35 protein-coding genes and 1 pseudogene (1 of these 36 cut by a window edge) are annotated in these 41,431 nt (G+C 46.2%); 27 read left to right on the top strand and 9 right to left on the bottom strand.

Features of this window, described 5'->3' with window-relative positions; genetic code table 11:
* Positions 1–282 precede the first annotated feature (282 nt).
* The gene (locus K7P76_RS24865; RefSeq protein WP_232188332.1) at positions 283–1,485 is read right to left on the bottom strand and encodes an MFS transporter; all 1,203 of its coding nucleotides are present in this window, start codon (positions 1,483–1,485) and stop codon (positions 283–285) included.
* Positions 1,486–1,668: 183 nt separating this feature from the next.
* Between K7P76_RS24865 and K7P76_RS24860 the strand changes: the two genes are divergently transcribed.
* The 8 genes from K7P76_RS24860 (at position 1,669) to K7P76_RS24825 (ending at position 9,227) form a co-directional block, all read left to right on the top strand.
* Positions 1,669–2,247 carry a TetR/AcrR family transcriptional regulator gene (locus tag K7P76_RS24860; RefSeq protein ID WP_232188330.1) on the top strand — a complete coding sequence of 193 codons (579 nt, stop codon included), beginning with the start codon at positions 1,669–1,671 and terminating at the stop codon, positions 2,245–2,247.
* A 208-nt stretch (positions 2,248–2,455) separates the two neighbouring features.
* Complete coding sequence (locus K7P76_RS24855; protein ID WP_232188356.1) at positions 2,456–3,100, top strand: formylglycine-generating enzyme family protein; 645 nt, start codon at positions 2,456–2,458, stop codon at positions 3,098–3,100.
* Positions 3,101–3,199: 99 nt separating this feature from the next.
* Positions 3,200–3,586 carry an iron chaperone gene (locus K7P76_RS24850; protein WP_232188328.1) on the top strand — a complete coding sequence of 129 codons (387 nt, stop codon included), beginning with the start codon at positions 3,200–3,202 and terminating at the stop codon, positions 3,584–3,586.
* A 31-nt stretch (positions 3,587–3,617) separates the two neighbouring features.
* Positions 3,618–4,838 (top strand): sensor histidine kinase, encoded by a 1,221-nt coding sequence (locus K7P76_RS24845; RefSeq protein ID WP_232188326.1) that lies wholly within the window; start codon positions 3,618–3,620, stop codon positions 4,836–4,838.
* Positions 4,839–4,841: 3 nt separating this feature from the next.
* Entirely contained in the window at positions 4,842–5,432 is a 591-nt protein-coding gene (locus K7P76_RS24840; RefSeq protein ID WP_232188324.1) for a response regulator transcription factor, read from the top strand.
* Positions 5,433–5,545: 113 nt separating this feature from the next.
* A complete protein-coding gene (locus tag K7P76_RS24835; RefSeq protein WP_232188322.1) occupies positions 5,546–7,357 on the top strand; it encodes a sensor histidine kinase in 1,812 nt (603 codons plus the stop codon).
* Complete coding sequence (locus K7P76_RS33530) at positions 7,354–8,487, top strand: response regulator (protein WP_232188320.1); 1,134 nt, start codon at positions 7,354–7,356, stop codon at positions 8,485–8,487. Before K7P76_RS24835 ends, K7P76_RS33530 begins: the two co-directional genes overlap by 4 nt.
* Before the next feature lie 137 nt (positions 8,488–8,624).
* Positions 8,625–9,227 carry a response regulator transcription factor gene (locus K7P76_RS24825; RefSeq protein ID WP_232188318.1) on the top strand — a complete coding sequence of 201 codons (603 nt, stop codon included), beginning with the start codon at positions 8,625–8,627 and terminating at the stop codon, positions 9,225–9,227.
* A 92-nt stretch (positions 9,228–9,319) separates the two neighbouring features.
* Here K7P76_RS24825 and K7P76_RS24820 read toward each other — a convergent pair whose 3' ends face one another.
* The gene (locus K7P76_RS24820) at positions 9,320–11,038 is read right to left on the bottom strand and encodes an S-layer homology domain-containing protein (RefSeq protein WP_232188317.1); all 1,719 of its coding nucleotides are present in this window, start codon (positions 11,036–11,038) and stop codon (positions 9,320–9,322) included.
* 93 nt (positions 11,039–11,131) lie between these two features.
* Positions 11,132–13,945, bottom strand: coding sequence for a hemoblobin-interacting domain-containing protein (locus K7P76_RS33525; RefSeq protein ID WP_232188315.1), 2,814 nt, complete (start codon positions 13,943–13,945; stop codon positions 11,132–11,134).
* A gap of 250 nt (positions 13,946–14,195) precedes the next feature.
* Here K7P76_RS33525 and K7P76_RS24810 point away from each other — a divergent pair, with 250 nt between their 5' ends.
* The 7 genes and pseudogenes from K7P76_RS24810 (at position 14,196) to K7P76_RS24785 (ending at position 19,116) form a co-directional block, all read left to right on the top strand.
* Positions 14,196–14,432 (top strand): hypothetical protein, encoded by a 237-nt coding sequence (locus tag K7P76_RS24810; RefSeq protein ID WP_232188305.1) that lies wholly within the window; start codon positions 14,196–14,198, stop codon positions 14,430–14,432.
* 146 nt (positions 14,433–14,578) lie between these two features.
* A pseudogene (locus K7P76_RS33765) lies at positions 14,579–14,692 on the top strand (S-layer homology domain-containing protein); the annotation flags it as partial.
* 21 nt (positions 14,693–14,713) lie between these two features.
* Positions 14,714–15,109 carry an S-layer homology domain-containing protein gene (locus K7P76_RS24805; protein WP_232188303.1) on the top strand — a complete coding sequence of 132 codons (396 nt, stop codon included), beginning with the start codon at positions 14,714–14,716 and terminating at the stop codon, positions 15,107–15,109.
* Positions 15,110–15,348: 239 nt separating this feature from the next.
* Positions 15,349–15,933 (top strand): Uma2 family endonuclease, encoded by a 585-nt coding sequence (locus K7P76_RS24800; RefSeq protein ID WP_232188301.1) that lies wholly within the window; start codon positions 15,349–15,351, stop codon positions 15,931–15,933.
* A 247-nt stretch (positions 15,934–16,180) separates the two neighbouring features.
* Positions 16,181–17,371 (top strand): winged helix-turn-helix domain-containing protein, encoded by a 1,191-nt coding sequence (locus K7P76_RS24795; RefSeq protein WP_232188299.1) that lies wholly within the window; start codon positions 16,181–16,183, stop codon positions 17,369–17,371.
* Positions 17,372–17,555: 184 nt separating this feature from the next.
* A complete protein-coding gene (locus K7P76_RS24790) occupies positions 17,556–17,843 on the top strand; it encodes a hypothetical protein (RefSeq protein ID WP_232188297.1) in 288 nt (95 codons plus the stop codon).
* 175 nt (positions 17,844–18,018) lie between these two features.
* Positions 18,019–19,116, top strand: a complete 1,098-nt coding sequence (locus K7P76_RS24785) for a threonine aldolase family protein (RefSeq protein ID WP_232188277.1) — start codon at positions 18,019–18,021, stop codon at positions 19,114–19,116.
* A 122-nt stretch (positions 19,117–19,238) separates the two neighbouring features.
* On the opposite strand, the gene K7P76_RS24780 is transcribed toward K7P76_RS24785, so the two are convergent.
* A complete protein-coding gene (locus tag K7P76_RS24780; RefSeq protein WP_232188275.1) occupies positions 19,239–19,826 on the bottom strand; it encodes a hypothetical protein in 588 nt (195 codons plus the stop codon).
* 387 nt (positions 19,827–20,213) lie between these two features.
* Between K7P76_RS24780 and K7P76_RS24775 the strand changes: the two genes are divergently transcribed.
* Positions 20,214–21,659 carry an alpha/beta hydrolase family protein gene (locus K7P76_RS24775; RefSeq protein WP_232188273.1) on the top strand — a complete coding sequence of 482 codons (1,446 nt, stop codon included), beginning with the start codon at positions 20,214–20,216 and terminating at the stop codon, positions 21,657–21,659.
* A 63-nt stretch (positions 21,660–21,722) separates the two neighbouring features.
* On the opposite strand, the gene K7P76_RS24770 is transcribed toward K7P76_RS24775, so the two are convergent.
* Positions 21,723–22,469 carry a spore germination protein gene (locus K7P76_RS24770; RefSeq protein WP_232188271.1) on the bottom strand — a complete coding sequence of 249 codons (747 nt, stop codon included), beginning with the start codon at positions 22,467–22,469 and terminating at the stop codon, positions 21,723–21,725.
* A 147-nt stretch (positions 22,470–22,616) separates the two neighbouring features.
* Here K7P76_RS24770 and K7P76_RS24765 point away from each other — a divergent pair, with 147 nt between their 5' ends.
* The 6 genes from K7P76_RS24765 to K7P76_RS24740 all read left to right on the top strand — a co-directional run bounded on the left by K7P76_RS24765 (position 22,617) and on the right by K7P76_RS24740 (position 29,793).
* Complete coding sequence (locus tag K7P76_RS24765) at positions 22,617–22,778, top strand: hypothetical protein (protein ID WP_232188269.1); 162 nt, start codon at positions 22,617–22,619, stop codon at positions 22,776–22,778.
* Between the two features lie 126 nt (positions 22,779–22,904).
* Positions 22,905–23,423, top strand: coding sequence for a DUF1003 domain-containing protein (locus K7P76_RS24760; RefSeq protein WP_232188268.1), 519 nt, complete (start codon positions 22,905–22,907; stop codon positions 23,421–23,423).
* Positions 23,424–23,651: 228 nt separating this feature from the next.
* Positions 23,652–25,553: an ADP-ribosylglycohydrolase family protein gene (locus tag K7P76_RS24755; RefSeq protein WP_232188265.1), complete on the top strand. Its 1,902-nt coding sequence runs from the start codon at positions 23,652–23,654 to the stop codon at positions 25,551–25,553.
* Positions 25,554–25,785: 232 nt separating this feature from the next.
* Positions 25,786–27,666, top strand: coding sequence for a molecular chaperone HtpG (gene htpG, locus K7P76_RS24750; RefSeq protein WP_232188263.1), 1,881 nt, complete (start codon positions 25,786–25,788; stop codon positions 27,664–27,666).
* A 470-nt stretch (positions 27,667–28,136) separates the two neighbouring features.
* Positions 28,137–29,360: an amidohydrolase gene (locus K7P76_RS24745; protein ID WP_232188261.1), complete on the top strand. Its 1,224-nt coding sequence runs from the start codon at positions 28,137–28,139 to the stop codon at positions 29,358–29,360.
* 25 nt (positions 29,361–29,385) lie between these two features.
* On the top strand, positions 29,386–29,793 hold the full coding sequence (locus tag K7P76_RS24740; RefSeq protein ID WP_232188259.1) for a DUF6855 family protein: 408 nt from the start codon (positions 29,386–29,388) through the stop codon (positions 29,791–29,793).
* A gap of 105 nt (positions 29,794–29,898) precedes the next feature.
* On the opposite strand, the gene lplA is transcribed toward K7P76_RS24740, so the two are convergent.
* Positions 29,899–30,891 carry a lipoate--protein ligase gene (gene lplA / locus K7P76_RS24735; protein WP_232188258.1) on the bottom strand — a complete coding sequence of 331 codons (993 nt, stop codon included), beginning with the start codon at positions 30,889–30,891 and terminating at the stop codon, positions 29,899–29,901.
* A 135-nt stretch (positions 30,892–31,026) separates the two neighbouring features.
* On the opposite strand from lplA, the gene K7P76_RS24730 reads away from it, so the two are divergent.
* Positions 31,027–31,584 carry an SLOG family protein gene (locus K7P76_RS24730; protein WP_232188256.1) on the top strand — a complete coding sequence of 186 codons (558 nt, stop codon included), beginning with the start codon at positions 31,027–31,029 and terminating at the stop codon, positions 31,582–31,584.
* Between the two features lie 133 nt (positions 31,585–31,717).
* Positions 31,718–33,685 (top strand): sensor histidine kinase, encoded by a 1,968-nt coding sequence (locus K7P76_RS24725; protein ID WP_232188254.1) that lies wholly within the window; start codon positions 31,718–31,720, stop codon positions 33,683–33,685.
* A 74-nt stretch (positions 33,686–33,759) separates the two neighbouring features.
* Here the strand turns inward: K7P76_RS24725 and katA are convergent, their stop codons facing one another.
* The gene (gene katA / locus K7P76_RS24720; protein ID WP_232188252.1) at positions 33,760–35,217 is read right to left on the bottom strand and encodes a catalase KatA; all 1,458 of its coding nucleotides are present in this window, start codon (positions 35,215–35,217) and stop codon (positions 33,760–33,762) included.
* 202 nt (positions 35,218–35,419) lie between these two features.
* Here katA and pdxR point away from each other — a divergent pair, with 202 nt between their 5' ends.
* The 3 genes from pdxR (at position 35,420) to K7P76_RS24705 (ending at position 38,694) form a co-directional block, all read left to right on the top strand.
* On the top strand, positions 35,420–36,871 hold the full coding sequence (gene pdxR, locus K7P76_RS24715) for a MocR-like pyridoxine biosynthesis transcription factor PdxR (RefSeq protein WP_232188250.1): 1,452 nt from the start codon (positions 35,420–35,422) through the stop codon (positions 36,869–36,871).
* A 21-nt stretch (positions 36,872–36,892) separates the two neighbouring features.
* Entirely contained in the window at positions 36,893–38,083 is a 1,191-nt protein-coding gene (locus K7P76_RS24710; RefSeq protein ID WP_232188248.1) for an aminotransferase class I/II-fold pyridoxal phosphate-dependent enzyme, read from the top strand.
* A gap of 74 nt (positions 38,084–38,157) precedes the next feature.
* The gene (locus K7P76_RS24705; RefSeq protein WP_232188246.1) at positions 38,158–38,694 is read left to right on the top strand and encodes a DinB family protein; all 537 of its coding nucleotides are present in this window, start codon (positions 38,158–38,160) and stop codon (positions 38,692–38,694) included.
* Positions 38,695–38,742: 48 nt separating this feature from the next.
* Here K7P76_RS24705 and K7P76_RS24700 read toward each other — a convergent pair whose 3' ends face one another.
* Positions 38,743–40,302, bottom strand: coding sequence for a DUF3369 domain-containing protein (locus tag K7P76_RS24700; protein ID WP_232188244.1), 1,560 nt, complete (start codon positions 40,300–40,302; stop codon positions 38,743–38,745).
* A gap of 4 nt (positions 40,303–40,306) precedes the next feature.
* Positions 40,307–41,431 carry the 3' portion of a sensor histidine kinase gene (locus K7P76_RS24695; protein ID WP_232188242.1) on the bottom strand. It continues 369 nt past the right edge of the window, so the window shows 1,125 of its 1,494 coding nt (coding positions 370–1,494); the start codon falls outside the window, past its right edge; its stop codon occupies positions 40,307–40,309.

The raw sequence follows: 41,431 nt of genomic DNA, 5'->3' as shown, positions 1-41,431 counted from the left end.
TGACCAAAATCGAAAAATGGTGGTTCAGGGATAAGCCTCCTGCACCACCATTTTTCGTTTTAACCATCGATTTTTGCTAAGTATGAGCTGTCTCATTCATAAACTTTCTTGCTTTTGAGACAGCCCCTCTCGTCTATCCGGCGTAACCGTTACGTATACAGCAGGCGTAAACGGAACGGTAACCGACGCAGCTGGAAATGCAATGGCAACGGACTTGACTGGTAAAAGTACATCCTCTTGGTAATGAAATGATTCAACACGTGGAGTGCAAACCGGCAGCGGTTATTGCACTCCATTCGTTCTTTTCTCTGTGAAAAAGTAAAGCAAAGCTAAAAGCGGCAGGACGACGCCAATAAGAGAAGTTAAATTCCAGCCCCCGAGCGCATAAGACCAACCTCCCACAGATGAGCCAATGGCTCCGCCGATGAAAAAAATAGACATGAAAAGCCCGTTCAGACGCCCTCTCGTTTCACTTCCCAATGAATAAATCGCACGCTGCCCAATTACAAGGTTTCCCGATACGGCCATATCCAGCGTAATCGCGGAAAGAAAGAGCAGTACGAGTGCAACAGTTGAATGGCTTTGAAAAAGATAGATCAGCAAAAAAGACAAGGCGGCAATGATCATGGCCAGCCCGGTTAACAATCTGCTCCAGCCTTTATCCGCCAATCTTCCGGCAATCGGTGCTGCGACTGCGCCGCCCACACCTACTAAGGCAAACAATGCAATGCCCTGCTGGGACATTCCGAAATCATCCGCCAATCGCAAAGGAACCACAGTCCAAAAGAGGCTAAAGGCTCCAAATAAACAGGCTTGGTATAGGGCTCGGCGGCGCAATGCAGGCGTTTGTTTTAAAAGGGTGCCTAAAGAGATTATTAATTTACCGTAGGTTACCGTAGGAGTAGGCCTGCGTTCGGGAAGAATACGCGACAACAGAACCGTCAATAGCGTGATAACAATCGCCGACAAAGTAAATACGGCTTGCCATCCCCAGATACTGGTTATAAAACTTGCAACCGGCCGTGCAAACATAATCCCGAGTAAGAGGCCGCTCATCACATTTCCGACCACTCGGCCGCGCTGCTCTTCGGACGCTAAATAGGTAGCATAAGGTACCAATATTTGGGCTACCACAGATCCTATTCCAATAAACAGAGACGCGGTAAGGAACAACGATGCATTGGGGGCGAATGCGGCTAGAAGCAAGGCCCCGACTACAATCAATAGCGCTACTACCGTGAGGCGACGATTTTCAATAATGTCGCTGAGCGGTACAATAAATAACAGCCCCGCAACATAACCGATTTGAGTTAAAGTGACAATTAATCCTGCTGCTGTAGAAGAAAGACCCGTAGCGGCACTGATAGGTCCTACAAGGGTTTGTGAATAATAAAGATTGGCAACGATTAGACCGCACGCGGCTGCCAACACAAACATCATCCAACTTGAAATGCGGTTACCTTCCAATACTTGTTCCTTTTGCATGATAATCCTCCTTGTATGTTGGCTAAAATAAATACTGAACGTTCAGTTCATTAATTTATAATTAGATAATATACTGAACGTATCGTTTTGTAAATAGCTAATTTCATTTTTCTTTTTATTTCACATTCAGTATACTGAACGTATAGTTTATATTTGTTGGTTTCCACGAAAAGGAGGGATAAGATGGAGGGCAAAAGAGGGCGGCCGCGTAATGTTGAAACGCATAAGTCTATCCTTTCCGCGTCTTATGATTTATTGTTGGAAAGTGGTTTTGGAGCGGTCACGGTAGAAAAAATTGCCGATCGTGCCAAAGTTAGCAAAGCCACCATTTATAAATGGTGGCCTAACAAGGCTGCCGTGGTGATGGATGGTTTTCTTTCAGCCGCCGCGGAAAGACTGCCAGTGCCTGACACGGGCTCAGCACTCAATGATATTCTAATTCATGCCACGAATTTAGCCCGGTTTTTGACAAGTCGGGAGGGTACAATCATTACGGAGTTAATAGGCGAAGGGCAGTTTGATTCAGGATTGGCGGAGGCGTATCGGACCCGATACTTCCAGCCTCGCCGGCTTGAGGCCCGGCTTCTTATGGAACGCGGGGTTGATCGCGGGGAATTGAAGAAAAATCTCGATATCGCATTAAGCACGGATCTCATTTACGGCCCGATATTTTATCGCTTGCTGGTAACCGGTGAAAAATTGGACGATTCCTATGTGCAACATTTGGTCAATAACGCATTTGAAGGAATCCGTTCGACCTGAAGCCGCAGACTCTTGTTGCGCGAACCTGGGTACGTCGGCGCGAATATTTGGATCAGTTACTACTTACCTTCGAGCTTCAACACATCCGACTCCGGGTTTGACATAATGGTAAACAACAAGCGATTGAAAAGTTAAGTATGTTGAAGTAGAAGATGGAATGGGAGGAAGATAGGTGCCACAAGCACGGCTTAATCATGCTGAGTATCCAATGGTGAATATTCCGGCAGGTGAAATTGAATTAAGGGACGATCGAATTAAGACGACATGGACGGTAAAGGTGAATTCCTTTTTGCTTGCACCGGTTCCGGTTACGAAAGAGTTATATTTCTCGATATTGCAAAAGACAGTAGGACCTAATGACCATCCTCAGACTCCGGTTGTGGACGTCTCATGGAATGATGCTATTCTCTTTTGTAATTTGCTTTCTCAGCAATCGGGTCTAAAGGAATGTTACTCGGTTAGTGATGATGGTGAAAGTGTCGTCTGTGACTGGGAGGCGGATGGCTATCGTCTTCCTACAGAAGCGGAATGGCAGTATGCGTGTAAAGCAGGATCGGGTGGTTATCGGTACGGCGAGCTTGAAGAGATAGCTTGGTATCATGAAAACTCTGAGGGCAAGGTACATGAGGTAGGTAAAAAGCTGCCGAATGCGTGGGGGCTTTACGATATGCTAGGAAATGTTTGGGAGTGGTGTTGGGATCTATACGATGTGAAAATATACGGCTCCTATAGAGTTTTCCGAGGTGGAAGCTGGGCGGAAGAGGCTCGGGGCTGTGGAGCGACGTGCCGTCGCCGTAGTCACCCAACGTTTGGCATCGATGATCTCGGCTTTCGTCTTGCTCGGAACGCTTGACCTCGGGGCACTGCTTGACACAACAATGAGCACATTACGAGTTCCAGAGAAGTGATGTATAATAATGATCATATTGAGGGCTTATGAAAGGAGAATATCATGGAAGGAAACAAGAATGCTTTTGAATCAATCGATGAATATATTTCAAAGTTTCCTCCCGAAGTTCAGGAAATACTTAATACGTTAAGAAAATATATAAAAGAGTTGGCACCGGACGCAACGGAAAAGATAAGTTATCAAATGCCTACTTTAGCGTTGCACGGAAATCTGGTGCATTTTGCTGCTTTTAAAAATCATATCGGATTTTACCCGGCTTCAAGCGGAGTTAATGCTTTTAAGGATGAATTGTCAGAGTATAAATGGGCAAAAGGATCTATACAATTTCCTATAGAAAAGCCCCTGCCTTATGAGTTAATTAGCAAAATAGTTCAATTCAGAGTCGCTGAGAATATTGAGCGAGCAGAAGAAAAATTGAGAAAGAAGTAATATCTCTTATTTACAAAGGTGATAGGATGCCATGAACCTTATAAAGGATTTTATTCTGCAACTAGCGTTTATAGCGACCCTAATATTCACCCTGCAAATATTTTTCGCGGAGAGATCCGAGAGAAATGGTCAAATGAGAATTATCCTATCCGTAATATTCGGGTTATCCATCCTATTATGTATGACCTTTCCTGTTTATGTTAGCTCCAATGTCCATATGGATATTAGAATCGTTCCCTTATTGTTGGGAACGTTATATGGAGGCTTACGAACAGGTATACTGTTATGTGCGCTTACCATCCTATACCGATTTTATATTGGGGTCGATTTGGGGTTTTATACAACAATTCTGACCCTGTTATTTAGCATGCCGGCTGTCGTACCCTTTCAAAAGGTTTTCGTTAAAGCACAGAAGAAAAAGAGGATACAAATTGCGCTGATCCTATCCATCTACTATTGTTTTGTTGGACTAATAGTCGTTTCTTCCTTTAGAGGTTTTTCATTAAATGCTCTTCAGGTACATTTCATTCATCTCATTATTACCGTAATGGCTGTGTTGTTCTTCACTTCTTTAAACGAAACGATCAAGGGAATGCTCCAGAAAAATCAGCAGCTGCAATCGGAAGCCAAGGATGCGGAAATCGCCTTTTTGCGTTCCCAAATCAAGCCTCATTTTCTATACAACACCCTGAATTCCATTGCCGAATTGTGCATCGACAAACCTAATAAGGCGGAGGAATTAACGCTAAATCTGTCGCAGTATTTGAGAAGCAGCTTTGACTTCAAACAATTGGAGTCGCTAACAACCATAGAAAATGAATTGGAGTTGGTAAAAGCGTATATCAACATCGAAAAGGCGCGATTTGGGGCCAGATTGAATGTGGAGTACGACGTGGATGCAAATCTGGATATCCGGATTCCTCCGCTGATTTTGCAGCCATTGGTGGAAAATGCCATAAGACATGGCCTGATGTCCAATTTGCGGGGCGGAACAGTAAAAATATCCGTAAAAAAGGAAAAGGGCGCCGGAGTCAGCTTTGCCGTAGAAGACAATGGATGCGGGATGAACGACAAAAAACGGGATGAAATACTAAACCCGGATGTGGCAAATAGAGGCATTGGGTTATGGAACATCAGTCAGCGCATCCAACTGCTTTACGGAAGAAACATCCGTATTGAAAGCGCAGAAGGAATGGGCACGAAGGTTTTCTTCGACCTTCCCGCACGACCAATCGAGCAGGTAGGAGGTTGAAGCATGCTGCGAGTCATTATCGTGGATGATGAAGAATTATCGGTAAACCGTTTGAAGAGGATACTATCCGAGAGCGGCGAAATCGAAATGTGCCATACGTTTCTTAACCCGTTGGAAGCTTATGAATTTGCGAAAACGAATCCGATACATACCGCATTTCTGGATATTTCTATGCCGGAAATCGACGGTATGCGGCTTTCGAGCCTGTTGATTGATCTCGATGCTTCCATAGATGTAGTCTTTGTAACGGCCTATGACGATTATGCGGTCCAAGCCTTCGATATGAGCGCTTTGGATTATGTAATGAAGCCTGTAACCGCCCAGCGAATATCAAAGACGTTGAACAAGATTAGTCAAAGACATCGAAACGGGGCAGTCGAGCCCACTGTGTCGCATAATGAAATACTAACCGAGCAGGAAACGAAGGTTCTACGGTTGATCGCGGATGGGTTATCGAACAAGGAAATCGTCCCTCGCTTGAACATCACGGGTGAAACCGTAAAGTTTCATATTAAAAATGTATACAGAAAGCTTGGAGTCAATAATCGCGTACGAGCGCTTCAGCGTGCCAGAGAATTAAGGATTCTTGGTTGAGAACTCCAATAAATTTTATCGCCCTACCTCCCCATTTGGGGAGCTTTTTTTTTGAAAAGATAGTCTTATAGTAGGAAATGAGCGACAAAAGTTGACATGCAGAGGAGCTAACTATGAACTACAACCAATATTTGTCAGCCCTGCTCATAGTCGCTACCTGTTTCATCTTAAATATGGCCTTTCTTTCTTGGAAAAGAAGAGAGCTTCCGATTGCAATTAGCTACGGCTTGGGTATGTTGGCTGGCGCATTCTACACCTTAGGATATGCTTTTGAGATTGTTAGCCCTACCATCGCCCAAATACACGACTGGCTACGCGTAGAATATATTGGCATTCCCTTTGGCTCTATGCTCTGGATGATTATGGTATTGCAATATACAGGCCGTCAAGCGTTTGTACGCAAACGGTTGGTCTTGTTGCTGTTGGTAATTCCCGTCACTACGCTTGTTGCTCATTATACGAATGGGGCGCATCATTTATTTTATAAGAGTATGACGATGGATAGCTCAGAGAGCTTTCCGCTGGTTTCCTTGGTTAAAGGGCCCTTGTATTGGGTGCATGTGACGTATGCCTATACCCTCTTTATCATTGGCATGGGGTTAATGATCCAAATGTATCGTAAAGCGACACCTCGAATGAAGAAGCAAATTGCTTTTATGATGATAGGTTCCTTCGGACCTTATGGAGGTACGCTTTTATATTTAAGCGGGGTTACCCTCATACCTATCGATTTTACCCCATTTGGATTTGTTTTCTCGGGAGTTTGTTACATGTGGGGGATTTATCAATTTAATATGCTGAGGCTGGCTCCTTTTGCTTTGCAAAAGGTGTTTGAATCGATGCAGGATGCGGTCATCGTACTGGATCTGGATAATTGTATTGCCAGCTTTAATCAGTCAGCAAGTCAGGCGATTGAAAGTTTAAATCGCAAGAATGCGGTTGGACAGCCTGCTGCGCATATTTTCTCCTTGTATCCCAAGCTATTGGAGAGGCTGATTAAGCAAGAGTCTTCCTCGGATTATAAAGCGCAAATTATCAGACAAGCGGATGCCAAATTCTATAATGTCCATCTATCGCTTATCTGCGACAACAATGAAAAACCCGTCGGTAAAATGCTTTTGTTAAGCGATGTAACGGAAACGGTGCATAACGAGGAAACGCTGCTATATAAATCAAGACAGCTGGCGGAGTTGAACACCTTCAAGGACAAGATGTTTAACGTCGTCGCCCATGATATTCGCGATCCTCTTGCGGTACTCATCAACCTGATGGAGCTGATGGAAGAGGAGATGCAGACTTGCGGCGAGAGCCATGATGAAATCGTTCACGAGATGGGGCAGCAAATTCAGAATACATTTGTTTTAGTGGAAGGCTTGTTGGAATGGTTCCATAGTCAGAGAGGCGGAATGGTGTTTAACCCGGTGATAAGGGATTTAGCCCACACGGTTCAGACGAATGTGCGATTGATGCAGGTTCGCAGCGTTAGTAAAAATATTAAAATCATATCGGATATACCGGATAACCTATACGTATTCGCAGATAAAGAAATGCTGGATTTAATTATCCGAAATCTACTTTCCAATGCGATTAAATTTACGGAAAACGGGGGAAGCATTCGGTTAAAGGCGGATTATGCGGACGGTAAAATAATCGTCTCCGTAAGCGATACTGGATCAGGCATTCCGGAGGGTCAAGCCGAATCTTTATTGCAGGAAGCCTATCCGGTCTCATCGCTCGGAACGGCTGGAGAACGAGGCGTCGGGCTGGGACTCACCCTATGCAGGGAATTTGTTCGCTTGAATGGAGGAGAAATTTGGTTTGAGAGTACGCTTGCGCAAGGAAGCACCTTCTATTTCTCCCTCCCCATACCTCCTATAACTTCCGATCAAACGGATCATCAAGTTGGAAGGAGGGACATCGTGTGAAGGTTATTATTATCGATGACGAGAAAGGCATGCATATCATTATGAAGCGAATGCTCGACAAAGTCGATGAAGTCGAGATTGTGGGAAGTTTCCAGGAGACGTCGACGGCCTATTCGTTTCTGTCGAACCAAGACGTGGATTTGATATTTATGGATATAAATATGCCGAAGGAAAGCGGCCTTGAGTTTGCAGGGCGGTTAAGAGAGCGCGGCAGACAAATGAAAATCGTGTTCGTTACCTCCCATAAAGAATATTCGCTGCCTGCATTTGATGTATATGCCTTTGATTACATCGTAAAGCCCGTTAATCAGGCAAGGCTTCATCATACTGTCCTAAGGGCGCTTTCCGGAATGCCTTCGGAAAAAGGTTCGGTGGAACATGACTCTTCCTTTATGCGAGTCATGTTTAATTGTTTTGGCGGCATGGAGATTCGAAATGGTCAGAACGAGTTGGTCAAGTGGAAGACTAGCAAAAGCGCGGAGCTATTTGGCTACTTGTTAATGCACAAAGGCAGACTTGTATCCAGAGCAAGAATCATCGAAGATATGTTCGGGGAAATGCCTCTAAAGAACGGCGAAACCTATTTAAATACGACAGTCTATCAGTTGCGTAAATTATTGGACAATTATGGACTCAAGGGGAGCATACATTCCGACAGCAACTATTATGCGCTAGATCTTAACCAAGTACATGTTGATATTGTTAGCTTTGAAGAAGGCTGTAAGCAGATGGCTGTAATGGATGATACCCATATCGAACAGGCGTTAGAGTTGGAGCAGCTCTATGCGGGAGATTTATTCGGGGATCGCGTATTCCCTTGGGCACGGAGCGAGGTCGAACGACTATCGTTGATGTATACATCCTTTACCCATCGGCTGTGCGACGCTTTATTAATCAGAGGCGATACGCAAACCGCAATCCGTCTATTGATGAAGTTGACGGCTTATAACGAGCTCGATGAAGGAACGATAAAGCTGCATATGAAGGCTTTGGTTTTACAGAAGAACATAGAAGCATTGAACCGCCAATATAAACAATACACGGAAACACTGTATAATGAGCTCGGAATAAGCCCATCGGATGAAGTAACGGCCCTTTACGGTCAACTGTTGTCGGATTTGGGTTCATAACATACGGATCAAGTAGTCCTTATTACTTTGGTGGGGGCTTTTTTGCGTTTGCGAGAGTGGGGAATAGTTTCTGTCATTTTGCTGTCATTGGGTGGCGTTATACTGTAGTTCTTGCAGCGACTAAGGAGGGGAGTAGTTTGAAGGTCGTTATTATCGATGACGAAAGGGCCATGCACTTAATAATGAAGCGTATGCTCGCTAAGGTGGATGAGATCGAGATTGTGGGAAGCTTCCAGGAGACCGCGACTGCATACTCGTATTTGGTGAATCATGAGGTAGATCTGGTATTTGTTGATATAAGCATGCCGAGGGAGGACGGCATGGAGTTTGCCCAACGGTTACGGGAGAGCGGCATACAGACGAAGCTTGTTTTTATAACATCCCACAAAGAATATGCGCTATATGCCTTCGATGTCTATGCCTTCGACTACATCGTGAAACCTGTTGCGAAAGAAAGACTTCACCAAACGATCCAAAGAGCACTTGCGGAAATACGCTCGGAACGCTCAGTACAGTCGAAGCTGGAGTTCGCCCCCGCTGTCGAGCCGGTACTAACCGAGCAAGAAAAGCGAATTTTACTGTTGATTTCGGATGGACTTTCGAACAAGGAGATCGCTCAATACCTGAACATCACTGGTGAAACCGTAAAGTCACATATCAAAAATATGTACAGAAAACTTGAAGTAAACAATCGCGTGCAAGCGCTGCAGCGTGCCAAACAATTAGAGGTACTGGCATAAAAAAGCACCCCCTAGAATTTCATCGGATAAACCAAGGGTTTATTCCAATGTCGATTCTAGGGGGTGCTTCACATTCGGACGGTATTGTTGATTTAATTAATGAAGTCTACGTATTTCAGCAATCGCTTCAGCATGACAACCGCTTGAGCGCGGCTTGCTTTGGCAGAAGGAGCGAATGTCTGATCCGGCAAGCCGGTAATGATTTTTGCTTCAACGGATTGTGCTATTGAAGCTTTAGCCCAACTGTCGATGGAGGCTTTGTCCTTGAATTGTGCCAAGGCATCGCTTGATGCAGTAGGGTCAGTTGCTTTTTTCCCTGCAGCGCTAATGGCTCTAGTTATCATAACCGCCATTTGTTCGCGCGTAATGGTATCGTTCGGCTTGAAGCTGCTGGCGGTAATGCCAGTAACTAACTTAGCTTTAACAGCTGATCCGACAGAGCCGGCATACCAATCGCTTGCTTTCACGTCTGTGAAGGTTGCTGAAGCGGCGTCCGAGGTTAACCCTAATGCACGAACCAACAAAGCCGTAAATTCAGCGCGGGTAATGTTATTGTCTGGAGCGAATTTAGTATCCGTAACGCCGTTGACGATTAGTTTGTTAGCCATTAGCTCGATATCCGCTTTAGCCCAATGCTTGCTGATATCACTGAATGTCTTGTCCATCGTAATGACGCTGTAAATACTGTTTCCGTTTCTCATTAAGTTGGCTTCAACTTGGCCGTTCGCATTCGGAGCCCCGAATACGGAGGGCACGAATGAAATTTGGCCTGTCCCGGGATCATATAGTACGCCTGTCGTATGGTTCGGGTCAACTGCATTGGGTAGCAGGATCGTCCTCGTTACATAAGTCGCTCCGAAGTCATTCAGCTCGACATTATTCCCAGTGCCTCCCACTGTTATAGTGAAAGCAACAGCGTCACCTGACCGATTGCCGCCTTCTTTCTCCGCACTCGCTTGAATTAGAGCATTGAGATCAGGGGCCACTGGCGAAATATCAATATGGATGACGAGGTCATTGATGCTTACGCCTAAGTTCTTGGCAAGCGAAGCGAAGTCGAATATGCTAAGCGGGAGAGAGTAACTGCCGCTGTTCGTCTCGATCGAAACGAGCGCATTAGGTGTGGTAACACTTGCATCCGCCAGTGCGGAAGCTGGCAAATTTACTTTGACAGAGCCTTCTTTGTTGTCAATCTTTATGACGGCTACGGGGGCGTTGTTACTGTTCGGTTGAGCAGCTAATTGCTTGAATGCCTCTGCAAGCGTTCCAGCGTCTTGAGTAACGGTTGTTGTAACCGTCCCGTCGGCTGCCTTCACTTCACTCGTCACATTCTTGCTTAGACCGACAAGGACTACTCCTGGCTTCGTTGATACCGGGGGCGTTATCGTTCCCGTAACGGAGCCACCGCCTGTACCGCCAATCGTTCCAGTATCGGTGCCACCACCTGTACCGCCAGTGCCGCCGGAACCAGATGCCGTGACGGCAAATGTCGTCGTAGCGACAGTGCTCGCTTGTCCTGCTACAACGGTATAAGTTCCAACAGGCTCGCTGCTGCCAAGCGTAAACGTACTGGAGTATTGTCCAGCAGTCACCTTGGCTACATCGAAGTACAACACACTGCTATTGCCAGGACGAAGGACCTTAATAATAACTTGGGAAAAATCCGATCCGCCGGAAATCGTAATGGAATCGCCGGGATGATGGGTCGTCGTTCCAGTTACTGCAACCGACTCGGAGGCGAATGCCGTTAACGGTACAATCGTCATGCACATCGCCAATAGTAGAACCAAACTAAGCATACGCAGCTTCATTGTTTCATTCCTCGCTTTCCAGATGAACGAATCCGCCGCACTGCGACGGATTCGGCTGTTTATTACGTGTTACAGTCTACATATGATCAGTAGTCAGTCCCAATTCCAATACCAATAATCAAAGTCCGCTTGCGACATTTCCGTTGAAAGACTGATTCCGACGTTCGCGGGATCGTTACTATATTCACTCACGACGAAGGCTTGCACGCTGTAACCAGCATAAGCAGGATCCGAAACATTGAAATTTGCAGTGTATATGCCACGATCTAAATAGGATGCGCTCATAGCAACGATACTGACAGGAGCGCCATCTTTTTTAAGCTGGAAGAGGACAGTCGCACCATCCGAACCATTGGGATCACCAATTGAAACTTTTGCTGTAATGCCATTCGTCCTATCGATTTTGGTCGGAGTGATGTAATACGATTCTGTAGACACATGTGCAGTATTACTGAAATATACATCGTTATATCCATCGGCACGTATTCTGATTTGATAATAGTTGTCCTTCTCGAAGACACCTTTTTTGATCGTAATTTTTCCTGAAGCAATGGTATAGTCTGCGTCAGACAATGTTACTATCGGATATCTAGTATTCCAGTTGGTTATGATTCCAATCCGTTGAGTAACTTCGATTTTCTGAATTTTGTTTGCCCAATCCGGATTATCTACGAATTTCAATTCGCTCGATACATCGCTAAAGAAATTGGCTGAAGTATCGCGGATCGGTGCCTGTCCTACATCTACCGTTACTGGCGAGTCCAACACATTGCCGTTATCATCTTGTACCGCGCCTGCATCCAGTTTAAAGATCACCTGCCCGCTAAGAGGAGAGTGGATCATAACGAGAATTTCATCACCCCATCGAATGGCTGCTGAATCCTCTGGGCCTAATTGCAAATAGGTCTTTCCTTGATCGATTGTATAGGAAATCTTTTCTTTCAGATGGGATACACCATGCGCATCTATTGTGGCATCCGTAAGATTTTTATTGAATGACAACTTTAGAATATCAATATGAGATAAAGTCCAACTATCATTAAACCAATAATCAGTTAACACAGGCGCAGTTAAATCTTTAGGTTGAAAATATCTCGTAATGGGCTCACCGACTTGATGGTTGCTCGAGTCTTTGAGCGTACCTGCGGCAATGCTTACATAGTTGGCTGCATCCGTTAACGCCGTTGCAAAATGAATGACGAGCTTGTTGCCGTCAATCGTTACCGTATCATTGTCGCCTAATGGACCAAATGGATGAGCTACATCAGGCTCAAAGTTGTAGCCAGACACTACTTTAACTGCACCTTTTAACGTTGCAGCATCCACCGCTTGAATATTTTCGTCGAAAACAAATGTGAGATCGTGGTTCTTATTGGTGATATCAGAGCTTAGCAGTTGTGGTGCAGTGTCTACCAGGGGTGCTGAAAGCGAATGGGTTATAATATCCGGAAACGCATTATCGCTTGCATCAAGAAGAGCGCCTCCATACACAAATATCTTGTTCTGGTTTCCTACAAGCGGATCATGCAAAGTGATTACAAGTTTAGTAGGATCATGGGAGTCGATTGCAACCGTATCTAAACCACCGAGCGAGTTAAATCCCCAGTAATCATTGTTTCTCGTTAGTCTAATAGAATTCTTTAAATAGCTTACTGTACCGCCATCTAAGGTATTGTCAATTATGCTTTCATTAAAGTTCAACGTTACGATTGAGACATCATCTTCATTGATTACCTCATTTCTAACTGTTGCGTCTACGAGCTTCGGCGGAGTAACGTCTCCAACCGTAAACGCAGGAGTTACTGTTTCAGCAATGGATACGCCGCTTAAATTAACAACGGCGCCCGCAGCTACTTTCACTTTATACTCACCCGGTGTCTGTTGAACAGGAAGAAGGCGTAAAACAATCATATCAGGGGGTGAATTCTCGGAACTACTCTGGATCAATACTTGACCGTTGTCATCCAGCGAGCTATAAGTTACGCCGCCATCATTTGAGATCTGAATGGCTGTTTTCAATGCTGCATCACTGCCCGCATTAACTATCGGTTGATCAAATGGAAGTCTAATATAGTTGGCATCATAAATCCATGGTAATACTGGAGAATTTTTTAATTTCGGAGCGAATGGATAGATCTTAGCATTTAGAGTTTCACTTACGTTTCCAGATACATCCGTTACGTTGGAGAGATTAAGATTGTAGTTATTGTAATCTTCCGAAAGCGCTGCACTCATGGTAATTACGATCGTATTGCCAGCAATGAAAATAGGATCAGTATTTGCTAAGGCGAGTGGATTACAATCGCATGCCGGGTAAATGTTAGCTACCAATTCACCCGCATTGTTTTTAATAGGCTCGTCGAACTTCAACGTTATCTTTGTTTTATCCGTATTGATCTCATTGCCCAAATACTGAGGCGGCGTTGCGTCAACGACAGGCAATACGATATTGCTAGTTGTGATAGTCGCATTAGAAAGGGAGGCATCAGCATTTACAATTGCGCCAGCCTGCACTCTGATTTGGTTAACTGCTCCCGTCAGTGGAGTGTCGTAAGAAAACTGCAACTGATTTTGCGTTGTCCCAGTTACACTCACTCCTGAAGCTGCATTTAAGTTCGACTGGACAAATGAACCCTCACCAGATCGTTTGATTAGGACAGGTACACTGGGTGCATTTTCTGCAGTTGATAATGCCACAGGCTGATCAAAAGTCAACGTGATCGTCTTGTTGCCGTTGCTGATAGCAACGGGGTTAACAGTGGCCAACACAGGAGCCGTAGCGGCTGGAGCTGTGTCTTCTGCATGTACCACATTGGGTGAAACCGCTATATTAAAAGCGGATAACACGAGAGTTGCCATAACAACAAATGAAACTAGTTTCTTTTTTACACTTTTTCCTCTTAACACGACAAACTTCACTCCTTTTAGATGAAATAGTCCAAAATAGTACAATAGCACAATTATCTTAGACATTATGCGACAATACGCCTTATAACTATATGCCTATATTTTGCGAAAAAAAATCCCCCAAATGGGGGAGAAAACTCAGCTTTCGAATATCGCTTAACCTCCTCTTATACTATGAATCCGAAGGATTGAATGGTCGCGCTTATCGGTTTGCCGTCCTGCGGTGGACAGGTGGAGCAGTGAGGTTAGCTTGAATCATGAGGTAACAGTCACTATTCAGGCAGATGCTACAGGCAAGGAACTGAAATTAACGATAGAAAAGTTATTGAATATTCAAAATTTTCTGACAAATAATGAAGTTTTAGCCAGCGCGATCTTTGAGATACTGAAAAACTTTACGGAGAACTTCACCGAACCGGTCACGTTGACCTTTGCTTTCGATCCGGCAAGCTTGAAGGGCAATCAAAAGCCGGTCGTATTCTATTAGGACGAAGAGAAGAAAGAATGGGTTGAAGTCGGCGGAAAGGTAAGCGGAAATAAAATCACCGTAGATGTCAATCATTTTACGAAGTATGCGGTAATAGCTGTAGGGCAAACGGATACGCCAACAACAGATCCGGCAGCGGATGTTAAATTCAGCGATATCTCCGGAAACGGGCGGAGGCAAGCATCAAGCAAGCGGTAAGCATCGGCCTTGTTAAGGGGTTCGCCGACGGAACATTTAAGCCGGGCAAAACCGTAACGCGTGCGGAATTCGCAGTCATACTGATGAATGCGTTGAAGCCGCAAGGAGAAGCAACGGAGCTGACTTTTACAACGACAAAGATCGGAGCCTGGGCACAGAAAGCAGTAGCGCAAGCGGTACAAGCTGGCATTACTAAAAGCTACAAGGATGGCTCGTTCCGCCCGAATGCCGAAATTACGCGCGCAGAGATGGCAGCGATGATCGCGAATGCGCTTAAGCTGTCTATCGAATCGAGCGCTGCAACCAGCTTCGCAGATGACAAGAATATTCCGTCATGGGCGAAAGGCGCAGTAGCAGCAATAAAGAAGCTTGGCCTTATGGAAGGTACAGGAACAAACCAATTTAATCCCAACGCCCAAGCAACAAGAGCAGAGGCTGTAACGGTTCTGCTGAAAATGCTGGCTCAACAGGGCAAGTAGAGGATGGAAGGTATTGTGCTTCGATTGAACGTTCTATTAATATAAAATAAAAAGAGATCATCCAGATGTTAAAGGAACGGTTTCTATGAAGCCTTAGTCCGGGACGAGAGCCGAATTGACAGCCGGACGCCGATTAGGTCATAATGAAGTCATCGAAATGTCGGGGAAGCACCTCACAAAGTAAAACACGAGATGTGTTGCTTTGCTGGGGTGTTATTTTTTTCGTAGGGGCGATGAGAATGGACAAGAAGAAAAAAGCGGCAGACCGGATCAAGGAGGGGCAGGCCACCTATGACATCTATGCTGAGATGCCGGATGACGGAAAGCGGTACGAGGTGATCGACGGGGTACTGGAGTTGATGTCTCCGGGACCGTCAGAAGCCCATCAATCCGTAAGCGGGGAACTGGCTTTCTTATTAAAGCAAAGCTGCAAATCGGATTATTTGATCTACTCTGCGCCATTCGATGTGATCTTGAGCGACACGAATGTCGTTCAGCCGGACATCATGATGATACACCGCAGCCGTCTGCATATCGTCACGGAAAGAGGCGTTGAAGGACCGCCCGATCTGGTCGTGGAAATTGTCTCCCCGGGCTCCCGCAGTCGCGATCGGATGAAAAAGATGAAGGTGTACGAGCGATTCGATGTATTGGAGTATTGGGTCATCGATCCGAACGCACGTACATTGGAGCAGTATCGGCTGGATGACGGCGAGCGGTATGAGTTGCACAATCTGTTCGAGGGCGATGACAGCGTTGCTTCGGACAAGCTGCCTTGCGTGGCTTTTGCCGTCGGCGATATTTTTAAGGAAATTATTCATTGACGAAAATCCGGGACAACGACTAACAGCGTGTTCCGGATTTTCGTTTCGATTTAGAGCCGAATATGTCGCTGAACTGCTGAGCCATTACGATCAAAAACCTTCCAAGGAGCGGGAAAAATCGATAGAGCCGTCTGCTGGGTAAACTTACTTAAATCGGGCGAAATTCATAAATCGCTTGCTCAATTGGAGAAATGCGGGATATAATTGGGGAACAAGAGTTCCTATTCTCGTATGAGGTGAAGATACCTTGGCTCCTATTAAGCTAACTACATTACAAGCCAAAAGATTTTTATTGTCTTATCACCGATTGTACGGCGATTTTGATCTTATGGGTACGGAAGGGATCATGTCCTACATCCGTCGTGTCGGATGCATTCAGTTCGATCCGCTCAATGTTGTAGGGATGAATCCTGAACTTGTTCTGCAGAGCCGGATCAAGGATTTTAATCGCCATATGCTGTGGGAATTGTTGTATGAGAAACGTGAACTTATTGATTATTGGGATAAAAATATGGCCATCTTCCCCATAGAGGATTGGCCTTATTTCCGGAGACGCCGAGAGGGCTACCAAGCTTGGTGCACGGCTCATAAAGATACTGTGGATCGAGTATATGACGACATCAAGAATCGAGGGATTCTTTGCTCCGGAGATCTTCAGTACAAGGAGAAGGTCAACTGGGCGTGGGGACCCACTAGGCTGTCCAGGGCCGCATTGGAAGGAATGTATCATGCCGGACATCTGATGATTCATCATAAGATCAACACCCGCAAATATTATGACTTGGCGGAAAGACATGTTCCTAGAGAAATGTATTCCGCACCGGATCCCTTTCAGTCTAATGAGCAATATTACGATTGGTACATCCTTCGCCGTATCGGCAGTGTGGGACTGTTATGGAACCGACCAAGCGACGCTTGGCTGGGTATTAGCGGAATGAAGAGCCAGCAGCGAAATGAAGCTTTTAAGAGATTGTTGAATGAGAATAGGGTAATTGAAATTAATGTGGAAGGGCTGGAGCATCCCTTATATATACGAAGTGCGGACGAAGAGCTTCTTAACAGGACTTTGTCAGATAGGCAAAGCGGGCAACGTTCAAATATACTGGCTCCCCTGGACAATTTGTTATGGGATCGAAATCTGATCAAAGCATTATTTGATTTTGAATATCGATGGGAAGTTTATAAGCCGGTTGCGGAGAGGAAATTTGGTTATTACGTGCTGCCTGTCCTCTACGACGATAAAATGGTAGCTCGATTTGAACCGCAGAAACATAGAAAAGACACTCCGCTCACGATCAAGAATTGGTGGTGGGAGGACAACGTCATCGTAACCAGTACGATGAAAGACAGTATACTCCAGTGTATTGAACGGTTTGCCGCGTATCTTGGAACCTCCGTTCAAAGAGAGGGCTTGCAATTTCTTCAAGGAAAACGTTAGAAGAAGGCTATTCAGCAGGAGATTCATACATGGCATCCAGGCGGCCGAGGTGCTGGGCAGAAACCCGCTGCTTATAAAAGAGAAGATAGCCGGTCGGAAGAGGGTATGATTAAGCTTGCCTGATTGAAAACGGAAAAATATGTCCAATAGATATTAGATTCTATCTGCACAGGAGGCGATAAAAGTGCTGAAGGCAGTTGATGTCAACTTGGACGCGGATGAGATGGTGCTAAAGATAGAGAAGGAGAACGAGCCTACCCACATCAAGTACGACAAGCTGGATCGACTGGTCATGGTGAAGGAGCCCGTGCGAAAGCTGCTGCGGACGGTCGAAATGAAGGGCATAGTAGTTCACGTTCGAGGTTTGGAGGAGCCGTTCGTCATTACGAGCAACAAGATCGGCGATTTCGACCGGGTCGAAGGATACCTGCTCAAGGTTGCCGAGAAATTCGATCTAGAGGTCTCTCCGTAAAGATTTCGTCCGGCTAGAAGAAATAAAATCCATTCGAAACCCCTGCGGCGGATGCCGCAGGGGTTATTTGCGTGCAATCGCGCATCCGATTCGTTGTCATGGTAAAATGAGAGCGGATTACTCGAAAAGTAAGAGGAGCGACGTAGTGTTATCAGGTCTAGAGGGAGAATACATTATGAAAAAATATACAAGTCTGTCCGAGGCGTATAAGCACGCCAGCTACCCAACCATCGGCCACGGCAAACGGAATGTGCAAGTGTTGAAAGAAGCATTGGAACAATGCGATGGAGATCTCGACAGCGATATGTACGGTTCGGGGTCGATCATCGAGGAATTTCAGGAGGGAATGGCGCAACTGCTAGGCAAACCAACGGCGGTGTTCTTTCCAAGCGGAACGATGGCACAGCAAATCGCCCTCCGTATTTGGTGCGATGAAGCGGGTTTGCGGAAAGTGGCGTATCACCCTCTATCCCATCTTGAAATCCATGAGAAGGACGGTATGAAAGAGCTGCATCGCTTGGAGCCAGTGCTTCTGGCAGATGAGACCCGACCGGTCCTTTTAACGGATGTGCTGAGCTTGAAGGAGGACATAGCTTGCTTGCTGCTGGAACTGCCGCAACGTGAGATTGGCGGACAGCTGCCGGAGTACACAGAGTTGGAAGCGATATCGGTGCATTGTCGCGATAAGGGCATAAAGCTGCATCTTGATGGAGCTCGACTGTTTGAAATCCTCCCTTTTTACGGCAAATCGGCCGAGGAGCTCTGTCAGCTATTCGACAGCGTATATATTTCATTCTATAAAGGGCTTGGCGGAATAGCGGGTGCCATTCTGGCGGGAGGTCGAGAGTTTGCGGAGCAATCGAAAATATGGAAGAGACGCCACGGCGGAGATTTGATCAGCCTGTATCCCTATATCCTCAGCGCGGATTATTATATGAAGCAGCGGCTTCCTAGAATGGAGCAGTATTATAGGGAAGCGAAAGAACTTGCGTCGCAGTACAACCAATGTCATGCCATCTTTACGATTCCTCAAGTACCTGTATCGAATATGTTTCATGTTTATGTGGAGATGCCGAAGGAGAAGCTAGAGCCGATCTTCATCGCCGTCTGCGAACTAACGGATGTCGGATTCACGAGTTCGCTTAGGGAGATAGGCGAGAAGAGTTGCATGTTCGAGGTCAATATCGGTGATCGGTATGCTTCGCTGCCTCAAGAGAGGTTACGGGAAGCATTCCTATTACTTGATGAGAGGCTGAGGGATGAAGCTGGTTAAGGACTAGAGCCGCAATCAAGAAACTTGACATAGTAGAAGGTAAAAGTAGGGTTATCCTGCATGTGTGAGAGATGCTTGAGGGATAACTCTTTTTTCATTGTTTACAAACAAATACTAGCGATTTATGGTCTATATCTGCGACGATGCCTAACGATCTTGACAACGATGGCGCTTCCGAAAATGATCGTAGCTAGGATGACGATAATCGACATAGGAGAAAGATCGACCTGATCCAGCGCTTGGTTAGTCGGCTCGTATCCGTCGCCAAGAATGGCCAACTCGGCTCCGGCAGATGCCAGGGGCTTGGTTAAGTCGCAAATATTCGTTTCCAGCGGCTTCGAATCCTTGTAAGCAGACACGATATACTTCGTGCCGACTTGGAAATTCTCGATTCCGCAACTGGCAGAGCTCATAGCCGTATAGACGACAGCTTGCCTTCCGAGCTCCCCCTTCCACACCCGGGAAACTTTAAAAGTAACTTTGACTAGGTCCGCGGATGACATGATGATATTAAAACGCGGAGGAGTGACTTTAACCACCGTGCCCGCGAAGATTGCGGACTTGTGTTCAAGCTCTTTTCTTACTTGTTTCTCGGCGGACTCGGGAGCCGCGCACGAGCATGCATGGACGGCTTGCGGCTTTAGGAGAGACCCCGCCAATAAGATAATCGCGAAGCATAGGGAAAAGGCTAACGTTCTTTTGTTCACCATGACCACCTCGAAAGTATAGACGGGTCAAACAATCCTTTTGTTTCCAGTTAAGCCGCAAATATTAATAATCCTTTACGGATAAATGAGATATAATCTACTCATTCGATTCTAACCCACGGTTTGCTTACATCAAGAGCAGAAGCTGTGTCGGTTCTGCTTAAGATGTTGGCGCAAAAGAGCAAGTAAGTAATAACTGAGAACAACCCATGATTTACAAAACGAGAAGATGCGGGGCAAGTCCTCCGGATCTTCTCGTTTTTTCATTCAGCCACAACTCCACCGCACTCATTTCGAATTCTTTAGAAAAAATTCAGATTATCCTCCGTTTTGTCTTTATCTTTTTTATATAGGATGAGTCTAGTTAATTAAAAGGCGAGGGAGATAAACATGAGGATATTTGAATTAGGTTTGATCGCGATCAATTTTGGCCTGCTGTATTGGGCTTTCATCGCGAATAAGAAGTCCGGACGGGGTTCCGTCATGCCTCTGGCAATTGCTTTCGGGTTGGTTATTGTGCAGCTTGTCGTGGAGGGCGGGCGTTGGCAGATGATTCCGGCGTACTTGACTCCATTGATTTTGACGGCTTACTTCTTCTTAGGCAAGCGCAAGGAGGGCGGCAGAAGCAAGATTGCGGTCACGATTCAAGCGGTGTTATTGACTGTATATTTGTTGGTCTCGGTCGCACTGCCAGCGGTCATGCCTGTATTCTCGTTTGTGAAACCGACGGGGCCTTATCCGGTCGGAACGACGGTGTTTCACTGGGTAGATGAACAGCGGGGAGAATCTTATACGGAGAACCCGGATGATCGGCGTGAATTGATGGTGCAAATTTGGTACCCTGCAGCCGAAGGCGGCGGGGATAAGCGGAGCCCTTATCTCCAAAATGCGTCGAAAATGACAGGAGCTATTTCATCAAAAATGTTGGACCTCCCGGCTTTCACGTTCAGCCATCTTGGGCTGGTCAAAACGTATTCTTTGCTGGAAGCCAAGCTTTCGGATTCGGAAAGCCGTTATCCCGTATTGATTTTTTCACATGGGATGAACGGATTTCGCAATCAAAATATGTACCAGGTGGAGGAACTTGCAAGCCATGGTTATATCGTTGTGGGCATCGATTATGCTTATGAAGCTGCGGCCTCCGTATTTCCTGACGGACACGCAGCCATTAGCAAAACCGACCGCGACTTGACCTCTAATGCCGAGTACGGAAAGCATATACCGCTTTGGACCGCCGATGCTGCCTTTGTACTCGATCAAGTGGAGAAGCTTAACAAGAACGATTCTAAAGGCCGCTTTACCAGCAAAATCGATATTGAACGAATCGGCATGCTTGGACATTCGTTCGGGGGAGCCGTTACGCTGCAATTGATGAAGAATGATCCGCGCGTGAAGGCTGCCCTAAGTATGGACGGCGGGTTTTATGGTCCGCCCGTTTCCGAAAAAGGATTTGGAAAGCCATTCTTTATGATGTATTCAGAAGAGACGTATAATAAGGTGATGATCTCTTACGATGATGTCGCGAAACAGAAAGGGGTGGGAACCCGCGAAGAGTTTGAAGCTCCCAGGAAAGAATATAAGCTCAAATCGGGCTATGCTTTAGCAGGCGGCGGTTTATCCCTCCTTATTCCGGGTTCGAAGCATGCAAGCTACTCCGATCTTGCGTTATTCTCTCCATGGCTAGGGTTGGGCGGCGCAGATCCGCGACGGGACCATCGTATCATAAACGAATTCAGTGTTGCCTTTTTCGACCGGTATTTGAAAGGAAAAGACGATTCCGAGCTCCAAAGATTAGCCGCCAAATACCCGGAAGTGAATTATAAAGTGAATCAATAAGGATGACGAACCACGGGAAAGAGGATGAAGGACCAGGGGAAAGCGCTCTGGTCCTTTCACTTTCTATCGATATTTTTTCAACATTTTTTTGAAAACATACGCCGCCAGTATTAGCAAAGGCAGAAAAACTTCAAAATTTGAAGCATAGATAGGCCATAGCAGAACGGCTTGTTGGTAGAACACCACGTTCGGAAATGATATCAACGCAATAATGATCAGGATAATGCTTAATGGATTGATTAAAAATTTATACTCACGCAATTTCAACGTTTGGGCAATACCTATAGTCGAAATGTAAAATAAACTGCACAGCCTGAAAAAAATCGTAATAAACCAGATGGTCGTTAAAACCACCTCAATGCGTCTAGGCCCTCTCACTACAGATTGGCTTGCAGGCTCTTCAATAGCTCGTTTTTCCCATCCTTGGGTGTTCGTAACTCTTAAAGCCAAGTCGCATTCGTCAACCAATATAATCGTTTCTCCCGATAAAATGCAGGCGATCAGGGTGTTAAAGTCATCCGTCTCCTTCATTCCTCCGACAGGGAGTATAGAGTCCTTGAAAAACCGGATGATGTTTGGACCGACCTTATCATGCAAACGGATTGAAGTACTTCTCGTATGAATGAAGAGTGCTTCCATGATCCGATCGACAGCTTCCGATTTAGCTAGTCCTTGCATATAAACGATACCTGTTTGAATTGAATCGCATAGACCGATATGAAACCTTCGAATGACCAAATCAGTGCTGTTTCCAAGTGCATCGACAATTTGCTGTAAATTTGATTCCAGTCGTGGATTTAATGTTTTCACAGAATTTCACCCACTTATTATGTAGCTTGCTAATACATTATTTCCATAAACGAAAACATTATTAGAGCCTGCTATAGAAGAACTGAATCGAAAATTGATGAACTATCATAATAATGATAAAATGAGGATATAAAAAGGGAGGCTGTCATGAGCATTGAGCAATATGAGAATTTTCAGCATGGAAACGAGATTTTTATTAAGCTGAATGAGGCAGAGCTCGAAGCGAAGAACTCCGATATCCGATATGGCCACGATGAGGTTTTCGATAAAATAAAAATGCAACTCAACAATGGTCGAGAAGAAAAATAGGTTAAAACGGAATTAACTCAGGTATGTATATACCTGAGTTAATATTTTATTAGCGGTAATATCACGTGCTCGTTATCTAGAATAGTTATTATCAAGTTAAGCCAAATCGAAATTGGGGCGAGAATTGTGGAAAATGATATTTCAAACGATTTAACGGACTATAACAAACGAGTAAATCTGCTAGTCGCCGAATTTGAAAGCCGCATTCATGGGCATTTGAATGAAGAGTACATTAAATCAACGAAATGGTCCGATAAATTCGCCGATAAAATAGCATCGTTCGGCGGCAGTTGGCGATTTATTATCCTATTCTTTGCAATTCTTGTATTATGGATCGTTATCAATTCCTTATCTTTCACGAAAGTCATTCATTTTGATGAAGCGCCATTTATTTTATTGAATTTGGTTCTCTCTTTTCTTGCGGGCTTTCAAGCGCCGATCATCATGATGAGCCAAAATAGGCAAACGGCAAGGGACAAAAGAGAGTCGGTAATCGATTATGCCATTAATTACAAAGCGGAGCAGGAAATCGACGATATGCAGGGACATTTACATAGACTTGAATCCGATTTCGCTCAATTTAGAAGTGAAGTCAAAGATGATTTGATGGAGATAAAGAAGTTGTTACAGGAAGAAAAAGGATAATTAAATTTTAATGCACACTTTTCCGAAATGACCGCCTTTCTCCTTATACCTCAAAGCTTTGTTCAGCATAGCCGAGGGCAGGTCGCCTAGAGCTTACAAACAACTGATTCCGCGCGGATAATCGTAGAATAGTGAAAATAAATCCAAGAAAACGGCATAGGATTTCAGTTCTCCGGTTCTTACAATGAAGGTAACACTTATTCCATCCACCTTCGAAGGAGAACAACAATGAAAAAAACGTTAACGTACGAGACTTACCGGGATAAGGTTTTCGGCGCGTGGCTCGGTAAGAGTATTGCTGGAACTGTCGGTGCTCCTTATGAAGGCCGCAAAGAGCTGTTTCATTATGAGTACGACCCGAAGGCGATTAAGGAAATGCTGCCGAATGACGATTTGGAGCTTCAGGTGTTATGGCTTGAGGTTATGGAGAAGAAGGGCATCTATTTTAACACCGACGACCTCGCGGAGGCTTTTCATAATCAATGCCCTTATGCGCCCGGCGAATACGGGGTGTTCATGAAAAATTTCGCACGGGGCATTCATCCCCCAGTATCCGGCGCTTTCAATAACCGTTACTATGTTAACGGTATGGGTTGTCCAATTCGGGCCGAGATTTGGGCTTGCATCTCCCCGGGAAATCCCGAGCTTGCGGCCGAGTTCGCGGCTAAAGACGGCATTATGGACCATGAAGGCGACTCGGTATACACGGAGCAGTTCTGGGCGGCGATCGAGTCGGCGGCGTTCTTCGAATCCGATCTGCCTACGTTATTCGAGATTGGACTAGCTTATTTGCCCAAGCGTACTCGAATCCGGCAAGCGGTTGAGGACACGTTCAAGTGGTGCGAATCCGAACGCGATTGGGTGAAGGTTCGTGAACGGATTATACGCGAATACGGCCATCCGGACTGCACCAACCTGTACCAGAACACGGCATTCACGCTTGTGGCGCTGATCTGCGGACAAGGACATTTTCTGGATTCTACTATGATCGCGTTGAACTGCGGTTACGATACCGATTGCAGCTGCGCAACGGCTGGCGCCCTGCTCGGGATTATCCAAGGTGCCGCATACTTAAAGGAAACTTACGATTTTTACGATACAAGCTACGTTCTGGGCATAGACGTTACGCGCTCCGACAATAATCTGGAGACGCTTGCCGACGATACGTGCCGGGTAGGATTGACGATGGCTATGGAACGCAACGCTTTAGTCGAATTCGCAGGAGCGCCCGCATTCATTCCCGTTCCAACGGAGCGGATTCATGACTTGGAGTATTCGGTGGACTACCACGGCGATCCGGTGATCGGCTTGGGAGAGAGTAAACGAATAACCCTGAATTTGAACAAAGCGTATGCTCAAGTTCCGGATATGACATTCAAGGCGGAGCTTGAAGTCCCGGAAGGATGGATAAGCGATTGGCAGCCCCGCACTCTCCGTCTCGATGCAAACGGTATATCAGTTCCGATCACCTTTACCGTTCCCGAGAGCCTAACGCTGCTTCAGGAATGCAACCGAATGAAGCTGCAACTGTCCGGAGACGGCCAAAGCTATGCTTACGAATTCGGCTTGAACGGGGCGCAGGTATGGAAAATATACGGTCCCTTCTGGGAGAACGCCGTAAGCTTCCGGCCAACCGAACTTGGCGAATGGTACAGTAAGCAGGATCTCGGATTTGCGAATCCCGACCATTCCGTGGACGCGGTCAGGCAATATCACTTGAACGCGGTCGTAGACTCGGACAAGGATTACTTGGCTGACCAACCGGAGTATAAGCTAGTTAACTTGAGAGAGGATCTATTCTCCGTAAGTGATTTTTTCGGCTATCAGGGACCCTGCGTAGCATACGCGGAGAGGCGATTGCATTGCCCTGAAGACCGAGAGGTGCATGTCATGGTCGGCCATACGGACGGTTATCGGTTATGGATCAACGACGAAGAAATCAGCGCCTCCGATGAGCGGGATTGGTGGACCGCCGAGAACAAGCACCATAGGGGGATCAAGCTGCGAAAAGGGGAGAACCGGATCGTGCTGAAGTGTATCCGACGGGGAGCAAGCGCCGAATATAGCCTTATTTTCTCCGAGAAAGGAAGCTGCATGCCCCAGCAATACGATTACGGGTCGTATATCTGATTCCGGTACGAATAATAAGACAAAGCATCTCAATTCATGAGGTGCTTTGTCTTATTAGAGGGAGCAAACTCGTGTCCGCGTTTGTTAAAGTGTTTGTTAAAGTGTTGACATTTAATTTGCGGATATGATATATAAAAATAAGAATTAGCACTCTGATGAATTGAGTGCTAAACTATGAATGATCTTAAACTTACGTTACCCCAGATTTGCGATATCGAAAGGAGAGCTATACGTGTCAAAGAAACAGTTTAAAGCGGAATCCAAAAGACTTTTGGAAATGATGATCAACTCCATTTATACGCAAAAAGAGATCTTCCTCAGAGAATTGATTTCCAATGCCAGCGATGCGATCGACAAGATTTACTACAAAGCGTTAACCGATGAGAACTTGGTTTTCGACAAAGACAATTATTATATTAAAGTAGTCGCCGATAAGGCGAACAGAACATTGACCATCCGAGATACCGGTATCGGCATGACCAAGGAAGATCTGGAGAACAACCTTGGAATCATCGCTAAGAGCGGCTCGCTGGCGTTCAAGAAAGAGAACGAATCCAAGGACGGACACGACATTATCGGTCAATTCGGCGTTGGCTTCTATTCCGCTTTCATGGTAGCCGACGTGGTTACGGTAATAAGCAAAGCATTGGACAGCGACACCGCGTACAAATGGGAATCCACTGGCGCGGACGGGTACACGATTGAGCCGGTTGAGAAGGATACGGTAGGGACAGAAGTTTTCCTGAAAATAAAAGAGAACACGGAAGATGACAGTTACGACGAGTATTTGGAAGTGTATCGCTTAAAAGCGATTATCAAAAAATATTCCGATTTCATCAGATATCCGATCAAGATGGACGTTGTCGGTAAAAGGCCTAAAGAAGGCAGCGAAAATGAATTCGAGGATTATGAAGAAGAACAAACCGTCAACAGCTTGATTCCGATCTGGAAGAAAAATAAAAGCGAGCTCACTCCGGAAGATTACGATCAATTTTATTCGGAGAAGCGTTACGGTTTCGATAAGCCGATTAAGCATATTCATCTGAGCGCCGATGGCGCCGTTAGATATAATGCCATCCTATATATTCCGGGAAGCATTCCGTTCGATTATTACTCCAAGGAATATGAAAAAGGATTAGAGCTGTATTCCAATGGCGTATTGATCATGGATAAATGCGCTGATTTGCTGCCCGACTTTTTCAGCTTCGTTAAAGGGATGGTAGATTCGGAAGACTTGTCCCTTAACATCTCGCGCGAGATGCTGCAGCATGACCGCCAATTAAAGCTGATCGCGAAGAACATCCAAAGTAAAATCAAGAGCCAACTGCTAAGTTTATTGAAGGATGAGAGAGAGAAGTACGACGAGTTTTACAAATCCTTCGGCAGACAATTGAAATACGGGATTTACAGCGACTACGGAATGCATAAGGATGTCTTGCAGGACTTGCTGATGTTCTATTCGTCCACGGAGAAGAAGCCGGTCACTTTAGACGAATACGTCTCCAGAATGCCGGAAGATCAGAAATTCATTTATTATGCTTCCGGAGCAACGAACGAGAGAATCGAGAAGCTTCCACAAACCGAGCTGGTATCCGACAAAGGGTACGAGATCCTATACTTCACCGATGAGATCGACGAATTCGCGATCAAGATGCTCATGTCCTACAAGGACAAACAATTCAAATCCGTATCCAGCGGCGACTTAGGGATTGATGCGGATGAAAAGGATAAAGAAACGAATTCGGACGAGAACGACAATAAAGAACTGTTCGAATCGATGAAAACCATCCTATCGGACAAAGTGAAAACCGTCAGGGCATCCAAAAGATTAAAAACCCACCCCGTATGCTTATCTACGGAAGGCGAAGTCACGATAGAAATGGAAAAAATATTGAACGCCATGCCGAATAATCCTAACGTGAAAGCGGACAAGGTGCTCGAAATCAACATTAACCACGCGGTGTTCCAATCTTTGAAAGCTGCACACGAGAAGGATCAGGAGAAATTGAACCTCTATACGACCTTGCTGTACAATCAAGCGCTGCTGATCGAAGGCTTGCCGATTCAGGATCCGGTAGAATTCACGAACGATATTTGCAAAGTTATGGTTTAAGAGGAGTAAAGAAACTCAAGCCCGCAGGGGCTTGAGTTTCTTTGATCTATGAGTAGTATAAAATTCGAGGGTGGCATCGCCACCTGGGCAGTTTTTTGGCCTTGGCGAAGTCTCGACGCTGCAGATCAAGGTGATGAGGGCAGTTTTTTGGCCTTGGCGAAGTCTCAACGCTGCGGTTCAAGGTGGTGAGGGCAGTTTTTTGGCCTTGGCGAAGTCTCGACGCTGCAGATCAAGGTGGTGAGGGCAGTTTTTTGGCCTTGGCACCCTATTACAATGGCGGAAGGGTCGATGACGGCGTATAAGGATGGCACATTCTTTCCCGAAAACGGCAAAGCCTCCGGTTTTTCTAACGTGCGCAGATTAGAAGCAGGGTGCGATGGCGATGGTTAACTTGCATCTACGGATAACTTGTATTAAGTTGGTCTATTACGACCAGAGACTTTCACCTAGAATGGAACAGGAGACCAACAATGAATTTTACTTCCTATTGGCTGCAAAATGTACGGCTGGAAACCGGGTATCATTACGAGAATGGAAGAGTAGCGGGGACGCAAACCCAAATCGGATATATTCGAATGGAAAACGGGAAGGTAGCGGAGGTTACGTTCGATGCTATACCCGCAGAGGACAAGCTTCCGAAGGTCGATACCAAAGGGCTGCTCTTGCTCCCGTCGTTCAAAGACATGCATATCCATTTGGATAAAACGTACTTCGGCGGCCCATGGGAGGCGGTTAAGCCCGCTGGAAGTATTTTCGAACGAATAGAAGAAGAGCAGGAGCTGATTCCGCAGCTTCTGCCAACGGCAACTGACAGAGCTGAGAAAATACTGGAGCTGCTGCTCGGATTTGGCACGACTCATGTTCGCGGCCACGTCAACATCGAACCGACTAGCGGCTTGAAAGGGCTGGAGGCTACGCTGCGAGCACTGGACACCTATGCAGGAAAAGTCAGCTACGAGATTGTCGCATTCCCGCAGCATGGGTTGTTGCGTTCACAAGCGGCCGATCTGGTGAGACAGGCGATGAGTTTAGGCGCTACGCATGTCGGCGGTCTTGATCCGACTTCAGTTGATGGTAATATGGAGCAATCGTTGCACACGATGATGGACATCGCCGTTGAAACGAACGCGGCGATTGATATGCATCTTCATGAGCAAGGGACATCGGGTATCGCGGCCATGAACAAGTTGGCTGATTTAACTGTGGAAGCGGGATGGCAGGGAAGAGTGACGGTTAGCCACGCCTTCGGCTTCGCCAGCGCCTCCGCCGCGGAGGCGGAAGAACTAGCCGAACGATTCGCCGCAGCCGGGATTTCCGTCGCTTCTACCGTTCCGATCGGACGTTTGACGATGCCCATTCCGATGCTTCACGCTAAAGGGGTTAAGGTGGAACTGGGAACGGACAGCCTAACCGATCACTGGTCACCTTTCGGGATTGGAGACAACCTCGAGAAAGCGGGGCGTCTGGCCGAGCTATACAACTACGCGGATGAATACGCTCTATCTCGGTCGCTCGGATTTATTACGGGAGGCTTGCTGCCATTAAGCGATGAGGGGAAGCGGGTATGGCCAGCTATTGGCGACGAGGCGTCCGCCGTTCTTGTTCCTGCGAGTTGCTCCGCGGAAGCGGTGGCCAGAAGGGTGTCACGGCAAGCCGTATTGTTCCAAGGTAATGTCGTTTCGGGATCGCTATAAATGAATGAAAAAGGAGAATGTAAATATGTCACTGGAACAAGGCACGAAAGAAAACCCGTGGAAACTGAAAACCCCGCCTCAGACGTCGGAATATGAAATGTATAAAGACGTTAAGGACGGGAAAGAAATTATCGTTTGTACAGTAGGTAAAACGGTTTTGCACTATGAATTCCGTTGCCTGGCTGATTTACACAACATGCTTAAAGCGCATGGCGACTGGATGGAACTTGGCAGCGCGGATGAACAGAAACCCGCTAAAGAAGGAACGGTCGAGGCTTGGGGGCGTTCGCCCGACAATCCTGTAGGCGGATGGTACGGCCTAAAGAAGGGGTTTCGCGGAAGGTTCGGGATGTACATCCCTCCTTTAATGGAAGAGTTAGGGCTTGCGGAAGTAGAACATAATCCAAGAAACAATCGTATGAAAGCGAAGTAATGCCAAGTGCCCAAAGGCAACAAAAAAACTCAGGCTCAACGAAGCCTGAGTTTTTTGTTATGGATGCAGAAAGCATAGGATCTTCTCGATACCTTGAAGCAACAATTACAAGAGCAAATCCAACCATTGTTCCTTCGTCACCGGGCCGCAATAATAAGGCAAGTCGATTTCATCGAGAAGCTTGCTCAGAGCGACGGATTCATAGCGCGATCCAACAAACTTATTAGCCAATTCGCTGCTGTCCCCTCTGCCGAAGAAGTCTCCATATATCGTTGCGCCCGTGATTATTCCTTCTTCTACCTGCAGGCGGACGTCGAACGTTCCCGCACCCTCGATCCGTTTCGTCTGACGAACGTTAAACGTCGGCGATCGGCCGTAGTTCCACTCCCAACTCCGATAGCGCTCGTCCGCTAGCTTACGCACATTCGCCCAATCCTGCTCGCTTAGGTCATAGTAAGGGATTTCCGTTTCGCCTTCGAAGAGAGAGGAAAGCAAACTTTGTTTGAATTGTTCGATGGTCATAGGCTCAGCCAGAAATTCCGAAATATTCGCGACTCTGCTGCGGATCGATTTAGTTGATTTGGAGGCGTACTTCTCGGCGTTCGCCTTCAAAGCGGAGACGACATGATCGATTTCCGAATCGAACAGAAGCGTCCCGTGGCTGAACATTTTTCCCCTCGTGGAAAATTGCGCGTTTCCGGATATTTTGCGTTCGCCTACCTGGAGGTCGTTGCGCCCGGTCAATTCCGCTTCCACTCCAAGTTTGCGCAGTGCGCGAACGACAGGCTCGGTGAACTTCCTGAAGTTATGGAACGACTGACCGTCGTCCTTCCTAATAAAGCTGAAATTCAAGTTTCCGAGATCGTGGTAAACCGCGCCGCCTCCCGATAACCTCCGCACGACGTGTATGCCATTCCGTTCTACATACTCGGCGTTGATTTCTTCGACGGTGTTCTGGTTTTTGCCGATAATGATCGATGGCTCGTTGATGTAGAACAACAAGTAGTCTTCATTGTCAGGCAGAGATCGCAGTACGTATTCCTCTAACGCCAAGTTCAGCGACGGATCATTATTATTGTTGTTGCTTATAAAGTGCATGGATTTTCTCCTTTAATTTATGGTTATCCCATTATAAAAATAGCTGATTGTATTTCTTATGATAACATATCGCATCTTGTCTGATAAAATGAGAGGGAACGTTACATCCTCAAAGCGCACCCTAAGGAGCAATAGATGAAAAATCTTCTAGTTACAGGCTATCGCGCCCATGAACTGAGTATTTTCGATCAGAAACATAAAGGTATTCCCTATATAAAAAAAGCCATAGCCGCCAAGCTGATTCCCTTGATCGAAGAAGAGCTGGAATGGGTCATTACTCCCGGACAGTACGGAGTGGATTTGTGGGCATGCGAAGTCGTCATCGAGTTAAAGAAGCAATATCCCGACTTGAAATTATCCATTATTGCGGCATACGCCAACCAAGAAGAGAAATGGAAAGAGGATAAGAAAAATTACTATCACGATATCTTAAAAGGCGTGGACTATTACGGTTCGGTGAGTAAAGAACCCTATAGCGGAGTATGGCAGTTCACGGCGAGAGACGAGCTGTTGCTTAGGAAAACGGAAGGCATTCTCTTGCTGTACGACGAAGAAGCGGGAGAGGGAAGCCCGAGGTTTATTAAAGAAAAAGCGTTGCGCAAAAACCTGCAAGAAGGGTATCGCTACATAGGAATCAGTTCGGAAGATATCGAGAGCATAGCAAATGAAGAGCAATTTAATGGTTTTGATTAACCGAGAGAATCCTTCTAATCCTTTTAATTATTTTGGGTGAGATCATGATATAATCCATTTAATGTTACATTGTGAAGGAATTTGTCGAGTTGGAGAGTAAAATCATACTTGTTCGGGCTAATGGGGTCAAATTATGAATAAAACGGTTATTGGAGATAATCGGGTATTCGTCCTTTTCATTATATTACTCATTCTTGGCGTTTCTTTGGTCTGGATGTTTTTCTCTCCAACGCAATACGCACCGACATCTGCCAATGAGATTCAATTGCATGATCGTGAAGGCATCTATTATGTGAACAATCAGATGGATGTTCTTGCTGATGGGGATGATCAATGGACACTTGCAGATGTTCAATCCCCTCCTGCAGCGGGGCAGTTTCAACCTGCTTCGGGGAAGTCCGCCTTCGGATTGACTGCCGGAACGTATTGGATTCGAACAACGGTTAGGAATCAATCTTCCCTCGAACAGTGGGTCATTCGTCTGAACAATTCAGTAATTGAAAAGTTTGACATGTACCTAATCAATGAGAAATCCATGGGTACCGAGCAATCTAGTATTATAGAGAAAGCTGATGAGCACTTCTCGTCGTATTACATCCATTTGCCTGCTGAGAATCTTGTAACCATCTATATCAGGACTGTATTAAACGGTTCAATGATCATTCCCATCGAGCTGATGGATAACCAAACCTTCCTCGGCAAACTTAAAAGTGAATATATATTTTTCGGCATCTACTATGGATTTGTTTTGCTTATGGCAGCTTATATGTTATCGATGTATATGTTCAACCGAGTGACCGCTTACCTTTATTACTCCCTATACATCGTATGCTTTAGCATTTCACAGATGGTTTGGAACGGGTTATTACAAGAATTACTTGGTGCAGATAGCCGATTGTTGGTTTTCTTACTTAATTGTTTTGGTAATTATGAGGGTATTGATTACTTCTTCTTCATCTCCTGTCTTTGGTTCGGGCTTTTGTTTCTGAGTAAAATATTGCAATTGGAAATCTATGCTCCACGTATGCTTATCATTTACCGGATACTTAATATCATGTCTCCTCTAGTCTTGATTGCTTCACTATTCCACTTCCCCGGTTATGCGATATTAGCGATTTTATATGAATCGATGTTTGCTATACTACTTATAGTTAGTACATATTGGAGTGTCTACAGGGGAAGTTTGGTAGCGCGTTACGTCGTCTTGGCAACGATTCCTTTCCTTGGGTTGGCCACTCCCACGATACTGAATACGTATAGCCTGATGCAAGAGAGCTTCCTGACACATTATGGCTTTCAATTAGGCTCGATTGCCGAATATATTATGTTCTCGATTGCCTTATCCTATCAATTAGGACAAAGTCGAACAGATAAAGAAAATGCGCTTCAGCAAATTATTATTAATCAGAACATACAACAAACGCGCAACGAGTTACTGCAGAACATCTCCCATGATATTCGTTCACCGCTTACCATCGTGCAGGGCGGAATCCGTGCGATGATGCTCGGTATTGAAATTGAGCCCGGGCAGAAGGACAAATTCCTTAACACCATCTACGACAGAATTCTCTATATTAATACATTCATCGATGATTTGTTTGAGTTAAGCCACCTTGAACAATCCCGCGAAAACGCAGCATTAGAAACCATTCATTTCGCTGATTGGATTAAACATGAATTTGATTCGTTCGCTTCAACGATTCAATTAGCCGGATTACAGTATGAATCTTCAATTTCAGTAGATCCTCAAGCTGTAATAACGATTAATCCTCATGAAATAAGGCGTGTACTTTCCAACCTAGTTCATAATGCATGTAAATTCTCATCGATAGGCGGCACGGTTCATCTGCATGCCAGTTCTAGCAACGGAGAAGTGGTCGTTTATATAGAAGATCGTGGAGTAGGTATTGCGTCTGAACATCTTCCTTCCATTTTTAACCGGGCTTATAAAGTCGATCAGACTACCTCTTCTAACGGAAGTGGACTCGGGCTCGCCATTGCCAAAGAAATAATCGAACGTCACAATGGGTTGATTTGGGTGGAAAGCGAGCCTGGCAAAGGGAGCCGATTTTACTTTAAGTTATCCGAGAAATATAAATAACAATTGATTATGAAAAAGCCTCCAAAATCCACTGTCCAAGTGGAATTGGAGGCTTTTTACTGGGAATCGTCCGATCAAACTCCCCTTGTCACAGATAAACCAAGTCCGTCCGCGATGCCTTGGCCAAACTCGGGATCCGCTTTGTAGAAATGTCCGATTTGACGCAGCTTGATTTCGTCCTTCTCGACAGGCCTCATGGCGTCAACGATCGTTGCGACCAGGCGCTGGCGTTCTTCTACGCTTAGGAGGCGGTACAAGTCGCCGGCTTGCGTATAATGGTCATCGTGATCATAGGCAACGCTATCGGCCTCGCCGGAAACCGCATAAGCAGCCGGCTTGTTCTGAGCGGATTCTTTCGGGCCGCCATAGCTGTTCGGCTCATAATAGACGGAGCCGCCGCCGTTGTTGTCGGAACGCATCTGTCCATCGCGCTGGTAAGTATTCACTTCGACTTGCGGCTTGTTGATCGGCAAGGAGTTGTGGTTAGCGCCGACGCGATAACGATGGGCATCGGAGTAGGCGAAGAGTCGCCCTTGCAGCATTTTATCGGGAGAGGCTTCAATACCCGGCACGAAGGATCCGGGAGAGAAGGTCGCCTGCTCAACTTCGGCAAAATAGTTTTCCGGATTTCTGTTTAAGACCATGCGGCCCAATTCGATTAAAGGGTAGTCTTTCTGCGACCATACTTTCGTGACGTCGAAGGGGTCGAAGCGATAAGTATTCGCATCCTCTATCGGCATAATTTGCACGCACAGCTTCCATGCGGGGAAATCGCCCTTGTCTATTGCGTTGAATAGATCTTCGGTGTGGTAATCGGGGTTCTCACCCGCGAGCTTGGCTGCCAAATTCACGTCGAGGTTCTTAACGCCTTGCTCCGTCTTGAAGTGGTATTTCACCCATACGGCTTCGCCTTCGGCGTTGACCCACTTAAAGGTATGGCTTCCGAAACCATGCATATGTCTTAGCGTTGCCGGAATGCCCCGGTCGGACATAAGGATCGTCACTTGATGCAAGGATTCGGGGGATAGAGACCAGAAGTCCCAAACGGCGTTCGGATTTTTCAAGTGCGTTTGCGGATGACGTTTCTGCGTATGAATAAAGTCGGGGAATTTAATCGCATCGCGAATGAAGAAAACCGGCGTGTTATTCCCGACTAAGTCGTAGTTTCCTTCATCGGTGTAGAACTTCACGGCGAATCCGCGCGGGTCGCGAACCGTATCGGCTGAGCCTAGCTCGCCTGCAACCGTTGAGAAACGAATGAACATAGGAGTGCGTTTGCCTACCTCGGACAGAAAACTAGCTTTCGTATAATTCGATAGGTCATTCGTGACTTCGAAATAACCGTGAGCTCCCGCCCCTTTCGCATGAACGACGCGTTCCGGAACTCGTTCCCTGTTGAAATGGGCTAACTTCTCCAGCAGGTGAACATCCTGAATCAGTGTTGGACCTCGCAAGCCGGCTGTCATTGAGTTCTGGTTGTCCCCAACGGGGGCCCCCCAACTGGTCGTAAGGTTATTCTTGTGGGTACTCATAACAGAATCACTCCTCAAAGAAGGTTAACGTTCAATATAATGATAGCTTTTCTCAGTGAATAATCAATACTTATTTAGAATTATTCTAATTAATTTATAAATATGCTTCATAACCGAAACCACTGCCGGTCGATATTTTCGAGGCGGTGGTTCTTTTTTTACTTAGCCTTCTATGCCATGATAGTCGTGGGGGCGATGTTATATGTTTAATGATTTCAAGCTCATGGATGACCGTCCGGTATATATTCAGGTGAAGGATTACTTAAAACGTTTGATTATAAAGGGCGCCCTGCAAGCGAATCAGAGGCTCCCGTCCACGCGTGAGCTCGGAATGCTGCTGAATGTCAGCCGCAACACCGTCATTTCTGCTTATGCAGAGCTGCAAGAGGATGGTTTCGCCTACACCGCGCAAGGGAAAGGAAGCTACGTTGCGGCTGGTTCCAGCAGTGTGACCGCGCCGTCTTCTTGGCAGATGGATTGGAAGACGCGTTTGAACGGGCACGCCCGGTTAGCCGAGGAGCTTGACTTGATGAAACGCGGGATACGCGCGGACAAAGGAACGATTTCCTTCACCAGCATCGCGCCCGACGAGAAACTATTCGATCTCGATAATTTCAAGCGGGCGTTTCTAGACCGGATGTCGGTAGAAGGAGATGTGCTTCTCAACTACGGCTACGCCAAAGGGTATAAGCCGTTAATAGACTATTTGCTTCGTTACATGGATCATAAAGGCGTTGATCTGAAGGGCAAAGATATTCTGATAACGAATGGCTTCACGGAAGGCTTCGATATCGTGTTGTCCGCCTTGAGCAAGAAAAACGGTACCGTCATTTGCGAAAATCCAACCCATCATACCGCTATCAAAAATCTGAAGCTGCATGGCTTCGATATCACGGGTATTCCCATGGAGCGGGATGGCATCAACCTTCGGGAGCTGGAGCGGGCATTGTCGGAGCAAGCTTATGATTGCGCGTATTTCGTCCCTTCGTATCATAATCCAACCGGTATCGTGATGTCCCCCGAGAAAAGGATTGAGCTGATGAAGCTTATGACCCGCCACCAGATTCCCGTTATCGAAGATGGCTTTAACGAGGAGCTGCGCTATTCGGGCTCGCACGTGTCGCCTTTAATGGCGACGGCAGGCCAGGGCAACGGCGTGATCTATCTCGGCAGCTTCTCCAAAGTGTTGTTTCCCGGACTTCGGGTGGGATGGGTGCTGGCAGACCGAGAGCTCATTTATTACTTGGAAAGCATCAAACGAGCACGCACGATTCATACCTCCACAATAGATCAATCGATCCTTTACCAGTATCTTCATAATGGCAACTTGGAGAAATACTTGAAGAAGGCGCGAGCAGAGTACAAACGGAAATACGAATGGACGCTGCAATGCTGCAAGGAATATATTCCGTATACCCAACTGTCCGGGGACGGGGGACTGCACCTCTTCGTCGCATTCGGGGAGGGCTTTCATACAAGGGAGTTGCTGGACGCTTGCTCTCGTCAGGGGGTTATTTTCACTCCGGGGGATATATTCTTCACGGATGGTAAAGGGCAGCATACGATGCGGCTTGGATTTTCCAGAGTGTCCGATGAAAATATAAGCAAAGGTATACGGATTATTGGCGAGACGGCCAAACAACTAATGGGATGAAGAGGTAAGGAGTGGCGATAGATGAGTCATGAATGGATAACACCGCGGATTCGCGAGATACCCCCTTCGGGAATCCGTTCCTTTTTCGATAGGGGCAATGATGGCAGAAATACGATATCGCTCGGCTTGGGAGAACCGGATTTCATCACGCCCGAGCGAGTTAGAGCAGCCTGCATCCGTGCGTTGAACGAGGGCAAGACGATGTACACGCCGAATGCCGGTCTCATGGAGCTGCGCGAGGAAATCGCTTCTTATTTGAACAATAGCTTCCAAATCAACTACGAGCCGTCAAGCGAAATATTGGTCACGGTTGGGAGCAGCGAAGCGCTGGATCTAGCCCTTCGGGCAGTCGTCGCTCTGGATGACGAGGTGATCATTCCTTCTCCCGGTTATGTTGCCTATTCTCCGCTTATCCACATGAACGGAGGCAAGGTGGTGGAGGTCGAAACTTCCGCAGAGCAACGATTCAAGCTTACCTCACAAGCTTTGCGGGATCGAATAACCCCACGTTCGAAAGTACTTCTCGTTAACTATCCGAGTAATCCGACGGGCGCGATCATGTCTTACGAAGACTGGCAGCCGATTGCCGAGATCGTCAAGGCGAACAATCTGATCGTCATATCGGATGAAGTATACGCTGAACTTACTTACAGTCGGCAACATACGAGCATAGCTTCGCTGCCTGGAATGAAGGAGCGGACGATCGTCATTAGCGGCTTCTCCAAAGCGTTCGCGATGACGGGCTGGAGAATAGGTTACGCTTGCGGTAATCAAGAGCTTATTGCAGGAATGCTTAAGATTCACCAGTATACGGCGATGTGCGCACCGATTATCGGGCAAATTGCCGCTATCGAATCTTTGAGGCACGGATTGGAAGAAAAAGACAGGATGAAGGAAACGTTTAATCAGCGCAGACAGATGTTCGTCCAGGGGTTAAGAGATATCGGTTTGCCGTGCCACGAGCCGCAAGGCGCTTTATATGCGTTTCCTTCAATCGCGCATACGGGACTTCGTTCAGAGCAATTTGCTTTACGGCTTCTTGAGAAAGCGGGAGTCGCAGCCGTTCCAGGCCACGTATTCGGATCAGGAGGAGAAGGATTTATTCGCTGTTCCTATGCTACTTCGCTCTCGAAGCTGACTGAAGCGCTGGAAAGAATCGAACGTTTCCTAACTTCAACCACGGTTAAAACTTTCCCATGGCAAGCTGGATAATCAATTACGGATTAGGTGTGTTCCTCATGCATGAAATGGTATACTGGGAAAAACCACTGAGGAGGAGCTCATTAATGTCAATTCGGCCATCAAACGGAGAGTATAACTCTCATTTTGAGAGGTATGTGAGATTAGTTCCTGAAGGGGATATCCGTGATATCCTAACTCAATCCCTCAAGAATACAACCGATGCTTTTTCAACCGTTACGGAAGATCAAGCAAATTACCGATATGCCCCAGGAAAGTGGAGTCTGAAAGAAGTGCTGGGTCATATAACGGATAACGAACGGATCATGAGTTACCGGTTGCTTCGAATCGCAAGAGGAGACAAGACGCCGCTTGCCGGTTATGATGAGAATGCTTTGGTGAACGGAGCTTCTTTTGATTCATGCGCTATGTCTGATCTCTTTGAAGATTACACGGTTGTACGCCGGGCTACTCTCACTTTGCTTCGGGGGCTTTCTGAAGAAGCATGGTCCAGAAGAGGCGTTGTCAATGACAGCGAGTCATCCGCAATAGCGTGGGCTTACATTATTGCCGGCCATGAGTTTCATCATATGAACTTTATCAGAGAAAAATATTTAAGCTCAATGAAATCATTTTATAAGTAAAGAAGGAAGAACCCATGAAAAAGGGTTCTTCCTTCTTTTTGCTAAATATTAGCTTTTCGTATCCGCATACTGATCTCTGATCTTCAATATTCCAGGCAAGTTATCGAAAAATATCGTTACCAATTGAGGGTCGAAGTGCTGTCCGCTTTCCTGTCTGAAGTACTCCAATATCTCTTCGAGAGGCCACGCTTTCTTATACACTCTTTCGCTTCCGAGCGCATCGAACACATCGGCCAACGCCGCGATTCTTCCGTAAATATGGATGTCTTCCCCTGATAATCCGTTCGGATACCCTTGACCGTTATATTTCTCGTGATGCTGGTAAGCGATGATGGCTGCTGTCTTAATAATGTCGCGGTTCGAATGATTTAACATGGCGTAGCCATGATTCGTATGATTTTTAATGGTCTCGAATTCTTCGGGCGTGAGTTTGCCAGGTTTGTTTAAGATCGCGTCAGGCACGGCAACCTTGCCGACGTCATGCATCGAAGAGGCGAGTCTGACGAGCTCGGCTTCTTCCTCGGAAATACCGTATTTGAGGGCTAGAAGCTTGGAATATTCCGCGACTCTCTTGACGTGGTTTCCCGTTTCCTTGGACCGGGTTTCGGCGATTTCACCGAGGGTGAAAATAATTTCTTTCTGCGTGTTCTCGACTTCCTCGTTGAGATAAATGTTCTCGAAAGCTACGGAAACGTTAGAGCAGTAAATTTCAATCAAATACCGATTCCATTCATTGAGCTTCGTGGAGCCTTCGAAGTAGATGACGTTCTCGCTGCCTGTCTTACTCTGGAAATAACAGGTGAAATAGTCGTCGAAGAAATCGCCTTTTTTATCCCGGAACGTATTCTCAATGCTTCTAAGTACATGCGCGGGAACGACGTCCTGTATATTGTCATGCTCATCGGGGGAATAATCGCCCGTTGCCGCTAGAATGTAGATTTCCTCCTGTCCTTTGGAAACAGCGTAGCTGTTGCAGTGAAGCGCGTTTTTATGTAAATTCATGATCGAAGTCAATTGGGTTAAAACGCCTGAGGCGAATTTTCTCATAGACTTCAGCTCGAATAGATCAGCGGACGAATTTATGATTTTTTCCAGTCCGATCTTGTTATTCTCAATAACCATGATATCCCGGTAAGACCGTAATGCCGCCATTATGGTTGTAAAAAGCTTCTGCGACGTTAACTCCGTTTTTTCCTTGTAATCGTTAATGTCGTAGTTCGTAATGACTATCTTTTCCGGTGCTTGCCCCGGCTGTCCCGTACGAAGGATAATACGGACCGATTGGTATTTCAGCTGTTCGCGTATGTATTTGACGATCTTCAACCCGGAATCATCTTGGTCCATGACGACGTCGAGCAGAATAATGGCGGTGTCCGGATTATCCCTTATGACCTGAAGTGCCTCCGGCTCGGTGTATGCGCTAATCAATTCAAGGCGTTTGCCATCGAATTCGAAGTCGCTGAGCACCATCCGTGTAACCTGATGAACTTCAAGCTCATCGTCCACAATGATAACTTTCCATTTATCTTTCTCGTAACTTGTCTCGGTTATATCATCCTGCTCATCATCGGCGAATGTAAGGAAATCTTCTTGTTGATCGCTTACCATTGTGTCATCCCTCGTTCATTGGAATTTGGATAATAAAGTCGGTGCCCGAACCCACCTTGCTCTCGCATCTGATCGTTCCGCCCAGCGACTGCGTGACTAAGTTATAGACAATGTGCATACCGAGTCCGGTTCCGCCTCCGCCGCGGTTTGTCGTAAAGAAGGGATTGAATATTTGCTCGACAATGTCCTGAGGCATGCCCTTGCCATCGTCGGAATAGTGCAACGTAAGTTGATTCAGATGGGATGTGATATCAATTGAGATATGGCCTTCGGAATCGGCTTCGTAAGCATGAATAAGCGAATTCATAATCAGGTTGGTAATGATTTGCGAGATTGCGCCAGGATCGCTGAATATAATGAGGGATTCCTTGCCGGTTATCTCCACGTGATGTTTGGTCTTCTTGAGATTCGGCTGCAAGCTGATCAGCACTTCCTGAATATACTCCCTGATCATGAACCTTCTCTTGGTTTCGATCGATCGGTCGACTGCAACCTGCTTAAAGCTCCTGATTAGTTCCGATGCGCGAAATAGATTTGTCTGAATCATTCCCGTTGTCTCGCGTACCGTCTTCAGATAATCCTCCAGGTCCGACTTTTTCATTTTACTTTCCTGGAATAAGGCTTGAAAATCTTTGGACTTCTCTTCCATGTAAGACGCTGCGGTTACGCCGATGCCTATAGGGGTGTTAATCTCATGCGAAACCCCTGCGACGAGATTGCCCAAGGCAACCATCTTCTCGGATTCTACCAGCTGTTTCTGCGCTAGCTGCAATTCCTTGTAACGTCCTTCGAGATTATTTACCATCTCGTTGAAGGCGGAAGCGACTTCATTGATTTCCTGGCCGGAATCAAGAATGATCTCCTTGTAGGCCGATCCTTTCTTCACGGAAATCGCGGCTTCCCGAATTTTCAACAACGGGTGGATGAGCAATTTGCGAATAATGAACCATAGGGCGATCAACAAGAGGACGGCAATGGTTAGCCCGACGCCGATGATGAACTGAATGCGATTACGGATCAGGTCAGAGCTCTCCGAAGTGTTTATGAGCAGCTGGATCGCACCGATCGTAACTCCGTCTTCTTTAAGAGGGGCCGTAAGCCGATCCTTTGGGATTCCGTCCGCATCCTT

It is taken from the genome of Cohnella silvisoli (genome assembly GCF_021190915.1).
Classification (GTDB): domain Bacteria; phylum Bacillota; class Bacilli; order Paenibacillales; family Paenibacillaceae; genus Cohnella; species Cohnella silvisoli.
Note: the sequence above shows the minus strand (reverse complement) of the source record. Positions and strands in the feature narration are given on the sequence as shown.

Excerpts from the sequence above, each read along its gene's own strand:
- K7P76_RS24865 (WP_232188332.1), bottom strand. The coding sequence starts at position 1,485 with ATGCAAAAGGAACAAGTATTGGAAGGTAACCGCATTTCAAGTTGGATG.
- K7P76_RS24860 (WP_232188330.1), top strand. The coding sequence starts at position 1,669 with ATGGAGGGCAAAAGAGGGCGGCCGCGTAATGTTGAAACGCATAAGTCT.
- K7P76_RS24855 (WP_232188356.1), top strand. The coding sequence starts at position 2,456 with ATGGTGAATATTCCGGCAGGTGAAATTGAATTAAGGGACGATCGAATT.
- K7P76_RS24850 (WP_232188328.1), top strand. The coding sequence starts at position 3,200 with ATGGAAGGAAACAAGAATGCTTTTGAATCAATCGATGAATATATTTCA.
- K7P76_RS24845 (WP_232188326.1), top strand. The coding sequence starts at position 3,618 with ATGAACCTTATAAAGGATTTTATTCTGCAACTAGCGTTTATAGCGACC.
- K7P76_RS24840 (WP_232188324.1), top strand. The coding sequence starts at position 4,842 with ATGCTGCGAGTCATTATCGTGGATGATGAAGAATTATCGGTAAACCGT.
- K7P76_RS24835 (WP_232188322.1), top strand. The coding sequence starts at position 5,546 with ATGAACTACAACCAATATTTGTCAGCCCTGCTCATAGTCGCTACCTGT.
- K7P76_RS24820 (WP_232188317.1), bottom strand. The coding sequence starts at position 11,038 with ATGAAGCTGCGTATGCTTAGTTTGGTTCTACTATTGGCGATGTGCATG.
- K7P76_RS24805 (WP_232188303.1), top strand. The coding sequence starts at position 14,714 with ATGAATGCGTTGAAGCCGCAAGGAGAAGCAACGGAGCTGACTTTTACA.
- K7P76_RS24800 (WP_232188301.1), top strand. The coding sequence starts at position 15,349 with ATGGACAAGAAGAAAAAAGCGGCAGACCGGATCAAGGAGGGGCAGGCC.
- K7P76_RS24785 (WP_232188277.1), top strand. The coding sequence starts at position 18,019 with ATGAAAAAATATACAAGTCTGTCCGAGGCGTATAAGCACGCCAGCTAC.
- K7P76_RS24780 (WP_232188275.1), bottom strand. The coding sequence starts at position 19,826 with ATGGTGAACAAAAGAACGTTAGCCTTTTCCCTATGCTTCGCGATTATC.
- K7P76_RS24775 (WP_232188273.1), top strand. The coding sequence starts at position 20,214 with ATGAGGATATTTGAATTAGGTTTGATCGCGATCAATTTTGGCCTGCTG.
- K7P76_RS24765 (WP_232188269.1), top strand. The coding sequence starts at position 22,617 with ATGAGCATTGAGCAATATGAGAATTTTCAGCATGGAAACGAGATTTTT.
- K7P76_RS24755 (WP_232188265.1), top strand. The coding sequence starts at position 23,652 with ATGAAAAAAACGTTAACGTACGAGACTTACCGGGATAAGGTTTTCGGC.
- K7P76_RS24745 (WP_232188261.1), top strand. The coding sequence starts at position 28,137 with ATGAATTTTACTTCCTATTGGCTGCAAAATGTACGGCTGGAAACCGGG.
- K7P76_RS24740 (WP_232188259.1), top strand. The coding sequence starts at position 29,386 with ATGTCACTGGAACAAGGCACGAAAGAAAACCCGTGGAAACTGAAAACC.
- lplA (WP_232188258.1), bottom strand. The coding sequence starts at position 30,891 with ATGCACTTTATAAGCAACAACAATAATAATGATCCGTCGCTGAACTTG.
- K7P76_RS24730 (WP_232188256.1), top strand. The coding sequence starts at position 31,027 with ATGAAAAATCTTCTAGTTACAGGCTATCGCGCCCATGAACTGAGTATT.
- K7P76_RS24725 (WP_232188254.1), top strand. The coding sequence starts at position 31,718 with ATGAATAAAACGGTTATTGGAGATAATCGGGTATTCGTCCTTTTCATT.
- katA (WP_232188252.1), bottom strand. The coding sequence starts at position 35,217 with ATGAGTACCCACAAGAATAACCTTACGACCAGTTGGGGGGCCCCCGTT.
- pdxR (WP_232188250.1), top strand. The coding sequence starts at position 35,420 with ATGTTTAATGATTTCAAGCTCATGGATGACCGTCCGGTATATATTCAG.
- K7P76_RS24710 (WP_232188248.1), top strand. The coding sequence starts at position 36,893 with ATGAGTCATGAATGGATAACACCGCGGATTCGCGAGATACCCCCTTCG.
- K7P76_RS24705 (WP_232188246.1), top strand. The coding sequence starts at position 38,158 with ATGTCAATTCGGCCATCAAACGGAGAGTATAACTCTCATTTTGAGAGG.
- K7P76_RS24700 (WP_232188244.1), bottom strand. The coding sequence starts at position 40,302 with ATGGTAAGCGATCAACAAGAAGATTTCCTTACATTCGCCGATGATGAG.